The organism is Polaribacter aquimarinus (assembly GCF_003129485.1).
GTDB lineage: Bacteria > Bacteroidota > Bacteroidia > Flavobacteriales > Flavobacteriaceae > Polaribacter > Polaribacter aquimarinus.
In genome coordinates this window covers 749,727-807,397 of record NZ_QFFG01000001.1, presented here as the reverse complement: position 1 = coordinate 807,397, position 57,671 = coordinate 749,727, and the positions used below count along the sequence as shown (strand labels likewise).

The window sequence follows — 57,671 nt, the reverse complement described above, 5'->3', positions numbered from 1 at the left end:
TGATAATTATAAATAATAAACTGTTTTTCATTCTAAAAAATAGCGAGCAAATATAGGGATTTCAATTTGCTTTATAAAGTTAATACTCAGTCTTTTTTGAATAACAATTATTTTAAAGAAATATTGTAAAAAAGTTTAATGATTTGTTTTATTCCTGATGTCTTCTCCCCATAATAATTTACTTCTTAAAGTCTTTAAGAAAGATTGGTTCTTAGGAAGGATACTTTTTATGGTATAAGAAGATTTTTTAATAAATATTTTGGTGTCTTTAGGTACACTTGTAACTCTAGAATCTAAAGAGATTAAGTAGCTTTTTTCTCGAGAATCCACTTCTAATTCTACCTTGGTTTCATCAGAGATAACCATAGGTCTGGCATTTAAGTTATGAGGTGCTATAGGTGTAATTACAAAGTTTTTAGAGTCTGGTAAAATAACGGGTCCATTACAGCTTAAAGAATAACCTGTAGAACCGGTGGGAGTAGAAATAATTAAACCATCCGCCCAATAGTTTGTAAGGTATTCTTGGTTTAAATATGTTTTTACACCAATCATAGAAGTTGTATTTTTTTTAGCTATGGTAACTTCGTTTAATGCAAAATTAAGTTCTGCAAAATCTGCTGTTTTTGGTTCTGTGTTAACCGAGAGTAGAGATCTTTCTTGTATAGAATAATCACCTTTAAGAACTAACTCTATACTTTCTTCTATGACATCTTTAGGTACGATTGCCAAAAAACCTAACCTTCCTGTATTGATACCTAAAATAGGGATGTCTAAATCTCTAATGTGAGTTACAGAACGCAAAAAAGTACCATCTCCACCAATAGTAAACATAATGTCAAAAGAACGGTCTAAGTCATCAAAACTTTTAAAACATTTGTAATTGTCTTTTAAAATGTTATGTTGGGTTAAAAGTTGATAAAATTCATACTCAATACAAAAGTCAATTTCATTTTTCTCCAAAACATTTAGCAATGTATGAATTTCTTTTTCTGATGAAATTGCGTAAGATTGACCGTAAATTGCTGCTTTTTTCACAATACTCTTTTTACTTAAGGTTATAGCTGACTTACATTTCTAAATATTTCTGTAAATATTCTGATCGATTTTTTAAATCTTCTAAATAAATGTCATTTTCGTGCATAGATATAATTTTATAATCATATCTTCTAAATGTATGCATGATTTCATTTATTTCATCAGAAATAATTTTTAAGGTAATTTGTACGAATTCTGATGATTTTTCAGAAATATATAATCCTAATAATTTTCCACCATTAGATTCTACTATTTGTGTAATTTCACTCATTGCATAATCATTCCTTAATTTTTCGATGATTAAAGTTTCACTTTCTTCTATCATAAAAGGACTTGTAGAAAAAACATCTAAAATGTCTCTTAAATCAAAATAACCTAAATAATCTTTATCTTCATTAAGAATAGGAATAATGTTAGTGTCGTTATCTGCAAAAATCTTTAACAATTCTAAAACTGTTGCTTTTTCATCTGCAAAGAAAGAGTTTAAAAGATGTGCATACGAGACTAATTCACCATCTTTGTTTTCTATGGTTTGTATGTCATCCTCGGCAAAAGAACCTAATAACTTATTATTTTCAATTACTGGAAAATGGGTAATAGGGTAGTTGTTAAAAATTTCTTGAGCATTTTTTACACTATCTTTTAAACGAAGGGGTTTTATTTCTTCTAATATGTATTCGTTCATATTCATGCTTTACGAATATAGGATAAAATGATTTAATAATTTACCTTTGTAGTCTAATTTTAGACAATGACAAAGTTAAGTGTAAATATCAACAAAATAGCAACTTTACGAAACTCTCGAGGCGGTAATGTACCCAATTTATTAACAGTGGCGTCAGATATACAAGAGTTTGGTGCAGAGGGTATTACCATTCATCCTAGGCCAGATGAAAGACATATTCGTTATCAAGATGCAAGAGATTTAAAAAATATTGTAGCCACAGAGTATAATATAGAAGGAAACCCTATAAAATCTTTTATGGATTTGGTTTTAGAAGTAAAACCAACTCAAGTTACTTTGGTGCCAGATGCTGTAGATGCTATTACATCTAATGCAGGATGGGATACAATTGCACATCAATCTTTTTTGAAAGAAGTAATTCAAGAGTTTCAACAAAATGAAATTAGAACGTCTATTTTTATTGATACGAATTTAAAATTGATAGAAGCTGCGGCAAAATCAGGAACAAATAGAATTGAATTGTACACAGAGCATTTTGCAAGTGAGTTTGAAAAAGGAAATACAGAAGCAATTAAACCTTATACAAACGCTGCAGTTTTAGCACACGAATTAGGTTTAGGAATCAATGCTGGTCATGATTTAAGTTTAGATAATATTAAGTTTTTTAAAGATAATATTCCAAATTTAGCAGAAGTTTCTATTGGACATGCTTTAATTGCTGAGAGTTTGTATTTGGGCATAGAGAATGTTGTGAATATGTATTTACATCGTTTAAAATAGTTTTCTCCATAAAGTAGAAATGACAAGTTTATATCGAATCAAAAAATTCAACTATCTAAATGTCTAATAATCCAATTTTACACTCAACAATAAAAGGAACTGGAACCTCATTACTTATTTTACATGGATATTTTGGTATGTCTGATAATTGGAAAACACTAGGAAATCAGTTTTCTAATGATTTTGAGGTTCACTTAATAGATCAGAGAAATCACGGACGAAGTTTTCACGCAGATGAGTTTAATTACGAAGTTTTAGTAGAAGATTTGTATAGCTATATAAAGCATTATCAATTGGAGAAATTTCACCTAATTGGGCATTCTATGGGCGGGAAAACGGCAATGTTGTTTGCGGTTACGTATCCAGAATTGGTTGATAAATTAATTGTTGTAGATATTTCTCCAAGACAATATCAACCGCATCATAATGCTATTTTAGCAGGGTTAAATGCTATTGATTTTTCTATTCAAAATACTCGAAGTTTGGTAGATAAAAAAATAGCTGAACTCATTCCAGAATTTGGTGTAAGACAGTTTTTGTTAAAAAATGTGTATTGGAAAGAGAAAGGACAGTTAGCCTATCGTTTTAATTTAGCTTCTTTAACAGAAAATAACCCAGAAGTTGGTGAAGCTTTACCGCCATTTACTACTTTCGAAAACAAAACGCTATTTTTAAAAGGTGATAAATCAGATTATATTACTCAAGAAGAAGAACCTATTATAGAAGCACATTTCCCGAATTCAAAAATTGTAGCAATTAAAAATGCTGGCCATTGGTTGCACGCAGAAAATCCTAAAGATTTTTATGCAGAGGTTTGTGCATTTTTGGGGTAATGTGCTAATGGTTTTTATCTGAAAGGTTGCCTTTTTTGTGCGAAGAATTTATGAATATAACCCCTGCAAACTTGGAACAACCTTTGTTTTGTGTAACAGCAGTATTTTTTATACACACTTAAGTGTGAAGTGTGGTTTTTTAGAATAGAGAATATCCAAATATTATTGATAATGTTTTATATTTCGAAGCCCATTCAAAATCTAAATCTGAATCCGTACTTAACAACATTGGCCTATGTCCTTGATATCTACACTCTATGCTGTATCTATCATTATACTTTAAACCAAAACCAAAACCCACATTGTATGATGTTCTGATTTTCAATGAATCAAATTGTGAATCATTGGAAATTAAATCATAAACTAATAAAGAAGCATTTATAAAAATTTTCGATTTATCGTTTAAAAATAAGTAATGTCTTGCACCTGCTTGGAATTCAATAGAAGTATAATTAGCATCTACATCGTTTAAACTTCCATCATTTGATTTTTCTACCATAAAACTTTGATAAGTGGGCTCAATCAAAAGTGACCATTTATTTTTATTAAAAGGAAGAATAAATTCGGCTTCTATTCCAAAACCAAAACCTAGTTCGTTTTCAATATTAGTATTTCTATAATTAGAGGCTAATGATGAGCTATTTAGTCGAGGTCTGATAGTCAAATTAAATAAATCTTTTTTTTGCTTTTCTTCAAAGTTGATATATTCTTGATTAGTACAGCTGTTATAGGCTACAAAAAAATTGACCAAATCTGATTTTCTATACTTTAAATTTTTTACTCTGTTCTTTTTGATGTCAGAGCATTTCAAATCATTCCATAGCTGATTTCTAAATCTATTATTTACTCCAACTTTATATTCAGGTGTTATATAACTTTTAAAAACTAATTGCTTAATATTAGATTTTCCGATACTGTAAAAATATCTTGTTAAATTACTGTCAACGTAACTATACAAGGTAGATTTTCCTTCGACTAATACTTTTAAAAAGAGTTCTTCTTCTTGAAATACAGCTTTTTTTTCATTATCCAATTCACCTACGTATTTACTAGTCCTATCAATATTTACAGCGCTTCTTACATATTTTAAAGAGTTATGAATCCCAAATTCTTTAACCGATTTTATTGTTTTTTTATTTGATTTGCTATTTTCTATTAGTTTATATGTGAATTGAGTTGGATTATTTTCCCAATCAAGATTTTTAATTAAACAATTAATTTTTTGATTATTATTATCAATGTAATATCCATTTTCAAAAGAAATTTGAGAGTAGCCATTAAAACTTAAAATTATGGTTAAAAGAAATAATAGTTTTATTTTCATAATTATTTTAATTTATTAATCTTTAAAATGTTACGTTGTAATAATACAAAATGGTAACAAGCCTATGCACCATTTAAATGTTTAAAATTCGCAGTTGGCGAAGTTATCAGAAAATTAGTTTAGAGACAAACTAAATAATTTCATAAAGGTTATCTTTGTTTTTTAATTCGTGAACCTTTTACTAAAGAAATATGAACATACAAAACGCGCAGAAACAAGTAGACGATTGGATTAAAAACCATGGAGTTCGTTATTTTAATGAGCTTACTAATATGGCGCAACTAACAGAAGAAGTTGGTGAGGTTGCTAGAATTATAGCAAGACGCTATGGTGAGCAGAGTGAAAAAGCATCGGATAAAAATAAAGATTTAGGCGAAGAATTGGCAGATGTGCTTTTTGTAGTTTTATGTTTGGCAAATCAAACAGGTGTAGATTTAAAAGAGGCTTTCGAAAAGAAATTAGATATTAAAACAAAACGCGACCACGACCGTCATCATAACAATCAAAAACTAAAATAAATGAGCTTTTTAGAAAAAATAAAACAACCAATATTTTGGACAAATTTCGCAAAAGTTGCGATTCCTTTTTTTATAATTGTAACACTTATTTCTTTATTAATAAATAGCTCTTCAGAGATTTTTTCTGGTGATTTCGAAACCTTGAACAAAAACAATTTTGCTGAAGGAAAATGGAAAAACTTTTTTGGTTTTAAGATAGTCTTTAGTACTATTTATGGTCTTTATATAACCAATAAGAATATGAAATAATGGTTAGTAGTAATGGTGGAAATGCTAAAAAAGTAATTTTAGGTGTTTTTATATTAGCCTTACTCCACTTTGTTATATCATTTTTGATTAAATATTTTATCAATTTAGAATTTAATGTAGTAGCTCAAACCTTATCTTCTGTGGTTTTTGCAATTCTTTTTGTCTTTGTAATGAAAGGAATTAAATTCTGGAAAAGACAATGGAACAATAAATATAATTAATGGGATTCTAGTGTTTTACTTTTCTTGTAGAGCGGAATAATAATAAACCAAATTACAAAGATTAAAAAGACTACAGTTACCACTCCGTAGAGTGTTAGTATTTTTCTGAAACCGGCCAATTTTCTTTTAGAAATCGCTTCGTATTCGTTAACTAAATTATCCATCGTTGCAGAGAATTTTGCTTCGTTGGCTTTGATTTTGGTTACAAATTCCTCGAAGATTTCTTGGCTATCTGGGTTGTCAATAGTTCTATTGGCTGCATTTACAATCTTATTAAAATACACTTGATTTTCTTTAAAAAGTGCATCAGTAGTTTCGTTTTTGTAATTCTTTGACGTAATATTTTTTAGGTAATAATTGTCTTGCGAAAAATCATCTACAATCGTAGATAAAGAATCTAAATCTATATAATACCTGTAAAGGTTTTTAACTTCATTAGCATACAATGCAATCTTTGTTATTTGCTGGCTGTAAGTTCTTTGTTTACCAGAAATATTTATGATTTTTGTATCATAAGATTGTCGTTTAATATCGAGATGAAAAATAAATTGACTTGAAACGGTAATTAATAAGAAGAAGATGCTAGCGAAAATAATTTTTTTCTTCATAAGAGAAGATTTTATGATTTAGAGGTTAATGTGTAAATCTATCAAATATTTTTAGAATAGAAAATATTAAAGTAAAAAAAGAGCGACAATATTGCCGCTCTTGGTTTTTTTGGATTCATGTAATTAATCTAACTGAATTAAATCAATATTACTTTCTTTCACTTTTTTATTCAATTCTTTTACTCGAATATTAAAAATCAGGTAAAGTTTGCTCAATTCTGCATCAATATCTTTTGTGATTTCATTTTTAAAATCAATAGCTTGTTGTGTAGGAGCATAGTTTCCAATTCGAGTTAATGAGTTTAAATGCCCCAATTTGTTGTTTAAACGAATCGGGAAATTTAATGGATCTTGCCCACTTTTAGATTTTGTTTGATACAAAGTCTCTTCAATTTTTGTCATATCTTTTACCAAAGTTTCAGCATAATCTAATAAAGCTTTGTGTTTCTTTTTATCTTTTATAGATTTCTTTAACAAACCAACTTGAGAACGAATTTTCTTTACATTTTTTAACGCTTTATGAATTTCTGTCATCTTTTTATTGATGTCATTGATAAAATTAAACTGCGCTTTCATATCAGCAACATTTGCTTCAGAAATAGGATTTCTTAATATAGAAAATTGCTGACTCATTTTTTTGTTATTCACAGATAATTCTACTTTGTAAGTTCCGGGTAAAGCCATTGGTCCACCCAAAGAGGCCCACCATAAAATCATTCCTTTTACAGACTCTGCTCCAGGGTACATCATATTCCAATAAAAAATATTATTACCATCTTCAACTTTTAGTTTTTCTTCCTTTTTTTCTTTGTCTGGTTTTGTAGAGTATTTTTTGATGAGATTATCATTGGCATCATAAATAGCTAATGCTACCACATCTTTTTCTGTTTTTTCTTTGATAAAATAATTGATAGCAACACCTCCAGGATGGTTGGTTCCCAAAGTTCTAGAAGTTCTTCCTCTACCACCACTCATGTTATAAGCATCTTTTGGTTTGTATAGAACAACATCTTGTTTAAGTGTTGATGCATTTAATTGATGCAAAGGCGTTAAATCATCAATAATCCACAGCGAACGACCTTGAGTTGCAGCAATTAAATTATCGTTTTTAATGGCTAAATCTGTAATGGGTACAATAGGTAAATTTTGTTTAAAAGTTTGCCAGTTTTTACCATCATCAAAAGAAATATACATACCTCTTTCTGTACCAGCATATAATAATCCTTTTCTTTTTGGATCTGCTCTTAAAGCCCTTGTAAAATCCTCTTCACCAATTCCGTTGGTAATTTGTTTCCAAGATTTTCCATAATTTTCAGTTTTGTAGATGTATGGTTTATAATCTCCTGTTTTATATTTGGTGCCAACTATGTAAGCACTCCCTTTGTCAAAAGGATGAACTTCTATGCAATTAATCATCATCCATTCAGGCATTTTTTTTGGAGTTACATTAGTCCAAGTTTGTCCATTATTTTTACTGATGTGAACTAAACCATCATCAGAACCTGTCCAAATTAAACCGGGTTCTAAAGCAGACTCTGTTGCTGCGAAAATAGTTCCATAATATTCCACTCCAGTGTTGTCTTTTGTAATTGGACCACCAGATGGACCAAGGGTTTTGGGATCGTTTCTTGTTAAATCTGGACTGATTACTTTCCAAGATTGCCCTTCATTTTCAGAAATGTGCAAATGATTAGAAGCCGCATACAATCTCTTTTTATTATTTGGTGAAAAGAAAATTGGGAAGTTCCACTGAAAGCGATATTTAAAATCTTCTGCACCATGTCCCATAGGGTCATCTGGCCAAACGTTAATAGCTCTCACTTCGTTGGTTTTATGATTTACTCTCGTTAATAATCCTCCATAGCTTCCACCGTAAACAATATCATTGTTATTTGGGTCTACAGCAATATGAGCACTTTCTCCACCTGCGGTTGATGACCAATCTGATTCAGTAATAAATCTCCCCGAAGTTCGATGTGCTATTCGAACGGTAGAGTTATCTTGTTGTGCTGCTAATATTCGATATGGAAAATGATTGTCGGTAGTAACTCTATAAAATTGAGAAGTAGGTTGATTCATGTAAGTACTCCAATTTTCACCAGCATCAAATGAAATTTGAGCCCCACCATCATCACCTATAATCATTCTTTGATTATCTTCTGGAGCAATCCATAAATCATGATGATCACCGTGAGGAGCATTATAAGTTTTGTATGTTCTACCCCCATCTGTAGATTTATGATAACGTACATTTAAAACGTACAAAATGTCTTCATCTTGAGTATCAGCATACAAACGAGTGTAATACCAAGCTCTTTGACGTAATTTACGTTCAGAGTTAATCAGTTTCCATGTTTTACCAGCATCGTAAGATTTATAAACTCCCCCTTTTTTATTTTCTATTAAAGCATAAACAATATCAGAATTTACAGGCGAAACTGTTACTCCGCTAATTCCCCAAATTCCATTTGGTAAACCTTTATTTTTAGAAATATTAGTCCAAGTTTCTCCAGAATCTGTACTTTTCCACAGCGCAGAACCATCACCACCAGAAGATAAACTATAAGGGGTTCTTCTTACGTTCCAAGTTGTAGCAAATAAAATTCTTGGATTATTAGGGTCGATAATTAAATCGATTACTCCAGCATTTTCATTAGAAAATAGAACTTTACGCCAAGTTTTACCTCCATCAGTAGATTTGTAAACACCTCTTTCTTGAGATGGTTTGTATAAATCACCTAAAACACCAGCATAAACAACATCTGGATTTTTAGGATGAATTCTCATTCTAGGGATGTGTCTAGCATTTTTTAAACCAATGTGACGCCAAGTCTTTCCTGCGTTTTCAGATTTCCAAATTCCATCACCAGAAGAAACATTTCCACGAACTGTTTTTTCCCCCATTCCAACATAAATTACGTTATTATCAGATTCAGAAACTGCAACAGCACCTACAGACCCTCCAAAAAAACCATCAGAAATATTCTGCCAAGTACCACCCGCATCAGTAGTTTTCCAAACTCCACCACCAGTCGATCCCATATAAAAAAGATTTGCTTTTCCAGAAACACCTGTAACAGCAGCACTTCTTCCGCCTCTAAAAGGGCCAATATTTCTCCATTTTAGTGCGCTAAAATATTCGTCAGAAACTTTGGTAGATTTTTTTTGTGCATTAACTTTGGCGTTTGTTGCTAAAAAGACACAAATCGCCAGAAAAAATAATTTTTTCATTGTTGGTAAGTTGTTGATTAGAACACTAAAAGTAAGAATTAAAATCAATTTTTAGAATGGACATATTGTTAAATGTTTTAGCGGATAAAAAAATAAGTGAAGAAATTACCATTTCTGGTTCTAAGAGTGAATCGAATAGATTGTTAATTCTTCAAACCTTATTTCCAGAAATTAAAATTGAAAATTTATCAGATTCGGATGATTCTGTTCACATGCAACACGCGCTTTCTACAAAAGAAGAAGTTGTAAATATTGGTCATGCAGGAACAGCAATGCGATTTTTAACTTCTTATTTTGCTGTAAAAGAAAATAGAGAAGTGGTTTTAACTGGTTCTGAAAGAATGCAAAACAGGCCTATCGAGATTTTAGTAAATGCGTTAAAAGATTTAGGAGCAGAAATTTCTTACAAAGAGAAAGTAGGTTATCCTCCAATAAGAATTAAAGGAAAAAAAATTACCAAAAATCAAGTTTCCATAAACGGAAATGTAAGCAGCCAATATATTTCCTCATTATTATTAATTGCGTCAAAATTAGAAAATGGTTTAGAAGTGGAGTTGGTTGGTAAAATAACGTCAATTCCATATATAAATATGACATTGAGTTTACTAAATCAATTAGGAATTGAAACTAGTTTTGAAGATAATATTATAAAAGTACAACCAAAGAAAACCATAAAAAATCAAATTGTAGTAGTAGAATCCGATTGGTCTTCTGCTAGTTATTTTTACTCAATTGTTGCGTTATCAGAAATTGGGTCTACTATACAATTGTCGGCTTACAAAAAAGAAAGTTTACAGGGAGATTCTTGTTTGTCTGAAATCTATAAACACTTTGGGGTTTCTACCACTTTTGGCAAGCATTTTATCACTTTAAAAAAGGAAAGTGAAACTAAAAAAGAAGTGTTAAGGTTAGACTTAAAAAATGCTCCAGATATTGCACAGACAATTGCAGTTACTTGTTTTTCTGAAGGGATTTCGTGTGATTTAATTGGCTTGCATACCCTAAAAATAAAGGAAACAGACAGGTTAGTAGCATTACAAAATGAGTTAACCAAATTAGGAGCATCAATTTCTGTAACTGATAAAAGTTTGCATTTAGAGAAATCATCAGAAATCAATAAAAATATTGCTATAGAGACCTATAACGACCATAGAATGGCAATGGCATTTGCACCTTTAGCTTTACGAGTTCCAATAAAAATTTTAGACGCTGAAGTTGTTACAAAATCATACCAAAAATTTTGGGAAGACATGCAACAAATTGGTATTAAAATAGATAAACTCTAAATTATCTTGTCAAACACTTGACAACGCCTATTTCGATATCGTATATTTGCTGCCTTTATAAGAAATATACGTATGAAATTATCGAATTTTGAATTTGACTTACCAGAAGAATTATTAGCACAGTACCCAGTAGAACACAGAGATGAGTCTCGTTTAATGGTATTAAATAGAAAAGAAGGCACCATAGAACACAAACTTTTTAAAGACGTTATTAATTACTTTGATGAAGGTGATATCATGATGTTGAATAATACCAAGGTTTTTCCTGCTAGAATGTATGGTAATAAAGAAAAAACGGGTGCAAGAATCGAAGTTTTTTTATTAAGAGAACTTAATGCAGAAAATAGATTATGGGATGTTTTGGTAGATCCTGCAAGAAAAATAAGAATAGGAAATAAGTTGTTTTTTGGCGAAGACGATAGCCTGGTAGCCGAGGTAATAGACAATACAACTTCTAGAGGAAGAACTTTACGTTTTTTGTTTGATGGTTCTTATGAGGAATTTAGAACAAAATTAGTAGAACTTGGTGAAACGCCATTGCCTAAAGCTATTAATAGAGCTGTAGAGCCAGAAGATGAAGAACGATACCAAACCATTTATGCAAAGCATGAAGGTGCAGTTGCAGCTCCTACAGCAGGATTACATTTTTCTAAACACTTATTAAAACGTTTAGAAATTAAAGGGGTAGATTTTGCAGAAACTACTTTGCATGTAGGTTTAGGTACATTTAGTCCTGTAGAAGTAGAAGATTTGTCTAAGCATAAAATGGATTCTGAACAAATTATTATTCCTGCAGCATCTGCAGAAAAGATAAATAAAGCCAAAGCAGAGAAAAGAAAAGTTTGTGCAGTAGGTACAACGGTAATGAGAACTATAGAATCTTCAGTTTCTTCTAATCAGCAATTAAATGCTTACGAAGGTTGGACCAACAAGTTTATTTTTCCTCCTTACGATTTTAGTATTGCCAATGCAATGATTACTAATTTTCATTTGCCAAAATCTACTTTAATGATGCAAGCCGCAGCATTTGCTGGATATGATTTTTTAATGGAAGCTTATAAAGTAGCAGTAAAAGAAAAATATAGATTCTCTTCTTATGGAGATGCTATGTTAATCATATAATTTGATACCAATATTGAAACTCTAAAACCTCGCAAGTTTATTGCGAGGTTTTGTATTTTTGCAAAAGATACTGAATCAAGTTCAGCATAAATGAAATCAAAAAAGAAAGACATAAGAGCATTAAGTAAAGCCCAATTACGCGATTTTTTTGTAAAAAATGGTGACAAGGCTTTTCGTGGAAACCAAGTTTATGAGTGGCTTTGGAACAAGTCTTTGCATACTTTTGAAGCGATGACCAACATCTCTAAAGAAACCAGAGAAATGTTGGAAGAAAATTTTGTCATCAATCATATAAAAGTAGATTCGATGCAAAAAAGTAATGATGGCACCATAAAAAACGGAATTAAATTGCACGATGGTTTGGTGGTAGAATCTGTTTTAATTCCAACAGAAAAGAGAACCACCGCTTGCGTTTCTAGTCAAGTAGGTTGTAGCTTAGATTGTAAGTTCTGTGCAACAGCTCGTTTAAAAAGAATGCGTAACTTAAACCCAGATGAAATTTATGATCAAGTTGTGGTTATCGACAAACAAAGTAGATTATATCACAATAAAAAGTTGACCAATATTGTTTTTATGGGAATGGGAGAACCTTTAATGAATTATAAAAATGTATTAAAATCTATAGAGATGATAACATCTCCAGAGGGTTTAGGGATGTCATCAAAAAGAATAACTGTTTCTACATCTGGTGTGCCTAAAATGATTAAAAAAATGGCTGATGAAGAAGTAAAATTCAATTTGGCTGTTTCTTTACATTCAGCAATAGACGAAGTTAGAACATCAATAATGCCTTTTAACACAAACTTTCCATTAAAAGATTTAAAAGAATCTTTAGAGTATTGGTACGCAAAAACAAAACGTGCAATTACTTACGAATATGTGGTTTGGGATGGAATTAACGACAGAAAAGAAGACATAAAAGCTTTAGTTGATTTTTGTAAATATGTGCCTTGTAAAGTTAATTTAATAGAATACAATCCTATAGATGATGGCGAATTTCAACAAGCAAGTAATGCTGCAATAAATAATTACATTTCTAATTTAGAAATGCACGATATTACAGTAAATGTAAGAAGAAGTAGAGGTAAAGATATTGATGCTGCTTGCGGGCAATTGGCAAATAAGTCTTAATTATTTCTGTTTTTTTAAGATTGCTTTTTGTACTGTACTAATGGGGTAACCGTAAACCGTTGGTATTTCTTTAGAGAGCCCACCTGAAGTGACTTTGTTTTTGGTTTTAGTGAATAAAATTTCAAAATTTAAAGTATCTTTTTTAAAGTGTAAACGAGAGCTTAAAAAATTACCTTGCACTTCAAAGAAACTGTATAAAATATTATCTACATACTTTGTAGGAAGTACAATTCCGTTATTTTCATCAACTTCAAAAATTCCTTTTTCTTTGTTTTTTTCAATTAAAGTATAATTTCTAGGAGAACCATTATAAACTAAAACATACTTAAATTTATGGACTGAATCGGTTTTCTGTAAATGAAATTCCATAGGTATGGTTTGTTTTCCTTTAGTTGACATAATTATTAAATCTCCTTTGTAAATCCCCAGAGCATTATCTGGAAATTGGTCTTTTTTTTCTTGACAAGAAATAACAGAAACTGAAAACAATAAGAGTATAGAAAGTATTGATTTTAACATAATTCAAAAGTTGATTTCAAATATAATCAATCCAAAATTATTAGTTATTTTTGATGTGCAAATGAAGCCTGTAGAACTCATAAAACTTCCTATTAAAACAGAGATGGAACTCTTTGAAAAGAAATTCAAAGATGCTATGTTGTCTAAAGTTCCATTATTGAATAGAATTACCTATTATATTGTTCGAAGAAAAGGGAAACAAATGCGACCAATGTTTGTTTTTTTAGTCGCAAAAATGGTTTCGAACGGCGGTTTTGATGAGAGAACGTATAGAGGGGCTTCTGTAGTAGAATTGATTCATACAGCAACTTTAGTGCACGATGATGTAGTTGATGACTCTAACAGGCGTAGAGGTTTTTTCTCTGTAAATGCACTTTGGAAAAATAAAATTGCTGTTTTAGTAGGTGATTTTTTGTTGTCTAAAGGTTTATTGTTATCTATAGATAATGAAGATTTTGACTTATTAAAATTGATTTCTATAGCTGTTCGTGAAATGAGTGAAGGCGAATTATTGCAGATTGAAAAGGCACGTAAGTTAGATATAACTGAAGATGTCTATTTTGATATAATTCGTCAAAAGACAGCAACTTTAATAGCAGCTTGCTGTGGTATTGGAGCTGCTTCTGTAGGTGCAAACCAAGATACTGTTCAGCAAATGCGAAAATTTGGAGAATATATTGGTATTGCTTTTCAAATTAAAGATGATTTGTTTGATTATACTGATGAAAAAATCGGGAAACCTACCGGAATCGACATTAAGGAACAAAAAATGACTTTACCATTAATTCATACGCTGAATACGTGTTCTAAAAAAGATAAAACTTGGTTAATCAATTCTATCAAAAAATACAATAAAGACAAGAAACGCGTTAAAGAAGTTATTGCTTTTGTAAAAGAAAATGGCGGAATAGAATACACCATTTCTAAAATGAACGACTACAAAAATAAAGCATTGGCTATTTTAGAAAACTACCCAAAATCAGAATACAAAGACTCTTTGTTAACTATGATAGATTACGTTGTAGAACGGAAGGTTTAGTTTAAATACAAAATCGCAAAACCTAAAACACTTAAAAATAGACATAGTGGCGAAAATAGTTTTTTATCCCACTTTGCAAATAATGTAGTTTTTATACTTCTAAAAAAGCCTACATATTTAAAGTCTCCAATAGCTCTTAATAAAAATATTGATGGTAAAATCCACAAAAAATAGCTTGTCCAACTCGGAAGTTCAACTACAAAATAATCACTTTTAAATAGGTAAAAAAAAGCAAAAGCTATTAAAAAAACACCTACTAAAAAGGTTATAAAAGCACCGGGTCTAAAATCGATATTTTCATTCTCTTTTTTAGTCGGAATTGCATTTTTTATTGCCCATTCTCCACCAAAAGCCCAATAAAAATGAATAACTCCTAATGTTAAAAAAGTTAAAAATAAAACGGTTGATAAAATATTTAATAGCATCATTATAAATTTAGTTTTCCTAACTTTTCAACTTTTAATAGCCAATTTTTTCTGTAAGAATCTTTAGATAAACGTAAAGAACCAATAGTTGTAAACTTTACCTTCTTTATCCCTATAAAATTTAAGGTTAATCTTTTTATGGCAGAATGACTAGGCTGCTTATTTATCCATTTGTAATACCAATTTGGTTGGTCTAAAGTAGAAATTATTCTTGCTGATTTACCAGTTAAATATTTATCCCACCAAACAGAGTTCTCTCTTTTTTGAAATGCAAAACCAGGTAAGAAAACACGGTCTATAAACCCTTTTAAGATTGCAGGATAAGAACCCCACCAAACAGGATAAATCCACACAATATGATTTGCCCATTTGATTTTTTCTTGAGCTTCTAATAAATCGGCTTCTAACACTGTTCTTTTTTTATAGCCAAATTCTAAATTTGGATTGAATTGAAGTTCTCCAACGTTTATTTCTTTGAGTTCTGCATTAGATTGTAATACCCCTTTTTTGTATACATTATGAATTGCATAACAATAGCTTTCTGGATCTGGGTGTCCGTTTATAATTAAGATTTTTTTCATAGAAAATAAAAAACACTTACAATGAATAATAGAAAAGGAAATAAGACGAAAATTTCACTAATGAAACACCAAAACAAAAATGTTATCCAATTAAGCTTTTGTTGTTTATCTTTTTTAATCATTTTTTTTAATTCGGAAAGAGACAACTTTAGTAATGTTTTTTTATCGATTTTTAAATCGATAATACCCTTAGTGTTTATTCCAGCTTTATATCCTCTAAATACTTCTTTTGGATAAAATACTAAAGAAAAACCCATTGCCCATAGACTAAAAAATCCAATAGGGAAACGTTTCCACAACCCAGTAGCAATTTCCCAACCAGCAATAAAAGCTTCACCTTTCCAAGTGGTATCGCAATTGTATAAAATATGTTGTATATCGTGAATATGAATGACGTCTTTACGAAATTGAGAATTTGGTAACTTTAAAGTAAAGAGTTTAAATTTTAATTCAAAAAAATCTTTGCTTTCTCCACCATCATTAGGAAAATTATTCTCTTTATAAAAAAATTGTAACGATTCTGAAACTGTCATCTTTTGTAATTTCTACAAAGATATTTTACCAAAAAAGAATTCTTCTTGACAATTGTCAAGAAATTATTTTCCTCGAACTCTGCTAAAAGTTTCAGCTGTCATTCCTAAAAAAGAAGCAATATGTTTAGAAGCAACTCTCTGAAAAAGATGAGGTTTTTTTTCTAATAAAGTTTCGTAACGCTCTTGTGCTGTTTTTAAAAGTAAATCATCGATTCTTTCAACCAAATCTATGTACAGTTGTTGTAGAAATAATCGACCAAAGTGTTCGTATTTTGGATGAGATTCAAATAAATTATCTAAATCGGAATGTGCTATTCTAAGAACTTCCAAATCTTCTAAAGCTTCAAGATTGTATTTGCTTTTTTTGCGTTGAATAAAACTATCAATACACGTAACGGTTTCTTGTTCGGCAGCAAAATAACAGGTAATATCTTTATCTTCTTTGTAGTAAAAAACACGCGCAACACCAGAAGTAATAATGTACATATAATCACATACCTTTCCTGATTCGTGCAAAATAGAATTTTTTGAAAATTTTTGCAAAATCATTATTTTTTGAAAAGCTTCTGCTAGCTCAGGATTTTCTAATAGTAATGTTGCATTTTGTTCAAAAAAAGTATTCATTCTATAGCTTTAAAAGTTCCTCAACAAAATCCCTTTTATTAGACAATCTTGGTACTTTATGTTGTCCGCCTAATTTGCCTTTTTTCTTTAACCATTCATAAAAAAGACCTTCTTTAGCAATGTGAATTTTAGGGAGTGCTAATGTCATATTATTATAACGTTTCGCTTCATAATCTGAGTTGATGGCTTTTAAAGAATTATCTAAAATTTCTGTAAAATAATTAATACTTTCAGGTACTTTGGCAAACTCAATAATCCATTCGTGTCCGCCATTATTTTTGCCTTCCATAAAAATTGGACCAACTGTATATTCTTTAATGATAGAATCCGTTTTTTCGCAAGTAAGATTTAATGCATCTTCTACATTTTCGATATTTAATTCTTCACCAAAAACATTAATATAATGTCTTGTTCTTCCTGTAATTTTAATACGATAAGGATCTAAAGATGTAAAACGAATAGTATCACCAATCATATAGCGCCATAAACCACCGTTAGTAGTAATAATCAAAGCGTAATCTATTCCTTTTTTAACTTTTGATAAAGGAATAGCGTTCGAATTTTCACCTCTATATTCAGACATTGGAATGAATTCATAGAAAATTCCGTAGTCTAACATTAGCAATAATTCTTTAGAGCCATTCATGTCTTGTATTGCGAAAAAACCTTCGGAGGCATTATAGGTTTCATAGTATTGAAAATCGGCTTTCGGAATTATTTTTTTGTATTGTTCTCTATAAGGATTAAAGTTTACACCACCGTGAAAATAAACTTCTAAATTAGGCCAAACTTCTAAAATGTTATTTTTTCCAGTACGTTCTAAAACACGATGTAATAAAACCAACATCCAACTAGGAACACCCACTAAACTCGTAATGTCTTCGTTAATAGTTTCATCAATAATAGCTTCCATTTTGGTTTCCCATTCGCTCATTAAGGCTACTTCTTGACTAGGAGCAGAACTAAAATCTGCCCAAAAAGGTAAGTTTTCTGTAATAATTGCAGATAAATCACCGAAATAAGAATTGTTGTCTTTATATACTTCAGAACTTCCACCTAACTTTAAACCTTTACCTGTGAAAAGCTGAGTTTCTGGGTTGTTGTTGATGTATAAACACAACATATCTTTACCTGCTTTCATATGGCAATATTCTAAAGCTTCATCAGAAACAGGAATAAATTTACTCTTAGCATTAGTTGTTCCGCTACTTTTTGCAAACCATTTTATAGGTGTTGGCCAAAAGATATTTTGTTCTCCTTTTCTGCATCGTTCAATTAAAGGTTCGAAAGATTCATATTTTTGAATCGATACTTTATCTGTAAAATCTTTGTAGGTTTTTATGGAAGAAAAATCATTTTCCTTTCCATATTCTGTGTTCCTTGCTGTACGCAGTAATCTAAAAAGTAATTCTTCTTGAACATCATTAGGGTATTTTAAAAACAGCTCCATTTGATGCTTACGTTTCTTTAAAAACCAAGAAATTATAGAATTGATAATCTGAAACGCCATAGAAAATTCGTAAGTTTGTTTAGTTCGATATTACACTCAAAATCGAATTTTAAAAATAGTAAAATTTTATATGATTTATCAAGGAGTTTTAAAAAAAATGATGACTGAAAATGGAGATACAATTCAGTATTATTTAGATATGGGAGTTGATTTTTTGAATATGAATCAGTTACTGAATAAAGAATTTACCATTTCTTTTGTAAAGTATGAATGTTTAAATTGTCATTTAGACAAACAAATTTATAGACAAGGCTTTTGTAAATCTTGTTTTTATGAAACTCCCAATGCAGGAGATTGGATAATGCGACCAGAACTAAGTAAAGCGCATTTAGATATTGAAGACAGAGATTTAGCTTACGAAAAACAAGTGCAATTGCAACCCCATATTGTGTATTTGGCAAACTCAAGCAATGTAAAAGTTGGAGTAACTAGAAAACAGCAAGTTCCAACACGTTGGATAGATCAAGGAGCACATGAAGCCATTGAAATTGTTGAAGTACCCAATCGTTATTTGGCAGGAATTACGGAAGTTGCTTTAAAAGAACACGTTGCTGATAAAACCAATTGGAGAAAAATGTTGAAGAATGACGTTGAAGATGAAAATTTAGTGGAATGGAGAGATAAATTAAAACAATACATACCTGCTGAAGCGTTAGAATATTACATAGAAAATAATGCTGAAACCAATTTAAACTTTCCTGTTGCAAAATATCCAGAAAAACCAAAAAGTTTAAATTTGATAAAAACACCAACGTATCAAGGGAAGTTAGTAGGTGTAAAAGGGCAGTATTTAATTTTTGATGATGAAACTGTTTTTAACGTAAGAGCTAATGAAGGTTTGGTTGTGAGTATTGAGGTTTAAATTAATCGAATGAAAGAAGTTTTAAAAACTGTTTTTTTTATTGGATGGTTTTTGATGATTGTCATAAATTCATTTATTTTTTTTCAAAACATTTGGATTTATTATTCTCAAAATAAGAAAAAATTTAAATGGTTTCCATTTTTAAGTCCTTTTTCATTTAATTCATATGAATTAATGATTAGTTCTTTATTGACTTATAATTGGAAGATAGAAAATAAAAATATCAGAAATAAGAGAAAAGTCAATAAACTATCTAAAATATTGGGCTATTTATTTTTGATGATAATATTTACAGGAATAATATTTCTTTTACTTTAGATAAACTAATTATGAAAAACAACCTATTAAAAGTAGCACTGGCACAAATTTCTCCAGTTTGGTTAAACAAAGAAAAAACAATTGAAAAGATTGAAAAATCGATTATTGAAGCTGCAAAAGAAAATTGTGAATTGATTGTTTTTGGTGAAGCTTTACTTCCTGGTTATCCTTTTTGGTTAGCGTTAACAGGTGGGGCAGAATGGAATACAAAAACCAATAAAGAAATTCATGCACATTATGTCCGTAATTCAATTACCATAGAGAAGGGCGAATTAGATTCCATCTGTAAATTGGCAAAAGAACACAAAATAGCCATTTATTTGGGTATTATGGAACGTGCACAAAATAGGGGAGGACATAGTATTTATGCTTCTTTGGTTTATATAAATGAAGTAGGAGAAATTAAATCTGTCCATAGAAAATTACAACCTACTTACGATGAGCGTCTAACTTGGGCTCCAGGAGATGGAAATGGTTTGCAAGTACATCCGCTAAAAGAGTTTACAGTTGGCGGATTAAACTGTTGGGAAAACTGGATGCCTTTACCAAGAACTGCTTTGTATGGTTTAGGAGAGAATTTACATATTGCTGTTTGGCCTGGGAGCGATCATAACACCAAAGATATTACACGTTTTATAGCCAGAGAATCTCGTTCTTATGTGATTTCAGTTTCTAGTTTAATGGCAAAATCAGATTTCCCAAAAGACGTGCCTCATTACAATAAAATAGTCAAAGATGCTCCAGAAACTCTAGCAAACGGAGGTTCTTGTATTGCAGGTCCTGATGGAGAATGGATTGTAGAACCTGTTTTACACAAAGAAGGTTTAATCATTGAAACTTTAAACTTTAATAGAGTTTTAGAAGAGCGTCAAAATTTTGATGCTGTTGGGCATTATTCTAGACCAGATGTTACCAAATTGCATGTAAATAGAGAAAGACAAAGTACTGTTTCTTTTGATGATTAAATTATGATTTTCGAACAAAAAGAAATACAATTACCACCTTATAAGAGAGGATTTCATTTGATTACTGAAACAATTCTTCGAGAATTTCCTGCAGTAAAATCGATTGAAAAAGGGTTTTTAAAAGTGTTTATCAAACACACATCAGCAAGTTTAACCATTAACGAAAATGCAGATCCAACTGTAAGAGTTGATTTTGAAAGTCATTTTAATAAAATGGTAGCCGAAAACGAACCCTATTATATTCATACTTATGAAGGTTCAGATGATATGCCTGCACACATTAAATCATCATTGTTGGGAAGTTCTGTTGAAATTCCAATAACCAATGGAAGATTAAACCTTGGGACTTGGCAAGGGATATACTTGTGTGAACATAGAGATTATGGAGGTTCTCGAAAATTAGTGCTTTCTGCTTTTGGAGTTTAATTTCGGCTTTCAATCAACTTTTTTAAAACCTTTTCTACTCCAAAATTGTCATTACTTTCTGTAGTGTAATTAGCAATTTCTTTGATGTCTTTGTGCGCATTTTTCATGGCAAAACTAAAATCAGCTTCTAGCATCATTTCGATGTCGTTATGATAATCACCAAAAACCATAGTCTCTTCTTTTGTGATGTTTAAAACCTTTTGAACAGCTCTTAGTGCATTTCCTTTATTGGCTTTTTCATCAGAAATATCTAACCAGTTTTTTCCAGAAATTTTAATGAGTAACTCGTCTTCAAATCTTTTTACAGAAGGATAAATATTTGTTTCTGAAGAATCTGAGTGGTAAATTGCAATTTTTAAAAAATCTTCTTTATTTGAAATTGCGGTTAGGTCGTCTACAATTGTATAGGCTTGATAATATTCTTGAAAAAGATTAATGAAATGAGCGTTTTTGGACTCTATAAAAGCTGCGTTTTTACCACATAGAACAATATGAGCATTTTTAATTTTTCTTAATACAGGAATCATCATTTTAATCTTGTCGTTAGAAAGTGTGTTTAGAACAAATAGGTCATTCCCTTTTTTTGCCAACCCACCGTTTTCGGCAATTACAAAAATATTATCCTTAATGGGTGTCAGTTTCTCAATAATGCTATTGTATTGTCTTCCGCTTGCGGCACAAAAGTGTATATTTTGCTGATGCAGTTTGCTAAATAATTCGAAGAATATGTGGCTAACTTCTCCTTTAGAGTTGAGTAGTGTTCCGTCCATGTCAGAAACTACTAGCTTTACATTAGATAAATTCAAAAGAGGTGCTTGATTTATAAGATTTTTTTAGTAGAATTTCTTTCGACTAAATCTGTTTTTACAACTATGGTTTCAGTTTCTTTCTTTGTATCTGATTTATCTTCTAACCGATCTATAAGTCTTGTGGCTGCAGTTGCTCCCATAATTTCTCCATGTTGGCTTACTGTGGTCATTCTTGGACTTGAATGTCTAGCTAAAATTCCGTTAGAAAAAGAGATTACAGAAAAATTTTCAGGGACTTTATGACCTAGTTTTTGAGCGACTTTCATGGCTGCAATGGCAGAAGATTCATCAGTAGCTAAAACACTATCTATAGCATTGTTTTTTAAAATAGGTTCTAAGATTTTCTCGTAATTTTTATAATCATCATCTATGTTGATAATTAAGTTTTTATCTACTTCTAAATTATGATCCTCTAAACCTTTTAAATATCCTAATTGTCTTCTTCTTCCAATTTCTAAATTACCTATTGTAGAAACAAAGGCAATGTTTTTATGTCCTAGTTTTACCAAGTGGGCAACTGTACTTCTGGCACTATCAAAATTATCGGTAACAACTTTATCACACTCTAAACTATCGGCAACTCTATCAAACATTACAATGGGTGTTCCATTATCAATTACATCTCTAAAGTGGTTATAATTATTTTTAGAAACAGTTTCTTCTGCTATTGAAAGGATAAAACCATCAATACTTCCGTTAGAAAGCATTTCTATAGTTTCTACTTCTTTATCGAAAGATTCGTTAGAAATACAAGAAATGATTTTATAACCTCTATCGTTAGCTACTTTTTCTATACCATTAAAAACTTGTGCAAAAAAGTAATTTAACATATTCGGAATAATAATCCCGATGGTTTTTGTTTGTCTATTTTTTAGACTTAAAGCATTAAAATTGGGTTTATAATTGTGCTCTTTGGCATATTTTTGAATTTTTTCTTTGGTACTTACACTAATTTCATAACTATCATTTAAGGCTTTAGAAACCGTAGAAATAGAAACTTTAAATTCTTGAGCAATGTCTTTAATTGTAAGTCTTTTCATCCTTTTTTTTAAATTAACCTCTAAAATACAAAAATCATTCAAAATAATGTTTAAAATTGAAGATTTTACAATTTAATAACCCTTTTGTTTTTTATAATTTCAAAAATTAGTATTGCATAAAGTATAACATATTCTAAACCAACATACCATAAATTTTCTTTCCAAGGTAAATTTGCATAAGCTTGATAGCTAAAAATGATAACAATAGTCCAAATTATTGGAAATCTATATTTTGTAAAAATTGATAAAATTAAAGGTGTTGCTAAATACCAAGGATGTACAGTTGTTGCTGTAAAATAGTAGAAACACAATCCAAATAAAAGTGCAGTAATTAACTGAACCATGCTTTTGTTTTTTCTAAAGAAAGTGATAGACCCTAAAAACAAAATGGTTAAAAAAGGAGTGATTTTTCCAATAATAGCAATTTCATTCCAACCTCTAAATAAGTAACCAATTTCTCTGAAAATGTAGTAAAAACTGGCATTAAATTCAAAATTTCGAAACCATAAACCTACTGAATTCGAATAGTTTGCAATGAGTTCTGAGGAGTAAAAAGGTAGAAACAACAAGATTGTACATGTTATAATAATGGCATAAAAACCTGTCAATTTTTTAAAACCAAAAAACCAATTTTGTTCTTTTTTAACAAACCATTGATAAAATATTGGTAAAAACAATAATGGAATCAATTTTACAGAAACAGAACAAGCAATTAGAATTGCAGCCCAAATCCATTTTTGTTGATGAAGTTTATAGAAACTCCAAACTAAGAAAAACAACATCACAGGTTCAAAATGTAAATTCCCTGTCATTTCTATAATGATAAAAGGATTTAGGGTATACCAAAAAATATTTTTTACAGGTAAATTTAAACGTTTTAGTAATTTTGATCCAAAATAAAGTATTCCAATATCTGCTAAAATAATAATGATTCTTAAAGCAATTACAGAACCAAAAAGACTTTTACTAGCAAATAAAGCAGCAATAAAAAAACAGAGTTGATTTAGTGGTGGGTAATTGGTGTAATGACTCCCGTTCATTTCTCCCATACCGTCATACAATTGATACGCTTCAAAAACAGGTTGAATTCCTTTTTGAATATAGTTTTCTGGTAAAGATAAATAAGGATTTAATCCTTCAAAAATCATACGTCCATCCCAAATAAAACGATAAAAATCTTGTGATAAATTGGGGATTGCAAATAGAAAAACGAATCTAAAAAGTATGGTTAATCCAATTAAAGTAGACGTGTTTATAGTTTTACTTTTCATCAATAGATAAAAACAGCCAAACAAAGAAAACCATAAAAAAAGTAATTTGTTAAATTCGGTTCTCTCTAAAAAATAAGCAAAAATAAAATAGAATAAGGTGCTTGTAAAAATTAGTAAAACATCTTTATATTTTGAAAAAAAAGACATTAAGCTTTAGAAAAAATGGATTTAAAAAACACGTAACTAAACCCAATGAAAAGCATTAAATGAAATGGGAACAATCCATAATCACCACCTTGATTACCAACTATAGAGGCGCTGTACATTCCAAAAGCAAAATAAATCGCTAAAAGACCTTCTAGTACTACATGAATAGAAGGTTTCTTTTTAATGTACTTGTTGTTTTTCCATCCGTCAGAAAGTGATTTGATATTAAATTTAGGTGTTCTTACAAATTCACTTTTTTTACCAAAATGCCCTTCTAAAACTGCAATGGTGTTGTGTAAAGAAAAACCCATAGCAATTGAGAAAAAGGTGAAAAATGAACCAATATATTTAATAAATTTTACAAACCCACCACCATAAATATTTTTAAACATATGCCAATAACAGATAAAAAAGATAAGAGAACTTATCACAAAGAAACTCATCACATAAAAATAATTTTTCAAATGTGCGTATTCATTTTTGATGTATAACATAGGTATACTTAACACAGCAACTAAAAAAATACAAGTAAACATAGAGCTGTTTAGCAAGTGTAATAAACTGTGAATTTTGGTTTTAAATGAAACATTTTTACTACGTATAACACGTTTCATCATTTTTTGGAAATTCTCTGCACCACCTTTATTCCATCGAAATTGTTGCGACCTTGCTGCACTAATTACTACAGGCAGTTCTGCTGGAGTTTCAACATCTACCAAGTATTTAAATTTCCAGTTTTTAAGTTGTGCTCTGTAACTTAAATCTAAATCTTCTGTAAGTGTATCACCTTCCCAATTACCCGCGTCGTAAATACATTCTTTACGCCAAATACCAGCAGTTCCATTAAAATTGATGAAATGTCCCTTGCTATTTCTACCAACTTGCTCCAAAGTAAAATGAGCGTCCAAAGCAAAAGCCTGAATTTTTGTAAGTGTAGAATAATTTCTGTTGATGTGCCCCCAGCGTGTTTGAACTACTCCAATGTTATCATCTTTAAAATAAGGAACAGTTTTGTACAACCAATCTTTTTGTGGTAAAAAATCGGCATCAAAAATGGCAATAAATTCACCTTTAGCAATTTTTAAACCTTCTTTTAAAGCACCCGCTTTAAAGCCTTGCCTGTTGGTTCTTCTAATGTGCTGAATATCGATGCCTTTTTCTTGAATTTTTTTGATGTGTTTTGCAGTGGTTTCTACAGATTCGTCAGTAGAATCATCTAAAACTTGAATTTCTAATTTTTCTGTTGGATATTCTAATTTAGCAATGTTTTTTAACAAACGTTTCATCACATACAATTCATTATAAACAGGAAGTTGTATGGTAACAAACGGAATTTCATCTGGATTAGAAAAATCGAATTTTTCTGAAGTATCTTCTTTTTTTCTTGCCTTTAGATAATTAAATAATAAATTCAATTGCGCCAAAGCATACATAAAAATAAGCAATAACGAAATCGAATAAATAACAATGATGATGTATTCTAAAACCACTATTTAAAACTATATTTAAAAATCCAACCTAATATTTTTACTCCTGCAAATATAGTTCCTTTTACGGTACCAGAAACTTTTGATACACCAATTCTATTTCTATACTTCATGGGTATTTCTGTATAGGTTAGTTTTTGTTTTAAAGCCTTTAATTGCATTTCTACAGTCCAGCCATAAGTTTTGTCTTCCATCTCTAAAGCCAAAAGTTTATTATACTTAATGGCTCTAAAAGGGCCTAAGTCTGTAAATTTTGCTCCAAAAAATAATTTCATTAAAAAAGTAGCTAACCAATTTCCGAAAACTTGTTGAGGTGTCATAGCACCAGCTTCTCTTAATTTTTTTACACGAGCACCAATTACTAAATCAATGTTATTTTGCAGAATAGGTTGAATTAATTCTGTAAGTTGTTCTGGATAATCAGAATAATCTCCATCTAGAAAAACGATAATATCTGGTTGTTTTTTTTGTCTAGAAACATAATCCATCCCTTTTAAACAAGCATAACCATATCCTTTTCTGTTTTCAGTTAGTACAGTAGCTCCAGCATTTTTTGCATTTGCTTCCGTATTGTCAGTAGAATTATTACTTATTACAATAACTTCATCAACATTTTGAGGAATATCATTAATAACGTATCCTATAGAATCTTGCTCGTTATAAGCAGGTATAATTACTTTTATAATTGGATTCATTATCTTAAATCATTTAGATTGTTTTCATCTTTAAAGGATGAAAAATCTGTCCATTCTTTAATCTTTTTTCCATGCTTAAATTTAGAAGCTTTTATCAATTTGCTATTATTGTAGATTAAACAATACCCGTTTTTTTTATTGTTTTTTAATTGACATTTATGATTAACAACTCCCTTGTTATCATAAAACAACCACCAATTACTTTTTCTTCCTTCTTTAAAATGACCTTCTTTTTCTATACCTGAATTTCTGCGGTAAAAATACCAATATTTGATTTCTAAATTGTTTTTAAAATGCCCTTCTTTTTTGATATTACCGTTTTGATAATAGAATTTCCAATACTCAGTTTTATTTTCATTTAAAAGCCAACCTTCTTCTTTTATTTGTCCGTTTTTATAAAATTCTTTATAATATTTTTTTTGAGAATAAATATTAAAGTTAAAGAATATTATAAAGAATAGACCAAAAATAAAACGGAAAATTAAAAAGTGGTAAGCTTTTGAACTAAAGACCAATATTGCCAATTGTTTACTATTTTTTATTTACAAGTTGCATTAAATCAACATCATTTCCTAATAATACCTCTGTAGGATTTATTCTACCTTCTTCTGGACCATTTTCTAATTTTAAAACTCCTCTTGGACAAACCGCAGAACAAACTCCACAACCAACACAACTAGAGCGCACAATATTTTCTCCTTTTTGCGCATAAGCTCTAACATCAATTCCTTGTTCACAATAAGTAGAGCAATTTCCACATGAAATACATTGTCCACCATTAGTAGTAATTCTAAAACGCGATTTAAAACGTTGAACTAAACCTAAATAAGCGGCTAATGGACAACCGAAACGACACCAAACTCTATTTCCGAAAATTGGATAAAAGCCAGTACCAATTACACCTGCAAACCACGCACCAATTAAGAAACTGTAGGTGTCTTTTATCCATTGAGATTTAATTCCGATAAATGATTCTGCCCCTGAAAAATAACAATAGAGTGTAACCAAAGTCATTACTAAAGAAAAAACTAAAACAGCATGGATTAACCAACGTTCTAATTTCCATGCATTCAGGCTTTTATTTGAATGTTGTCTGTAAGGGTCTCCTAAAGTTTCAGCTAATCCACCACAACCACACACCCAAGAACAGTACCATCTTTTTCCAAAGAAATACACCATTACAGGAACAATCACAAGTGTTAAAATAACACCCCAAACTAAGATAAAAATTCCTATTCCGCCACTATTACGTAAACTGTCTAAGTTCCATTCGAAGAAAAAATCATAATCTAAAGGAAATGCATTTTTAAAATCGTAACCAGGCATATTTAAACTAGTCATAATTTCTGGAATTAAGAAAGCAAATACAATTTGGAAAAATAGAACAGAAATTGTTCTTACTATTTGATATTTATTATGTCTGTATTTGATAAACATTCTTGTACCCATTACTAACATAATTGTACAGTATAGAAAACCATATACAAACCACTGAGAGGCATCACCACCATTTAAAAAGTTGCTAATAGGATCTAAGATATAGGTCCAATTTACAGCATAATCTGGCATAAAATACAGAACTAAATAAAAAGTAACTAGGTAAATTAAAACCAACCATGCAATCCAACCTCTATTGGTTGCCGATTCTAAATAAATACCATCGTTTTTAATACCGGGTTTTCCTAATAAAATTAGATTTGGAAGAATAAATAAAAGTGCGCCAATAATACCTAAACCAAAGGTTAAAAACCATGTTAAACCTGCATTGTCTTTTACAAAACCTTTTCCAGCTTTTTTTGCAATTTCGTAGCTAAGTGTATGGGGTTTTCCATAGATTTTATATTGATATTGTTCTCCCTTTTTGTCCCAATTTTTTTCAGCATCGTATTTTGCAATTTGTTGGTCATAAAAGTAGTTAGAAGTTTTGTAAGCATTTCTTACGTTACTTGAAAATTCGAAAATATTTAAAGTTTCATCGGTTACTACTGCCTTTTGTAATTGCCCTTTAATAATATCGCTCTTATATCCTTTTTCTTGAATAAAAGCATCCAATTCTGATTGTGTTAAGCGAAACGTTCCAGAAAAAAGTGTTCCTGTAAAAATGGCCAATCCTAATAAGAAAATTACTAAGCCAGAGTATTTTATTGTTTTCATCATCTTTTTAAACTTTAGCAAAAATTCGTTTCCAATTTTTCTTTTTTAACTGAATAGTAGTGTTGTTTTCTTTGTTGAATTTATCAACAATTTCAGCTTCATGTAATGTGTAAAATTCAGGATCAAAATTTGCATCAGCTAAATATTCTAACACATGTTCTACAGTTCTTTTTTCAGAAAGCCATTTGTCAAAAATTTCATGACGCATACGAATTCCAAAAGTATTAATTCCAAGAAATAAACGTGAATTTGTATCAAAAGAAATGGTAATGCATTTATAATCTTTTGGGTGTCTCCATTGAAAATATTCTTCATTATCTTTTTTTCCTCGTTCACTAAAGACCCAACCATAGGTTTGATATTCGATATCTAAAAACTTTGCTGAATTAAACCAATGCCCAGGTTTATATTCGGTTTTATTGTTACAAATGGTTTGTGCTAATGTTTCTCCCATCATTCGGCCAGTATACCAAACTGCTTCTATATTTCTGCGAAGACCAATAGCTTCTTGTTGCTCTGCACAATCTCCAATCGCATAAATATCTTTAATATTAGTTTCTAAAAAGCGATTAACCAAAACACCGCGATTTGTTTTTATTTTACTATCTTTTAAAAAATCTATATTTGGAGAAACACCAGCAGTTAAACCAACTACGTTGCAAAAAATTTCTTCACCAGTTTCTTCTATGATTACTGATTTTACTTTACCAGTTTCATCAGCTCTTATTTCTCTTAGATTAGTGCTTAATCGTAAATCGATATGATGCTCTTTAATATGTTCGTTAATCATTTCCGATTCTTGTGCCGGTAAAACCCCATTCCAAAAACTAGATTCACGAACTAAAAAAGTAACAGGAATCTTTCTGCTTCTTAACATTTCTGCCAACTCAATTCCAATTAATCCACCACCAACAATTACAGCTCTTTTACAAGTTTTGTTATCGGGTGCATATTTTTCTAGTTTTTCTAGATCTTGTTTATGATACATTCCCATAACACCAATTAAATCTTGTCCTGGCCATCCAAATTTATTAGGTTTCGAACCTGTAGCAATCACCAATTTGTCATAAGAAAGTTTTTCTCCATTAGAAAATTCTAGTATTTTTTCATCCGAATTAACATTTCCTACAAAACCTTCTTTTATATCTATCTTGTTCTTTTCCCAAAACCAACTTTCATAAGGTTGTGTGTGCTCAAACTTCATATGCCCCATGTAAACATACATTAAAGCAGTTCTTGAAAAAAAGTATTTAGTTTCTCCAGATATAAGGGTTATTTTTTTGTCAGAGTTTTTTCTGATGTGTCTTGCAGTGGTAACTCCTGAAATTCCGTTACCAATTATTACAATATGCTCCATAGTTAATCGATTGATGACATTTATGTCGAAGTTAAAGTTAAGAACTTAACAAAGAAAAATAATTTAGAATTAGTTTAAATAATAAAATTTTTAAAATTTTGTAAGTAGTTTTACAATGTTTAGACTGATGTTGTAATTAAATGATAATTCAAAATATTACAAATTACATAAAATGAAACATAATTTTTTTAAAATCGCTTTTACACTTTTCTTAATTGTTAGTTTACAATCTTATGGACAAGATGATACTACTAATAAAGATAAAAGTAATATTCAAACTTACACACCTTCTAAACTTTTGGACAAGGGACAATGGGATATTAAGTTTTTTAATAATTTATATACAGAAACTAAAGATTTATTTGGACCTAATGGTACCAAGAGAACTAAACCAAGAGAAAGCTTTTTAACATCTACAATTGATGTTTTTACAGGAGTTTCTGAAAATAGTAGCTTTAATATTGGTTTACTTTTAGAATTTAGATCTAATGTAATTGCGGGTAGAAGTGCTTTAGACGTGTTTTCTTTTGATGGAGAGATAGGATCAGCCCGTTCTGGTTTCACTTCTTTTGCACCGGCTATAAAGTTTAACCCTATTAGTAATGTTGGTAATTTTACAATTCAATCTGCTTTTCATATACCTCTAGTTGATCAAGAAACAGAAGATGGATTAAAAGATGCTAACGGAAATACAGTTAGAAATGCAGTTTTTTTAGATCAAAAAGGATATACTTTTCAGAATCGTTTTTTTTATGATTATACGCTACCCAGCGGAAATTGGCAATTGTTTACAGAGTTAAATACAGAATATCATTTTGGTAAAAAACCAGTTGAAGACAATAACGGAAATAGAATTGAAGGGAGTTTTGCAAACAATACTTTTGTGCTAGCACCGGGCGTTTTTATGAGTTATTTTCCAAGTGATAAATCTACCGTTTTAGGTTTTGTACAACATTTTCAGCGTTTTGGAGATTTTGCACAAGATTTCACGTCATTAGGTTTTGGTGGAAAATACCAGCTAACTGAAGTATTAAACTTAGAAGTTTTATACAGTAAATTTGTAAGAGGAAATGATACAGGTTTAGGACAAAGTTTTAACATTGGTTTAAGAGCATTGTTTTAACAAAAACTTATTTTAGGAGTTCGATTATGAAAACATATAAACTCCTTTTTTTATTGCTGATTTTTATTCAAATATCTTGCAATAGTCAGCACAAGAAAATAAACGGAATTAGTTTTGTAGCATCAAGAGATACTATAAATACAAATCATATTTCACCTGTACTAAAGGCGCAAAGCAATTATGTTGCTTTGATGCCTTTTGGTTTTATTAGACAATTATCATCACCAAAAATCATTCATAATACTAGCAGACAATGGTTTGGAGAAACCGAAAGAGGATTGTTACAGTATGCTAAAACTTTTCAAAATAAAAAGGTTAAAATTATGGTGAAACCTCAAATTTGGGTTTGGAAAGGAGAATACACTGGGTTGATAGAAATGAAAACAGAAGCAGAATGGAAAGTATTAGAAGATTCATATGCTTCGTTTATTTTAACCTATGCAAAAGCAGCACAAAAAATTAAAGCAGATATTTTATGTATAGGTACAGAATTGGAAAAATTTGTGCTAAAAAGACCAAAATATTGGAAAGAATTAATTGCTAAAATTAGAAAAGTTTATAGAGGAAAACTAACTTATGCTGCCAACTGGGATGAGTTTAAAAGGGTTACTTTTTGGGGCGATTTAGATTATATTGGCATTGATGCCTATTTTCCTTTAAGTGATAAAAAATCGCCTACAATTCACGAATTAGATGAAGGTTGGCAACCTCATAAAAAAGAAATTATTAGAATTCAAAACCAATATCAAAAGAAAATAGTATTTACTGAATATGGGTATAGAAGTGTAGATTATAATGCTAAAGAACCATGGAATTACAACAAAAACTCGGGAGAAGTTAATTTACAAGCTCAGGTAAATGGTTTAGAAGTAATTCATAAACAATTTTGGAAAGAAGATTGGTTTGCTGGTGGGTTTTTATGGAAATGGTTTTACGCTCATGAAAAAGTAGGAGGGCTCAAAAACAATATGTTTACACCGCAAAATAAACCTGCTGAGATAACCTTAAGGAAATTACATTTACAAAATGATTAAGTTTTAAAACATGATAAAAGTCTTAAAAAACTACAAAACAGCTTGTTAAATTTGTAAGTGTAACACTAAAACCTATAATTATGAAAAAAATTATTGTTCCAGTAGACTTTTCAAATCATTCTGAATACGCCTTAAAAACAGCAGCTTCTATTGCTAAGAATAACGATGCAACTATTTATGCATTACATATGTTAGATATTCATGAAGTAACTTTAACAGAAAGTGAATTCTACCAGCAAGAGAAAGCCGTTTTTTTCTTAAAATTAGCAGAAAAAAAGTTTAAGGATTTTTTAAAGAAAGATTTTTTAAAAGAAGTAAAAATAGTACCTGTTATTAAGCATTATAAAGTTTTTAGCGAAGTAAATGCAATTGCTAAAGAAGTTGGTGCAGATTTAATTGTTATGGGGTCTCATGGAGCTAGCGGGTTAAAAGAATTTTTTGTCGGGTCTAATACAGAAAAAGTAGTAAGATATTCAGAATTACCTGTTTTAGTTATTAAAAATGAAATGCTGAATACAGACTTTTCTGACATCGTTGTAGCCACCGATTTTTCTGAAGAGAGCATTCCAGCGTTTAAAAGAATGTTAAAAACTGTTGATTTTTTAAATGCTAGAAAACATATTTTGTATGTAAATTTACCAAATGAAGATTTTAAGACCACTTCTGAAATGGAAACATTAGCTGCTGATTTTTTTATGGAAGTAGAAGGGAATACAGACCGTCTAATTAACGTAAATTATGTTTGTGATAGGTCTATCGAAAAAGGAATCTTAAATTTTTCTAATGCAGTTGGGGCAGATTTAATTTCAGTGATAACGCATGGTAGAAAAGGATTATCTCATATTTTTGCAGGAAGCATTGCAGAAGATATTACCAATCATTCTACCTTGCCCATTATGACCTTTAAAATTTAAAATGATAAATGAAAGTTAAAACTTTATTGTATTTATGTATAACTTCTTTTTTAATGTTCTCTTGTGCAGAAGATAACGATGTAACAGTTCCTAGAAATTTACAAGAATATATAAATACAAGTTTTAACAATAACGAATTTGGAGAGGTTATAGCCTGTGCAGCTAGTGCTAATGCAAACACCAATTTAGCATATATATTTTATTATCCCGTAGAAGGAGCATCAGACTTTAGATATTATGAAGCAGATAGTTTAAATGTAGATCCTAATGTGTTTTCTAATTATAGAAGAAATTCTTTAGCAATCGAAGATGTTTTTGGCGGAAAGTTGCAGCGTTTTTCGAGACCCGGTGCAACAGAAAATTGGTGTTTAGTTACTTATGTTGTTAATGGTAAATTGCATAAATCTAACCCTATTCGATTAAAAAACACATCGAAAACTACTTCATGGACCGACAAGGTTACCATTGATTACACAACGAGTTTAGAACCAAAATTTACGTGGACCGATAATGCTGTTGGAGATAATGATATTTATTTTCAAGTAATTTCAGAAACAGAAGAAAATACATTTTTATCAGGTACTTATACAAAAGAGAATACTTTTCAATATTACAATACGGCTAATGTGGTGTTAAATATCAATGAAGATAAAACTCCTCCAGCTTTAGAAATAGACAAAGAGTATCAATTTACCATGATGGATGTAAGTTCAGATAATTGGGTGAATTTGGTTATTGAAGAAAAATTTATTCCTGGAAATTTACAAGAATTTCTAGATAAAAATGATGTTGATACTTCACAGAAAATAACGGCATTTGCCTCAAGTGCTAATGGCAATCAGAATTTGTCTTACATTTATTATTACCCTTTAACGAATGCAAGAGACTTTAGATATTACGAAACAGAGGGTACGTCAGTAAATAAAGATGATTTTTCGAATTATAGAAGAAAAATTTTAACCGATGCTACGGCATTTGGAACAAAATTAAGAAGGTTTTCTAGAACTGATGATGAAGAAAATTGGTGTATCGTAACCTACGAAATTGATAAGAAAATTTATACCTCTAATCCCATAAGGATTAAAAATGTTACACAACCTACCCAATATGAAAAGGAAGTTGACATCAATCAAAATGAATCTTTAAAACCAACATTTACTTGGACAGATTTTGGAATAACAAATAATGCACTTTATTTTCAGGTAATTACAGATAATACCAACGCATTTGTATCGGGTATTTTTACAAAAGAAAAAACCTTTACTTATTACAATACTACCAATACTGTTTCTAACATAAACACAGAAACACCGCCAGATTTAGTTTTAAACGATGAATATAAATTCACTTTATTAGGTATTAGTAGCGAAAATTGGGTAAATTTAGTGATTGAAGATACATTTGAAGTTGAATAATGGCTTATAAAAACCTTCTTTTTTTTCTATTTTTCTGTTTTGCAACCTCGTTTTATGGTCAAAAAGAATTCATTGCAGATGTAAAAATTCAAGGAGCAGAAAAAACACGAATTGCTTTTATCAAATCAATTTTAACCACTAAAAAAGGAAATGTTTTAGACTCTCTTTCTTTAGAAAAAGACATTGTGCTTTTAAAAAGGTTACCAGCAATAAGTCATGCCTATTATCAAGTATTTCATTCTCATGAGAATGCTTACAATGTGTTTATTAATATAGAAGAGAATTTTACCCTAATTCCTGAAGTGAATATTTGGACCACCACAAACAACGTTTTTTCTTATAAATTAGGTGTTTACGATTATAATTTTTTAGGAAGGAATATCACTTTTGGTGGGTATTATCAATTTAATGGGTTTGATTCATATGCTATCAATTTTAAAGCAGAGAATTTATTATCGAAAAAGTGGGGATTAGCAGTCAATCATCAAAACTGGAAAAGCGAAGAGCCTTTGTATTTTGGAGATAAAACAGCGAATTATTTATACAATAATGTTTCTTTTGAAGTATTGGCTTTATATCAAATTAATTTAGAGCATCAAATAGATTTTGGTGTAAACCTGTTCTCTGAAAAATACAGTTATATATCTGGAGCTACAGATCCATCCATTCCACAGAATTTAGATTTAAATAAAGCACTTTTAAAATTTGTGTATTTGTATAATACTTTAGATTATTACTATCAATATGTTAATGGATTTAAAAGTCAGTTGTTTGTACAATATGTGGTCACAGAAAACGATTTTCAAAACGATTTTTTTATTGCTTGGAACGACTTTTTCTATTATAAACGTTTGGGAGAAAAAGGAAATTGGGCTAATAGATTGCGTTTTGGTTTATCTTCTAACGCAGAAACCCCTTTTGCACCATTTGCTTTAGATAATAATGTGAATTTAAGAGGAGTTGGAATTTTAGTAGATAGAGGTACAGGAAGTTTTGTTTTTAATTCTGAATATAGACATACAATTTTTGATAAAAAATGGTTGGCAATTCAATCCAATGTATTTACAGATTTTGGTTCTTGGAGAAATCCAGGAGGGAAATTGAACGATTTTTTTCAAAATAAAAACTTAAAATTGTATTCAGGAGTTGGACTCCGATTTATTAGCAAAAAAATATACAATGCTACGTTTAGAATCGATTATGGGTTTAGTTTACTTAATCGTAAAAATGGTTCTAAAGGCGGATTGGTTTTTGGAATAGGTCAATATTTTTAAAAAAACAACTTCACTTTTTTAAAATTAACACTTAGTTTTGCTGAAAAATAAATTCAATGAGAACTTTTGCAATTGGTGATATTCATGGAGGCTTAAAAGCCTTACTTCAAGTATTAAATCAATTAGAAATTAGAGAAGAAGATAAAATTATCTTTATGGGTGACTATGTAGATGGTTGGAGTGAATCGGCCCAAGTTGTTCAGTTTTTAATGGATTTTTCTCAAAAATTCGAATGTATTTTTATAAAAGGGAATCATGATGTTTGGTGTCAGAATTGGCTAAAAAATGTGAATGATGTCAATCCTTCTTGGTTTCTGCACGGAGGTAAAGAGACCATGGAGAGTTACGAAGGTTATTCTGTAGAAGAAAAAAAGCAGCACTTAATTTTCTTCGAAAACATGCCTATGTATCATTTGGATGAAAAAAACAGATTGTTTTTACATGCTGGATTTACCTCGATGCATGGAGTAGAAAAAGAAACGTTTACGCATAAGTTTTGCACCGATAGAACTTTATGGGAAATGGCTTTGGTTATGGATAAAAAAATTGGTTTAGACCATGATTTATATCCAAAAAGACTAAAACATTATAGAGAAATTTACATTGGTCACACACCTACCACAAACTATGGAGAATCTGAACCAATGAATGCGATTAATGTTTGGAATATTGATACGGGTGCCGCTTTTAAAGGAAAAGTAACCGGAATGAATATTGATTCAAAAGCCTTTTTTCAAAGCGATGATTTACCTGCTTTATACCCGAATGAAAAAGGAAGGAATAAGTAGGTTGGTTTGTTGTTGGAAGTTTGAAGAAGGAAGTTGGGAGTTGGAAGTTGGGAGTTGGAAGAATGAAGTTGGAAGTTGGCTTTTCATTGCGAAGAGGAACGACGTGACAATCTCTTGATTTTACAGGTTAAGTTCTTGATACAATTTTTTCATCCTTCAAAAATCACTCGAACCGACGATAACTATTTTTTATTTAAAGGACACAATTCTTGCCCAATAAAATCTTCATCACCTTCAAAATCGATTGTTTCATATAATTCCAATAATCGGAATATGAGCTTTTTATGATGTTTAGTTATTTATTCATTATAATTTAACTTTTAATAATTGCTTTCTCATATTGCCTTGCCCCAAATTGAACAATAAATTATTCGATTTAACAGTTTTCCCTGCTTTAAATATGATTTTAGCATCTTTATTAGAAAAGATGATATTTGTAGAAATTATACCTTCTTCATTAATATTAAAATTATAGAAATTCGTTTTTGAAAATCTTTTATCTTGTTTTACTAAAATGCTTTCTTTTTTTTCATTGACATAGCCATTCAAAAGTATATTCATCTTGTTATCAGATAAATAAGGAAAAATTGAAGAATCTGACTTGTTAGATTTTGATAATGTTTTTTCAGTTAACTTAAAATATAAAACCTTATCCCAATTTAATTTTCCGTTTGAATTTATTTTACAAATTAATAGATCATCATAAAGTTTGTATTTTACATTTATTGGGTAGTATGTAATAAAAACTGAAGTACTAATTTGAGCTGTAACTCCTACCAAAGGAATTGAAACTTTTCTTATTCTATAAAATTGACCAATCAAATAAATGTTTAAGTTATCATCAATAAAAATGTCCTTAATGTCTATACTTCTGTTTTTATTAAAAAAACCTTTAAAATAGTTGCTAACTTTAGTGTTAGAAAACACATTTTGCTTTTGGTAAGAAACAGAAAATGATTTTAAATCTATTTTATAATTTGTAACTCCTTCAAAACCACCTTTTCTTTTTTTAGAATAAAGTCCGCTAATAATAAATTGATTGCCTTTAATCTTAGAAGAAATTAACTCATAAATATCATTTTTTATAGGAATATTAAGTGTTTTGGTTTTGCTGTTATAAAGCTCAACTAACCTGTAAATTTTTTTATCTTTATTTAATGTTAAATTAAAAAGTAAATACACTTTGTCATTTAACTGAGAAGTATTTAAATACTTTGTAGATTTATGTGTAAGAGTTGAATCAGAATAAACTTCATATTTATTTAATTCTTCCAAACTTTCTGAGAATATTTTTACAAAAGCATAAGCTTTTTTGTCCTTTATAATAGGTATTGTTAATATGATTCTAGAGGAAAACTCTAAAGAAATATTAAAATCTTCTTCAAGAGATTTATAGAATTCTGGAGAAGTTTTTTTGTCGGATTTTAATACAGTTTTCTGAATTAAATTTTTACTATGAATATCTATTATATCAAATCTTAAAGAAAATTGGTTATCAAATTCTTCTTTAATAAATATTAAGACTTTTTCATTTTTGATAAATACATTTAAAATTTTAATTTTATTTATATTTTTAATTTCAATTCGTTCAGTGAAATTTAATTTATCAAAAAATTCTATGAAATAATCGTGAATTACACCATTGTCTTTTTTAGGTCTAACAGAAATAAAATTACCTTTTTCATCACTTGTTGTGATTTCATTTTTATCCATTAAAAACAGACGATCTTTAATGATTTCGCCTTTTTCAATGGTAGTGTTTTGCGAGAATATATTTAGACAAATAAAAACTGAAACAAAAAGTAGGAATTTATTCATTGCACACAAATTTACAAAAAGCAGTTAGCTTTTAAATGAAATAAAAGCTTATAATTATCAGTCACTTTTAAAACTAGCATAACATATTCCCAGTTGATTCATAAAAGTACTTTCTTTTGCGTTTAAACCTAAGGTTTCGCCAGTAAAATTGGTGGCTTGTAAACCTAATTCCTTAAAAATACAAACAGTCGCAGCAAAGTCCCAAAGGCTGCCTCCGCCTTGTTCTTCTTTGGGAAGTTTTAGCAGTAAGGCAGGAGTGTTTTCAGCAACCAACATAGCATTTAGCACAGAGCCAGCTCCAGAAATTTCTTGATAACCTTGCAATCCTAATTCTTTTACTTTTTTATGTAAAATGTCTTTTATTTTATCTTGATTTGGCGAGTTAGACAATGTTTTGTCTGTTACATAAGTCAAAAAACTTTTAGGTTGTGTCAATTGCCAAGGTTTACCGTTTTTAAAAGCACCTTTATCTTTGATGGCGGTGTATATAGTATTTGTGCTTGGGTTGTAAACCACACCAATATATGGAATGCCTTCTTTAGAAACCAAGGCAATGGCAACCGAAAATCCAGGGTGTTTATTGATAAAGGCTAAAGTACCATCCATAGGGTCTACACACCAAAAATAGTCTTTTTCAAATCGGCTTTGGTTGTCTTCTGTTTCTTCGGTTAACAATCCCAAATCATAAGTTGTACAAGTCGGAATTAGGTGTTCTAAAATAATGTGTTCACATGCTGTATCAACTTTAGTAACCACTAGTGAGGCCAAAGTGTTTCCGCCAATTTTTGTAGCTACATCAATATCTTTATCGATGTATTTTTGAATGATTTTTCCGGCAGCAAGAGCAGCTTCAATAGCGATGTTGGTAAGGTGTTGAAAATCAATCATTATAAATTTTGAATTACAGATTGCGTGATTCGTTCACTATAACTATTAATTTTCCAATGTCCAGGACTCCATCCTTTTAAAAAACGATGAAAATCTGCCCAAGCTACGTGATACAAAGCGCGCCATTCCTTTTCTAAAGCTTCGTTTTTGCTTCCTGATGCTTGATGTAAATAACCAAAATAAGTGTCTAAAATTTGAGTTTCTAAACGCTCACAGTCTTCTTCGTACAAACAACTCCCAACAAAGTAGGCAACGTCTTTCATTCCGCAACCACCACCTACATATTGAAAATCGACACTAGCCACTTTTCCGTCTTCAGCAAAACAAAAGTTTGCCAATTTTGCATCCCCATGTACTAAGGTTTTGAATTGGCAATTGTTTAATTGGGTATCAATTTTTGAGGCTGCTTCTTTAAGTGAAATATCACTTAACACTTCCATTTCTTGAGGTCTGGTTGCTAAATGCCAATACGTACCTGTTTCCCAAAGCCCTTTCGGAACTTTGCCTAAATAGCTTGCATGAAACTTTGCCAACCATTCTAAACAGATTTCAATATCTTTCCATGCAACAGCACTTTTCCGAATCGGAAAACCAGCCGCATCTAAATCTTCTAAAATAATGAGCACTTCGTCCTCTTTTTGTGTTACTCCAAAGCATTTTGGCAAACGAGCAGAACTTTTATGGCTATAATTTTGATACCAGTTGGTTTCTACTTGATAAGACTTTAGTTTTCGTTGATGACCAATATCAGAATTCCAACCTCTTGGGTGATTTGTTTGTTTTGGTAACTGAACATTTTTAACCACAACACTTTCTGTTACACAACCCTTTAAAGCAACTCGTATTATTTTCCCATAACCACTCCACAAATTTTGAATGACTTCTTTTTCTTGTAGTGAAGATGCACCAGTTTTTTCTAAAATAAATGATTTGAAAAAGTTTTTCATATGTATAGCGCTATAAACCCTTCAGGTTTTCAAAACCTGAAGGGTTTGCTGTTTTATTCTAAGAATAGTTGCATATTTCTTTCATTGACAAATATTTTTCTTTGTAAATGTGTATCTGTAAAATTATCAATACCATCAAAATATTCTAATACAGTATTTCTTTGAATATGTGTTTCTTTTGACGAAATTATAGATTTATAAGATGAATATTTATAGTTATTAAAATCTTTGGAAATTTGATGATGTTCTGGGTTAAGATGTATGTATAGAATTAATGTTTTTAAATAATTTTCATCAGTTATTTTAATTCTTTTAAAAGGTTTTTCAAACAAGCTCCCTGTTCTATTGTATTTTTTATTCATTGCTTTTGTATAGGCGTTGAATAAATTAGAAAAATGTTGAGATGGATTATCAACAGTATCTTTAATTCTTAACAGGATGTGAAAATGGTTTTTAAGGAGACAATATGCATAAATTTCACAGATTGGTAACAGGTATTTTTTTATTAAAATCAAAAAATAATCATAGTTTTTTTCTTCATAAAAAATATCATCACCATTATTTCCTCTATTGTAAATATGATAATAATTATCAGTTAGAATCTTTTCAGTTTTCATTTTCTTTTTTAAGAGACCTTTCAGGTTTTTAAAACCTGAAAGGTCTTAATTACAACGATTTTATCACGCCCTTAAACAAAGCAATCATTTTAGGTTCGGCTTCACCAGCAATGGCAATAATTTCTCCAATGTCAACAGGTTGTAAATTTTTAGGATCGCATTCATCGGTCAAAACTGAAATGGCAGCACAAGGTAAGTTGAGTTGTTTCGCAACAATTACTTCTGGTACAGTGCTCATTCCCACTGCATCTGTTTCTAAAATTTGCAACATTCTGTATTCTGCTCTTGTTTCTAACTGCGGACCTAAAACACTTGCGTAAACTCCTGTATGTAATTGAATGTCTTGGTCTTTGGCAACTTGTATCATTTTATCGTTGATGCTTTTAGAATAAGGTTCTAACATATCCGCAAAAATATTACCAAAGGTATTAGCGCCTTGAAATGCTAAAGGAGAACTTCCTTGAAGATTAATGTGGTCTTCAATTAACATTAAATCTCCCTTTTCGTAATTTAGGTTTATTGCTCCTGCTGCATTAGAAATCAATAAATTTTCGATTCCTAAGCCATGCATAGTTCTTATTCCATAAGTAACTTCCCAAGCATTGTAACCTTCATACAAATGAAAACGACCAGACATTACAAGAACTTTTTTTCCTGATAATTCTCCATAAATCAATCTTCCAGAATGAAATTCAACTGTGGCTTTAGGAAAATATGGGATTTCAGCATACGCAATTTCTTTTTCAATTGAAATCTCATCCACTAATTTGCCTAATCCTGTGCCTAAAACAATTCCGATTTCAGGATTTGTAATTCCATTTTCTTTTAAAAAGGTGATGGTTTCTTGTAATTGATTTTTTTTATCCATTTATTGAATCACTAATTTTTTTGTCTTGGATTTTCCATCAACAGAAATTTTTACAATATAAATTCCTTTATGAAAAGAAGAAATGTCAATTGTTTTTTTGGTGATTTTAGGTTGATGTAAAACTTGTTTTCCTAAAGCATTAAAAATACGAATTTCAGCAGAAACACCATCAATATTTGAGATTTGAATTTTATCTTTTGCAGGGTTTGGATAGAATTCAATTTTATCAACAGGTAAAACTACTTTGCTCAAAACCGAACAGTTTGTGCTTGAAAATGGTGTAAATGTACCTACATCCCAAAAAGCGGTAAATTGAAGACAGAAGAAAAAAACAGTATCGTATTCTGAAATATCAACTCCATTAGGTATTGTTTGTGTATAATTTTGAGCGCCAGAAAAACCAACCAAGCCAAAGGAAATGTTTTCTAAATTTTCTGGGTTTAAACTTTTTAATTCTGCAATGGATTTTCCTTCAGATTTTATCAAATACAATCGAACATCTGGTCCAGTTGCAGTACTATAATTTCTAGCAAAATTAATGGTTATGGTGTTGTTGGTGTTTAGTGTAACAGAAATATCTCCAGAAACATTATAAGAAGGCGTAGAGGTGTTGTTTCCGAAATTGGATGCATTTTCAGAACATTGTGCATTGAATTGTAAAAAAGTAAAGCTTAAAAAAGCAGAAAGTAAAAGTGTTTTCATTGTAAATTATTTAGAATTGATGAACGTTTCCATAATTTCTGGAATATCGATGATATCTTCATATACATCTATGTCGTTCTTTTCTTCTAATAATTTCACTTTTTGATGAATTAAATCTTGTAAAGTAGCTTCTCTAACAGTTTCTGTTCCCCAATTTTTATTTTTGAATACGGACGTATGTAATTTTTTCATACCTAATAAATAATAACCACCATCTTTGGCAGGACCAAGGACTACATCGTTATTCTCTAATTCATCAAAAGCTTTATCGATATTTTTTGATGATAAATCGTATAAATCACTACCAATAATGAGCACTTTTTCATAGCCCGCATTAAATCCGTTAGTAAATGCATTTTGCATTCTGTTGCCTAAATTTTCTCCTTTTTGTTGGTGTTTTTGATAGAGGGATGCCTCCCAAATATCGTTGTCTCTAACTTTTACAGAATAATAAACAGCTTTATCTGCATTTACTTTGGAAGAAATATCGCGAGTTTTTTGGAGTAAGAATTTGTAAATTTCTAAAGCAGTTTTATCACCCACGGTTTTAGCTAAACGTGTTTTTGCTTTTCCTAATTCTGGGTTTCTCGTAAAGATGAGTAAGAGATTTCTCGAATGCGCTCGAAATGACATAAAATTTGTAATTTTCAACTAACAACTAACAACTAACAACTAACAACTAACAACTAACAACTAATACACCTTCTTTCCTTTCTTCAACCATTTGCCCCAGTCTTTGCTAAACGTATGTACTTTTTCAGTGGTGTTGCCTAAGGTATCTACTACTTGAAAATCGGCGTTTTTCCACTCAAAAATCCCACCATATAAATTGTATACGTTGGTGTATCCTGCTTGTATTAGTTTGTGGGCAACTGTTTCAGAGCGAATGCCTAAAGAACAATACACTACAATTTTTGCATTTTTATCTTCAGGTAATTTTGCAATGGTTTCTTTGAGTTTGAACTTGTCATACCCCACACAAATAGCATTTTTTAAATGACTGACTTCAAACTCTTTTTGTTCTCTTGCGTCTAATAAAATGGCATCAGTTTTGGGTAACGCTAACGTTTCTACAGACATATAAGGAACATTTCTTTTGTTCCATTTATTCAATAGTTTGTCTAACTTTTTTTGTCCAAAAGTTGTTGCGCTAACCACTAAAAAAAGTATCAAAAGTTTTTTCATATATACAAAAATAATGAGATTTCTCGACTTCGCTAGAAAGGACAATTAGCGATTAATAACTAGCAACACCCACCACCATCATAATGAAACGTTGAAGGAGAGAAGAAAATATCATCTCTACCTAAAGCTTGTAATGCAGCAGTAGTTTTATCGCAAATGGCTAAGGGTTGATTTTTTAACAAAACGTGCCCTAATCCATCATCAAAATAATCTTTATCACCATAATAAATAGCAGCTCTACCTGTAAAAATACAAGGTCCATCTTCTGGCATTGGATCTTTAATGGCTGCCACTTCAATAGATTCTATATAAATCAATTCGTCTGTTGGGTAATTCTTTGGGTCTAAAATTCGGTAAGGTTTTCTAGCTCTAATTTCAATCGTTCCAAAACCAGCATCTGTTAAGGCTTTTACATAATCTGCAATCGATAAAGAACCACTTAAACACAATGCTCGTAAACGTTCGTCATTACGTAATTCATCATTCATGGGTTGCTCACAAGTTGGGTCGCTCATCACCAAGCGTCCATGTGGTTTTAAAACACGGTACATTTCTGCAATGGCTTTCTTTAAATCATCAGATTTAAAAATATTGAACAAACAGTTTTGAGCAGCCACATCAATAGAATTACTTTCTACAGGTAAATCCATTGCATCACCTTTACGTAAATCTACAAACTCACTTTTAAACCAATCGTTTTGTTCTTCGGCAATTTTAAAGTTCTTACGAGAAGCTTCTAGCATTTCATCCACAACATCTAAACCAATAACTCCGCCTTTATTTCTGTTGAAATAGGCAAATTGGAGCAATTCCATTCCACCTCCAACACCCACATACAACATTTTAGGATTGTTGGTTAAATCACGAGCGTGCACTGTAGAGCCACATCCGTAATTCATCTCTTGCATAATTCTTGGGATTTTTAAACCAGGTAATTCCCAAATAGGATTTGTAGTGCAACATAACCCAACATCTGGTGTTAAGGCTGCTTCTTTATACACATTGTGTGTGGTTTCTAAATAACTCATTTTTATTTTTTTGATTAAGCGACAACACCTTGACAGCTGCTTCCTGCACCAGCAGTACAACCATAACAATGTTGATTGATAATTATATTTCTATTTTGTAAAATTTCTTCATTGTACTCAGAGATGTGTTTTACTTTGCTTGCTACTTTTAAATTTAGCATCTGATTGAAATCACAATCATACAAATTTCCATCCCAACTTACAGAAAGTGTGTTGGTACACATTACATTAGCTACAGCTGCAGGATTATAAGCTTCTACTAACGAATACATATAGTCTTCGTAATTTTCTGAAGCGATTAAATAATCTAAAAAACGACTGATAGGTAAATTGGTAATGGCAAATAAACTATGGAAATCGATATTAAAATCAGCTTTTAATGCTTTTTTAAAATCGGCTTCTAAAGCCATTTGATCTCCAGGTAAAAATGCACCTGAAGGATTGTATACCAAGTCTAGTTTTAAATCAGAATTTGGCATTCCATAACCTACTGCATTCAGTTCTTGTAAAGCTTTAATGGATTTGTCAAAAACACCATCTCCTCTTTGTTTGTCTGTTTTTCCACGCGTCCAATGCGGCATAGACGAAACTACGTGTACATTGTGTTTTTTGAAGAATTCTGGTAAGTCGTGGTATTTTTTATTCGCTCTGATGATAGTTAAATTAGAACGAACTATAAAATCTTTAATACCAGCTTTAGATGCTTCTTCTACAAACCATCTAAAATTAGGATTCATTTCTGGTGCGCCACCTGTTAAATCTAAAGTATGTGCTCCCGTATTTTTGATAACTTCCAAACACTGATGCATCGTGTCAAGCGTCATAATTTCCTTACGGTCTGGACCAGCATCTACGTGACAATGTTCACAAACTTGATTGCACATATAACCTAAATTGATTTGTAAAATCTCTAACTTTTTAGGACGTAAAGGAAACTGATTTGTCTCTTTAATTTTTGCTGCAAAAGTGGGTAATTCTCCGTCTGCGAAAATTCCGTTTGAAAGAATTTCCATTTGACGTGCTGTATTTGCAATATCGTTATTTCTTGCTTTTAAAGATTTTGTTGCCATATTTTAATTACGAATGTAGAATTATGAATTACGAATAATGAAAAGTATCTCATAATTCGTAATTGAAAATTCATAATTATTATTACATTTCAAGCTTATTCACCTTATTCATCATTTGTACTCCGTGAACCAAAGTAGCTCCACTTTTTATGGCTGCACCAACGTGAATGGCTTCCATCATTTCTTCTTTGGTAATACCTCTTTGCAAACCATCTTTAGAATAGGCATCTATACAATAAGGACATTGTTCTGTGTGTGCAACAGCTAAAGCAATTAAGCTCTTTTCGCGAGCGGTTAAAGCGCCTTCTTCAAACACTTTTCCATAATAATCAAAGAACTTGTTTCCAAGTTCTTCGCTCCATTCTGTTATTTTTCCGAATTTTCTTAAATCGGCAGCATCATAATATGATTTTGACATAAATCGATTGTAATTATTTGAAGTTTAAAGATACAATTTGTTTTTAAGAAACTTTTGTTAAAAAGCTACCTATTTACCATTTAAGGACCAGTCATATTTTAAATAACTGATTTTCGCATTCGACTTAATTTCTGTGTTAGAATACTTGTTTAAATAATCGATTACAGAACCGTTTTTGGTGAAATCTCCCTTAAACCAATTGAAAATTTCTGATATCTGAACTTTCTTTTTAGTGATTTTATTTCTTGTTGTATCATTTACAAAAGCTTTCATCAATTTGGTTAATTCTCCATCGATATTATCTTCTGTAAACGCTACGTTTCCTAATTTAGGACAAGAGCCTGAAGCACAATTTACACCTACGTGAATTTTTGGGTCAAACAATTTTTTACGTAAAATTTCGTGTTCAATATGGTCTAAAGTGTAGGTTTTACCACCTACGTTTGCAAAAGGAATTTTCCAAGCCGTTTTTCCTTTTTGTTTGATATCCATAATGCTTTTTAAAGGATAGTTCTCTAAAATTAATTTGATGGTGTAAGCATTATAAGCATTTATCCAAAAAGCTCTTTTTTTATTGTTAGACCAAGAATTTTCTGGTGTAGTTTTTTCTAAATAAGAAATATAAGTATCTAATTTTGTTTGATCTGCTTTAAAAGATTTGTAATCTACTATTCCGCTGTCTGAAACGTGTTTTTGTAATAAATCATTAAAAACTGATGTTTGTGCATAACCTAGAGAAAAGGTAAGGATAGCAATAAGTAATAAAAGTATTTTCTTCATTTTTATATAATTTCTGATGTTTTAGACGAATACTTTTTTAAGTAATTACAAAATTATTCCAAAATTTCTTCACCTGCTTTTAAGTTGAATCTTTTTCTAAATGCAAAGACAACTATATACAGGATTGGGGTGTCTAATGCGGCAATCATCATTTTAAAAATAACACCGCTAATTAAAAGTCCAAGAAAGTTTTTCCAATCAATGATGCCAAAAGAACATAACAATAGTAAAACTGTGAGAGTATCTATGATTTGCGATGAAAAAGTTGAAAAATTGTTACGCAACCACAAATGTTTTCCTTTGGTAAATTGTTTCCAAAAGTGATATACTCTAATGTCTATGAATTGTGCAAATAAATAGGCCATCATAGAGGCTAAAACAGCTAAAGGAGCTGCACCAAAAACATTGACAAAAATACCATCATTTACTGGAGACCAAGAAGTGGCAGGAGCTTCTTTAGAAACATAAATGATTAATAAAGAGAAAAATGAAGCAAAGATTCCTGCAATAACTACTTCGTTTGCTTTTCTTTTTCCATAGATTTCTGATAAAATATCTGTGATTAAAAACGTAATTGGATAAGGCAATAATCCTACAGAAACTTCAAATAACTTTGTATCGAAAATCTCTATATCAAAAGGGTACCAATAAAAGAATTTTTGAAAAATTAGATTTGACGTAACCAATGATGCTATAAAAAGTGCTGCAAGAATTAAATAGATTCTATTTGCGAGTAGTTTGTCTTTTGATGTCATATAGCGAAGTTAAGGATTTTGTTTGAAGATTTAAGAAGGGAGTTTGAAGTTTGAAGAAGGAAGATGGAGGTGTGAAGTTGGAAGTTTTGAGAAAACTGTAAATAGATAATTACTTATTTAACTAAAATCAATGAATAGGCAAACAAGTTTAGCCCTGATAGAAGCGACATCCTTTTTTTGAGGAACGAAAAAAAAAGATATAGTGGATAGCAGGAAAAAGCTTCATATAAAAAACACTATTTTTGCAACCACAAACAACAATAAATTATTTTATGAAAGCATACATTTTTCCAGGTCAAGGAGCGCAGTTTACAGGAATGGGATTGGATTTATACGAAAAATCGCCATTAGCGCAAGAATACTTTGAGAAGGCAAATGATATTTTAGGGTTCTCTATTACAGATATAATGTTTGAGGGAACTGCAGAACAATTAAAAGAAACCAAAGTTACACAACCAGCTATATTTTTACATTCGGTGATTTTAGCAAAGGTTTTAGGTGATTCTTTTCAGCCAGAAATGGTGGCGGGACATTCTTTAGGAGAATTATCTGCCTTAGTTGCTAACGGAGTTTTATCTTTTGAAGACGGATTAAAATTAGTTTCTAAACGTGCTTTGGCAATGCAAAAAGCTTGTGAAACCCAACCATCTACAATGGCAGCAGTATTAGGGTTGGATGACAATGTAGTAGAAGAAACGTGTGCAGAAATTGATGGAGTAGTGGTGGCTGCAAACTATAATTGCCCTGGGCAATTGGTAATATCAGGAGAAATTGAAGCGGTTGAAAAAGCCTGTGAAGTGTTAACAGAAAAAGGAGCAAGAAGAGCATTATTGTTACCTGTTGGAGGTGCATTTCATTCGCCTTTGATGGAGCCAGCAAGAGAGGAATTAGCTGCTGCAATAAAAGCCACTGAATTTAGTGAGCCTACTTGTGCAGTGTATCAGAATGTAGTTGCAAAAGCGGTAACAAATCCTGATGAGATAAAAGAAAACTTAATTGCACAATTAACAGGTCCTGTAAAATGGACACAATGCGTACAGGCAATGATTGCTGATGGAGGAACTGAATTTATAGAAGTTGGACCAGGGAAAGTTTTACAAGGTTTAATGCGTAAAATTGATAGAAGTGTTGCTGCTGGTGGAGCAAATATTGCTTAAAATTAATAGTATAAAATATAAAAATCCCGCTAAAATTTAGCGGGATTTTTTATTTGTAAATTTGGTAGAAGTCTATTATTCTTTCTTCTCAACAATTACCTCTACTTTTTCTGTGATTTCTTTTTTGTTTTTTGAAACATTTACGGAAATAGTATTACCAGCTTCTTTTGCTTTTTGTTCTATTTCTGCAACAGTTCCTTCAACTTTTTGAATATCGGTTACCACTTCACCATTTACTGTTTTAGTAGTAGTGATTGTAGCCATAGCTAATTCTCCAGAAGTTTTAGTAATTTCTACTTTTACTTCTTTTTTAGTGTTGTAATCAGAAACATCTGCAGAACTCATTGCAATACTTGGTGCAATAACCAAAGCCACAACAGACATTAATTTTAATAAAATATTTAAAGAAGGACCAGAAGTATCTTTAAAAGGATCTCCAACGGTATCACCTACAACTGCTGCTTTATGAGCATCAGTCCCTTTTCTACCTTGTTCTTCAATCATTTTTTTAGCGTTATCCCAAGCACCACCTGCATTAGACTGAAAGATTGCCATTAAAACACCACAAGTAGTTACACCTGCTAATAATCCTCCTAACATTTCTGCACCACCTAAGAAACCAACAGCAACAGGAACAGCAATAGCTAATAAACCTGGTAATACCATTTCTTTAATAGATGCTTTAGTAGAAATATCAACACATTTGTCATATTCAGCTACACCATCAGCAGCATCAAAAATAGCTCTCTGTTCTTTAGTTGCTTTAGACATATCAGAATCTACAGCTCTCATTACTTCTAAAGCCGCTTTTAATTGAGGTATATCTCTAAATTGACGACGAACTTCTTCGATCATAGCCATTGCAGCTCTACCTACCGCATTCATCGATAATGCAGAAAATACAAATGGTAACATACCACCGACTAATAAACCTGCCATTACAGTTGGTTTAGAAACATCAATAGCTGTTACTTTTGCTGTTTGCATAAAAGCTGCAAATAATGCTAATGCTGTTAAGGCAGCAGAAGCAATTGCAAAACCTTTACCAATTGCTGCAGTAGTATTACCTACTGCATCTAATTTATCTGTTCTTTCACGAACTTCAGGATCTAACTCTGCCATTTCAGCAATCCCACCAGCATTATCAGAAATTGGTCCATAAGCATCAACAGCTAATTGAATTCCAGTATTTGCCAACATTCCAACAGCAGCAATTGCAATACCGTATAAACCTGCAAAATGATGAGAAACTAAAATTGCTGCAGCAATTAAAAGAATTGGAATCATTGTAGACATCATACCCACACCTAAACCAGCAATAATAGTAGTTGCAGCACCAGTTTCAGATTGTTTTACAATCGAGTTTACAGGAGGTGTTCCTGTTCCAGTATAATATTCTGTTACCTTACCAACAGCTAAACCAGCAACTAAACCTGCTAATACAGCCCAAAATACTCCCATTGAAGTAAATTCAGTTCCTCCAAAAGTCCAAGTTTCAGGTAACATTTCAGTAATAATAAAGTAAGAAGCTACTAACATTAAACCCGCAGAACCGAATTCACCAATATTTAATGCAGTTTGAGGGTTTCCACCATCTTTTACTTTTACAAAGAAAGTACCTATAATAGACATAATAATTCCGATTGCAGCTAATACTAAAGGTAAATACACTGCACCTAATCCGTCAAAAGAACCAGTAAAAGCAGGAATTTGCGTAAATGCAGCACCTAATACCATGGTACCAATAATAGAACCTACGTAAGATTCAAATAAATCAGCACCCATACCTGCAACATCACCCACATTATCACCCACATTATCTGCAATAGTAGCAGGATTTAATGGATGATCTTCAGGGATACCCGCTTCTACTTTACCTACTAAATCAGCTCCAACATCAGCAGCTTTTGTGTAAATTCCACCACCAACACGAGCAAATAAAGCAATAGATGAAGCTCCTAATGAGAATCCAGAAAGTACATTTAAAACTTCTCCGATTTCCCATCCTTGTCCACTATACAACATAAATAATGCACTTAATCCTAAAACACCTAGGCCTACAACACCAAGTCCCATAACTGCACCACCAGCAAAAGCAACTTCTAATGCTTTTCCTAAAGATGTTCTTGCCGCACTTGTTGTTCTAACATTTGCTTTTGTTGCAACTTTCATTCCAATGAAACCTGCTAAAGCAGAACAAATGGCTCCAACAATAAACGATACAGCTACCATTCCATTAGAACCCTCCTCAGAGTTTCCTTTAAAATATAATAATATTGCTACTGCTATTACAAATATTGATAAAATTTTGTATTCAGCTTTTAAGAAAGACATTGCTCCATCGGCAATATTCTTTGCAATTTTCTTCATTTTATCATCACCTTCATCTTGTTTAGAAACCCAAGCACTTTTAATAAATACAAATGCTAAGGCTAAAACTCCAAAGAGAGGTAAAAACTTTACTATTAATTCCATATTAAGTTAGTTAATTAATTATTTATGATTTTTGAGGGGCTAAAAGTAATAAAATATACCTGATAAAAAAAGCCTATATAAATTAAAGATAACATATTTAAAACCTCCTTAAATTATAATATTTACAATTCTATGATTTCTGTCAGTTTTGAATAAAGTTAGTATTAGATTTTAAAATCAATAAAACAGAGAGGATAATTTTTTTCTATGATAAAATAAAACAGAATTTTCATTAAATAAAAAAGCATCATTATTAGAATGATGCTTTTTTATTTATTTTGTTTGATTTTATATGGTAAATGTTCTTTTTTTCTTGTGTTCACTATTATTGTAACGTTCAACACACTCGTGATAAATTTTAACAGCAGCTTCTGCATTACCCCATCCCCCGGTATCTACTTTTTTCTTTTCTAAATCTTTATATACTTGAAAAAAATGTTCAATTTCTTTTAATCTGTGTGGATTTAAATCTGATATATCTCCTCTTTTGCTCCATATTGGGTCAGAAACTGGTACACAAATTACTTTTTCATCTGGACCTTTTTCATCAGTCATGTAAAAAACTCCAATTGGTCTAACTTCCATGACAACCATTGGATATGTTGGTTGATGTCCTAAGACTAAAACATCTAAGGGGTCGGAATCTAAAGCTAATGTTTCTGGAATAAAGCCATAATCTCCTGGATACATCATCGAAGAAAATAACATTCTATCGAAACGGATTTTGTGTAATGCAAAATCATATTCATACTTATTTCTACTTCCTTTAGGAATCTCAATTAATACATCAAAAGTTACAGATTTCTTTTTTTGTTCTTTACTCATAAATTTAATTTTAATTTGATTAAAAAAGAAAAACCTTTTTATAAAAATTTACAAAAAGGCTTTTCTAACAGTTTTTATTTTTTCTATTTAAGGTATAAAACTTCTTTTACAGCCTCAATAACATCGTTGTGGTTTGGTATCCATTTTTCAAGAAGTACAGGAGAATAAGGTGCAGGTGTGTCTGCAGTTGTAATTCTCTTGATTGGTGCATCTAAATGATCGAATGCTTCATCTTGAATTCTATAGGTGATTTCTGAAGAAACACTTGCAAAAGGCCATGCTTCTTCTAAAATTACTAATCTATTTGTCTTTTTTACAGATTCAATAATTGCGGCATGGTCCATAGGGCGTACTGTTCTCAAATCTATAATTTCTACAGAAATATTTTCTTTTGCTAACTCATCAGCAGCTTTGTAAGCTTCTTTAATAATTTTTCCAAAGGAAACAACAGTTACATCTGTACCTTCTCTTTTTATGTCAGCAACTCCTATTGGAATGATGTATTCTCCTTCAGGAATTTCCATCTTGTCTCCATACATTTGCTCAGATTCCATGAAAATTACTGGATCATCATCACGAATAGCCGCTTTTAATAAACCTTTTGCGTCATAAGGATTAGAAGGTACAATTACCTTTAGACCAGGAGTATTTGCAAACCAGTTCTCAAAAGCTTGAGAGTGAGTTGCACCCAATTGACCAGCAGAAGCTGTTGGTCCTCTAAAAACAATTGGACAATTAAACTGACCACCAGACATTTGTCTAATTTTTGCAGCGTTGTTTATAATTTGATCAATTCCAACTAAAGAGAAGTTAAAGGTCATATACTCAACAATTGGTCTGTTACCATTCATTGCAGAACCAACTGCAACACCAGCAAAACCTAATTCAGCAATAGGAGTATCAATAACTCTTTTCTCACCAAATTCATCTAACATACCTTTCGATGCTTTGTAGGCACCATTATATTCTGCAACTTCTTCACCCATTAAGTAAATGCTTTCATCTCTGCGCATTTCTTCACTCATAGCTTCACAAATTGCTTCTCTGAATTGAACTGTTTTCATTTATTATTAATTATAGTTAGTAATTAAGAAATGCAAAAATAAGGAATTAATTATCATTTTTATTGAAACAGATTTAGAAAGTGATATAATTATCAGCGATTAAATACTCAATCGATTTCGTAAAATGTTAAATAATTGAAAATTTATTATGCATGCATAATATTTTTTAAAAAAAAGGTGTAATTTCGCCAACATTAAAGTATAAAAAATAGAATTTATGAAAATATTGGTATGTATTAGTCACGTTCCTGATACCACTTCAAAAATTAATTTTACAGAAAACGATACAAAGTTTGATACAAATGGAGTTCAGTTTGTAATTAACCCTTATGATGAGTTTTGTTTAACAAGAGCTATGTGGTTTAAAGAAAAACAAGGTACTTCTGTAACAGTAGTAAATGTTGGAGGTGCAGAAACAGAACCTACTTTAAGAAAAGCTTTGGCTATTGGTGCAGATGATGCTATCCGTGTAAATACTCTTGCAACAGACGGGTTTCAAGTAGCAAAAGAATTAGCTGAAGTGGTTAAAAAAGGTGGTTATGACTTAGTTTTAGCAGGAAAAGAATCTGCGGATTATAATGGACAAATAGTTCCTGGTATGTTAGCTACATTATTAGATTTTAATTTTATTAATGGTTGTGTTGGTGTTGAAGTTGATGGAACTAATGTAAATGCAGAAAGAGAGATTGATGGAGGAGCAGAAACATTATCATCAAGTTTGCCTTTAGTTGTAGCTGGTCAGAAAGGAATCGTAGAAGAGAAAGACTTACGCATACCTAACATGCGTGGAATTATGATGGCGCGTAAAAAACCTCTACAAGTAGTTGAGGCAGTTGGAGGTAATGCTGCAACAAGTATTCAATCTTTTGAAAAACCAGCACCAAAAGGAGCCGTAAAATTAGTAGATGCAGATAATGTAGATGAGTTAATTAGCTTATTACACAACGAAGCAAAAGTGATTTAATTTAAAAGTTAAATCATTCCGAATTAATTTCGGAATCTAAAATAAATAAAAATAATTATGTTAGTACAGTACTACTAAAAACTATCTACTAACAACTAAAAACTTAATAATATGTCTGTTTTAGTTTTTGCCGATTCATCGGAAGGAAAATTTAAAAAAACTGCCTTAGAAGTAGTTTCATACGGAAAAAAAGTTGCAGAACAACTAGGAACAAATATTGTTGCATTAACTATAAATGCAAGCGATTCATCAGAATTATATAACTATGGAGCAGAAAAAGTAGTTTCAGTTTCTAATGAGGGTTTAAATACATTTAACGCGAAACAATATGCAGCAGTTGTTACAGAAGTAGCAAAAGCTGAAAGCGCAAATATTGTAGTCATCGACTCAAGTATAGATGGCTTATACTTAACGCCAATGGTGGCAGTAAATTTAGAAGCAGGTTGTGCAACTAACGTGGTAGACGCTCCATCAAGCACAAGTCCGTTTACAGTAAAAAGAAAAGCCTTTTCTAATAAAGCCTTCTCTAACACAGTAATTTCTACTGATAATAAAGTAATTGGTCTGGCAAAAAACTCTTTTGGGGTTCACGAAAATCCTGTTTCTGGAACTACAGAAAATTTTGATGCAACAATTACAGAGGCAGGAGTTTCATCAGATAAAATAGAAAAAGTTACAGGTAAAGTTACCATTGCAGATGCAGATATTGTAGTTTCTGCTGGTAGAGGTTTAAAAGGACCAGAAAATTGGGGGATGATTGAAGAATTAGCTGACGTTTTAGGAGCAGCAACTGCTTGCTCTAAGCCTGTTTCAGATTTAGGATGGCGTCCTCACGGAGAACACGTTGGTCAAACCGGAAAACCAGTTGCTTCTAATTTATATATAGCTATAGGTATTTCAGGTGCTATTCAACATTTAGCAGGAATCAATGCATCCAAGGTAAAAGTTGTTGTTAACACAGATCCAGATGCACCTTTCTTTAAAGCTGCAGATTATGGAATTGTAGGAGATGCTTTTGAAGTTGTACCTAAGTTAATTGAAAAATTAAAAGCTTTTAAGTCTGCTTAAATCCTTTTTAAAAGCACTTTAATTCTTTTGAAAGTAACAGAGTTATCAAAGACCTATCAAATTATTGTTTGATAGGTTTTTTATTTAAAGTTGAAGTAAAATAACTTATATTCATTTTCTTAGCCATGTGTTTTCTTGAGCTTGTAAAAGTGATTACATTTTTATAAAATGATGAAAAGAAATAAGTTCAAGTAAATGTTTTTAATCTTTCGATAGTTGTGTAATTTATATTTGTTATTTTTATAGAAATAACAATTTTTAAGCTATTATTTTTATTAAATTGTGCCCTCTAAAAAGCAATCAACCAACAAAAACAGCTTTTTTAGATTTGTAGAAAGATTTTATGAGTTTAATACAATTAAACATTAAAGGTATTTCCTATAGTCAAACGCAAAGTGGAGCTTATGCTTTGGTTTTAAGTGAAGTAGAAGGTACTAGGACATTACCAATTATTATTGGAGCTTTTGAAGCACAGTCTATTGCAATTGCTTTAGAAACAGAAATTAGACCTCCAAGACCGTTAACTCACGATTTATTTAAAACCTTTTCAGACCGTTTTCTAATTACTGTAAAAGAGGTAATTATTCATAAATTGGTAGATGGTGTTTTCTTCTCTAGTTTAATTTGTGAGAAAGATGGGGTAGAAGAGACTATAGATACTAGAACATCGGATGCTATTGCGATTGCTGTTCGTTTTCAGGCACCAATTTATACGTATGAAAACATCTTAGAAAAGGCCGGAATTTACCTTAAAATTGAAGAAGAGTTATCCATAAAAGAAACTTCAGAACCAGAAGAAGATTCTCTTGAATTAGAGGAGTTGGTTATCAAAAAAGATAACGATTTTTCGGATTTATCAATGCAAGAATTAAATAGTAAGTTAAATGCTGCAGTGGCAAATGAGAACTATGAATTGGCTGCTAAAATTAGAGACGAAATAAGTAAGCGTTCTTAATTAAAAATCTATACATGAAAAAAATACTATTAGTAGCTTTCTGTTTGTTTTCGGTTTCAATGTTTTCTCAAAATACAGAAACTACTATAGCTGTATCTAAAATACTGGCTAGTCAAGGATTTTCTTTAGGAAGTTTGTGGCGGGGTATATTAGGTATGTTTTCTTTAATTGTTATTGCATTTTTATTTAGTGCAAACAAAAAAGCTATCGATTGGAAAAAAGTAGGTATTGGTTTAGCACTTCAATTATTAATTGCCATTGGAGTTTTAAAAGTGAAATTTATTCAGTCTTTATTTGAATTTGTTGGAGGTATATTTATAGAAATATTAGAATATACAAAAGCAGGTAGTGAGTTTTTATTTGCAGGTATGGTTGGAGATATGAATACTTTTGGATACATATTTGCTTTTCAGGTACTGCCAACGATTATTTTCTTTTCGGCATTAACATCACTACTGTTTTATTTAGGAATTATTCAAAAAATAGTGAAATTATTAGCAATAGTTTTGTCTAAGTTTTTAGGGATTTCTGGTATGGAAAGTTTATCTGTTGCAGGGAACATCTTCTTAGGACAAACAGAGGCACCTTTGTTGATAAAAGCTTATTTAGAAAAAATGAATAAGTCAGAAATGTTGTTGGTAATGATTGGCGGAATGGCAACGGTTGCTGGTGCTGTTTTAGCAGCTTACATAGGTTTTCTTGGAGGAGGGGATAAAAATTTAGAGTTGGTTTTTGCGAAACACCTTTTAGCAGCATCAGTTATGGCGGCTCCTGGAGCTATAGTTATTTCGAAAATTTTATATCCACAAACAGAAAAAGTAAATACAGATGTAACCGTTTCTCAAGAAAAAATTGGGTCTAATATTTTAGATGCTATCGCTAATGGAACCACAGAAGGATTGCGATTAGCAGTAAATGTTGGTGCAATGTTATTGGTTTTTGTTGCTGTTATTGCAATGTTAAATGGTATTTTAGGTTGGGTAGGTGATATGACTGCTTTAAACGAAATTATTGCAGCAAATACTTCTTATAAAGCATTGTCTTTGGAGTTTATTTTAGGTTCTATTTTTGCTCCTTTAATGTGGTTAATTGGTGTGCCAACTCCAGATACTTCTATGATGGGGCAATTATTAGGAATTAAATTAGCAGCTAGCGAATTTGTAGGTTATATACAATTAGCAGAATTAAAAAATGTTGCAAATGCAACCCATTTAACTTTTAATAAATCTGTTATTATGGCAACCTATATGTTGTGTGGTTTTGCTAATTTTGCTTCAATTGGAATTCAAATTGGTGGTATTGGATCTTTAGCTCCAGGACAGCGTAAAACGTTATCAGAATTTGGGATGAAAGCTTTAATCGGAGGTACAATAGCTTCTTTAATGTCTGCAACTATTGCAGGTATGATTATTGGATAGTTTTTAAATATGTTATCAAAAAATAGTTGATAACTTTATAATATTAATTTAAGCTTCAATCTTTTTAGAATTGAAGCTTTTTTTATTTTAGTTGGCACTAAATTTTGAAAGATTATGAAGCAGTATCACGACTTAGTAAAACACGTTTTAGAAAACGGAAACGAAAAAGGAGATAGAACAGGGACCGGAACAAAGAGTGTTTTTGGTTATCAAATGCGATTTGACTTAAGTGAAGGTTTTCCAATGGTAACTACAAAAAAGTTACATTTAAAATCAATCGTTTATGAATTACTTTGGTTTATTAATGGAGATACAAATATCAAATACTTACAAGAA

Annotated in this window: 61 protein-coding genes (2 of these 61 cut by a window edge); 25 read left to right on the top strand and 36 right to left on the bottom strand. The window is 30.9% G+C overall.

The window, feature by feature from the left end:
• The 3 genes from porG to DIS07_RS03315 form a co-directional block, all read right to left on the bottom strand.
• A protein-coding gene (gene porG / locus DIS07_RS03325) for a type IX secretion system protein PorG (RefSeq protein ID WP_181374522.1) crosses the window boundary here: on the bottom strand, positions 1-31 show its 5' portion. It extends 647 nt beyond the left edge of the window; 31 of the gene's 678 nt are visible here — the first part of the coding sequence; the start codon lies at positions 29-31; its stop codon lies beyond the left edge, outside the window.
• 104 nt (positions 32-135) lie between these two features.
• A complete protein-coding gene (locus DIS07_RS03320) occupies positions 136-1,035 on the bottom strand; it encodes an NAD kinase (RefSeq protein ID WP_109403790.1) in 900 nt (299 codons plus the stop codon).
• A 31-nt stretch (positions 1,036-1,066) separates the two neighbouring features.
• Positions 1,067-1,720 (bottom strand): CBS domain-containing protein, encoded by a 654-nt coding sequence (locus DIS07_RS03315; RefSeq protein WP_235869083.1) that lies wholly within the window; start codon positions 1,718-1,720, stop codon positions 1,067-1,069.
• Between the two features lie 66 nt (positions 1,721-1,786).
• On the opposite strand from DIS07_RS03315, the gene DIS07_RS03310 reads away from it, so the two are divergent.
• Positions 1,787-2,500 (top strand): pyridoxine 5'-phosphate synthase, encoded by a 714-nt coding sequence (locus DIS07_RS03310; RefSeq protein ID WP_109403788.1) that lies wholly within the window; start codon positions 1,787-1,789, stop codon positions 2,498-2,500.
• 59 nt (positions 2,501-2,559) lie between these two features.
• A complete protein-coding gene (locus DIS07_RS03305) occupies positions 2,560-3,333 on the top strand; it encodes an alpha/beta fold hydrolase (RefSeq protein ID WP_109403787.1) in 774 nt (257 codons plus the stop codon).
• Between the two features lie 139 nt (positions 3,334-3,472).
• On the opposite strand, the gene DIS07_RS03300 is transcribed toward DIS07_RS03305, so the two are convergent.
• Positions 3,473-4,657 (bottom strand): outer membrane beta-barrel protein, encoded by a 1,185-nt coding sequence (locus DIS07_RS03300; RefSeq protein ID WP_109403786.1) that lies wholly within the window; start codon positions 4,655-4,657, stop codon positions 3,473-3,475.
• A gap of 191 nt (positions 4,658-4,848) precedes the next feature.
• On the opposite strand from DIS07_RS03300, the gene DIS07_RS03295 reads away from it, so the two are divergent.
• Genes DIS07_RS03295 through DIS07_RS03285 form a run of 3 tightly spaced genes read left to right on the top strand, consistent with a single transcriptional unit; the run spans position 4,849 to position 5,645 of the window.
• Positions 4,849-5,175: a nucleotide pyrophosphohydrolase gene (locus tag DIS07_RS03295; protein ID WP_109403785.1), complete on the top strand. Its 327-nt coding sequence runs from the start codon at positions 4,849-4,851 to the stop codon at positions 5,173-5,175.
• Entirely contained in the window at positions 5,176-5,424 is a 249-nt protein-coding gene (locus tag DIS07_RS03290) for a hypothetical protein (protein ID WP_109403784.1), read from the top strand.
• Positions 5,424-5,645, top strand: a complete 222-nt coding sequence (locus tag DIS07_RS03285; protein WP_109403783.1) for a hypothetical protein — start codon at positions 5,424-5,426, stop codon at positions 5,643-5,645. Before DIS07_RS03290 ends, DIS07_RS03285 begins: the two co-directional genes overlap by 1 nt.
• Here DIS07_RS03285 and DIS07_RS03280 read toward each other — a convergent pair.
• Together DIS07_RS03280 and DIS07_RS03275 are read right to left on the bottom strand one after the other, a co-directional pair.
• The gene (locus DIS07_RS03280; protein ID WP_109403782.1) at positions 5,642-6,253 is read right to left on the bottom strand and encodes a hypothetical protein; all 612 of its coding nucleotides are present in this window, start codon (positions 6,251-6,253) and stop codon (positions 5,642-5,644) included. The two genes, DIS07_RS03285 and DIS07_RS03280, sit on opposite strands and share 4 nt — an antisense overlap.
• A 123-nt stretch (positions 6,254-6,376) precedes the next feature.
• On the bottom strand, positions 6,377-9,484 hold the full coding sequence (locus DIS07_RS03275; RefSeq protein ID WP_109403781.1) for a VPS10 domain-containing protein: 3,108 nt from the start codon (positions 9,482-9,484) through the stop codon (positions 6,377-6,379).
• A 56-nt stretch (positions 9,485-9,540) separates the two neighbouring features.
• On the opposite strand from DIS07_RS03275, the gene DIS07_RS03270 reads away from it, so the two are divergent.
• From DIS07_RS03270 to rlmN, 3 genes are all read left to right on the top strand, one after another.
• Entirely contained in the window at positions 9,541-10,770 is a 1,230-nt protein-coding gene (locus tag DIS07_RS03270) for a 3-phosphoshikimate 1-carboxyvinyltransferase (protein ID WP_109403780.1), read from the top strand.
• A 72-nt stretch (positions 10,771-10,842) separates the two neighbouring features.
• Entirely contained in the window at positions 10,843-11,892 is a 1,050-nt protein-coding gene (gene queA, locus DIS07_RS03265; RefSeq protein ID WP_109403779.1) for a tRNA preQ1(34) S-adenosylmethionine ribosyltransferase-isomerase QueA, read from the top strand.
• A gap of 90 nt (positions 11,893-11,982) precedes the next feature.
• Entirely contained in the window at positions 11,983-13,023 is a 1,041-nt protein-coding gene (gene rlmN, locus DIS07_RS03260; protein WP_109403778.1) for a 23S rRNA (adenine(2503)-C(2))-methyltransferase RlmN, read from the top strand.
• Here rlmN and DIS07_RS03255 read toward each other — a convergent pair whose 3' ends face one another.
• Positions 13,024-13,542, bottom strand: a complete 519-nt coding sequence (locus DIS07_RS03255) for a hypothetical protein (RefSeq protein WP_146190701.1) — start codon at positions 13,540-13,542, stop codon at positions 13,024-13,026.
• Between the two features lie 61 nt (positions 13,543-13,603).
• Here DIS07_RS03255 and DIS07_RS03250 point away from each other — a divergent pair, with 61 nt between their 5' ends.
• Positions 13,604-14,581, top strand: a complete 978-nt coding sequence (locus DIS07_RS03250) for a polyprenyl synthetase family protein (protein ID WP_109403857.1) — start codon at positions 13,604-13,606, stop codon at positions 14,579-14,581.
• Here the strand turns inward: DIS07_RS03250 and DIS07_RS03245 are convergent.
• The 5 genes from DIS07_RS03245 to DIS07_RS03225 all read right to left on the bottom strand — a co-directional run bounded on the left by DIS07_RS03245 (position 14,578) and on the right by DIS07_RS03225 (position 18,254).
• Positions 14,578-15,009 carry a DUF3995 domain-containing protein gene (locus tag DIS07_RS03245; protein ID WP_109403776.1) on the bottom strand — a complete coding sequence of 144 codons (432 nt, stop codon included), beginning with the start codon at positions 15,007-15,009 and terminating at the stop codon, positions 14,578-14,580. The genes DIS07_RS03250 and DIS07_RS03245 overlap by 4 nt on opposite strands.
• The gene (locus tag DIS07_RS03240) at positions 15,009-15,587 is read right to left on the bottom strand and encodes an NAD(P)H-dependent oxidoreductase (protein WP_109403775.1); all 579 of its coding nucleotides are present in this window, start codon (positions 15,585-15,587) and stop codon (positions 15,009-15,011) included. Before DIS07_RS03240 ends, DIS07_RS03245 begins: the two co-directional genes overlap by 1 nt.
• Positions 15,584-16,120 carry a hypothetical protein gene (locus DIS07_RS03235; protein WP_109403774.1) on the bottom strand — a complete coding sequence of 179 codons (537 nt, stop codon included), beginning with the start codon at positions 16,118-16,120 and terminating at the stop codon, positions 15,584-15,586. The genes DIS07_RS03240 and DIS07_RS03235 overlap by 4 nt, the downstream gene beginning before the upstream one ends.
• A 63-nt stretch (positions 16,121-16,183) precedes the next feature.
• Complete coding sequence (locus DIS07_RS03230) at positions 16,184-16,744, bottom strand: Crp/Fnr family transcriptional regulator (RefSeq protein WP_109403773.1); 561 nt, start codon at positions 16,742-16,744, stop codon at positions 16,184-16,186.
• 1 nt (position 16,745) lies between these two features.
• Positions 16,746-18,254, bottom strand: coding sequence for a GH3 auxin-responsive promoter family protein (locus tag DIS07_RS03225; RefSeq protein ID WP_109403772.1), 1,509 nt, complete (start codon positions 18,252-18,254; stop codon positions 16,746-16,748).
• Between the two features lie 70 nt (positions 18,255-18,324).
• Between DIS07_RS03225 and DIS07_RS03220 the strand changes: the two genes are divergently transcribed.
• Genes DIS07_RS03220 through DIS07_RS03205 form a run of 4 tightly spaced genes read left to right on the top strand, consistent with a single transcriptional unit; the run spans position 18,325 to position 20,825 of the window.
• Positions 18,325-19,116 (top strand): DUF2797 domain-containing protein, encoded by a 792-nt coding sequence (locus DIS07_RS03220; protein ID WP_109403771.1) that lies wholly within the window; start codon positions 18,325-18,327, stop codon positions 19,114-19,116.
• 9 nt (positions 19,117-19,125) lie between these two features.
• Positions 19,126-19,434 (top strand): hypothetical protein, encoded by a 309-nt coding sequence (locus tag DIS07_RS03215; protein WP_109403770.1) that lies wholly within the window; start codon positions 19,126-19,128, stop codon positions 19,432-19,434.
• Positions 19,435-19,445: 11 nt separating this feature from the next.
• Positions 19,446-20,399, top strand: a complete 954-nt coding sequence (locus DIS07_RS03210) for a carbon-nitrogen hydrolase family protein (RefSeq protein WP_109403769.1) — start codon at positions 19,446-19,448, stop codon at positions 20,397-20,399.
• Between the two features lie 3 nt (positions 20,400-20,402).
• Positions 20,403-20,825, top strand: coding sequence for a secondary thiamine-phosphate synthase enzyme YjbQ (locus DIS07_RS03205; protein WP_109403768.1), 423 nt, complete (start codon positions 20,403-20,405; stop codon positions 20,823-20,825).
• On the opposite strand, the gene DIS07_RS03200 is transcribed toward DIS07_RS03205, so the two are convergent.
• From DIS07_RS03200 to DIS07_RS03165, 8 genes are all read right to left on the bottom strand, one after another.
• Positions 20,822-21,631, bottom strand: a complete 810-nt coding sequence (locus tag DIS07_RS03200; RefSeq protein ID WP_109403767.1) for an HAD family hydrolase — start codon at positions 21,629-21,631, stop codon at positions 20,822-20,824. The genes DIS07_RS03205 and DIS07_RS03200 overlap by 4 nt on opposite strands.
• Positions 21,632-21,645: 14 nt before the next feature.
• On the bottom strand, positions 21,646-22,674 hold the full coding sequence (locus DIS07_RS03195) for a LacI family DNA-binding transcriptional regulator (protein WP_109403766.1): 1,029 nt from the start codon (positions 22,672-22,674) through the stop codon (positions 21,646-21,648).
• A gap of 65 nt (positions 22,675-22,739) precedes the next feature.
• Positions 22,740-24,092, bottom strand: coding sequence for a mannosyltransferase (locus DIS07_RS03190; protein ID WP_109403765.1), 1,353 nt, complete (start codon positions 24,090-24,092; stop codon positions 22,740-22,742).
• The gene (locus tag DIS07_RS03185) at positions 24,092-25,582 is read right to left on the bottom strand and encodes a cellulose synthase family protein (protein WP_109403764.1); all 1,491 of its coding nucleotides are present in this window, start codon (positions 25,580-25,582) and stop codon (positions 24,092-24,094) included. Before DIS07_RS03185 ends, DIS07_RS03190 begins: the two co-directional genes overlap by 1 nt.
• Positions 25,582-26,274, bottom strand: a complete 693-nt coding sequence (locus DIS07_RS03180; RefSeq protein WP_181374521.1) for a glycosyltransferase family 2 protein — start codon at positions 26,272-26,274, stop codon at positions 25,582-25,584. The genes DIS07_RS03185 and DIS07_RS03180 overlap by 1 nt, the downstream gene beginning before the upstream one ends.
• Complete coding sequence (locus DIS07_RS03175; protein WP_235869082.1) at positions 26,274-26,798, bottom strand: toxin-antitoxin system YwqK family antitoxin; 525 nt, start codon at positions 26,796-26,798, stop codon at positions 26,274-26,276. The genes DIS07_RS03180 and DIS07_RS03175 overlap by 1 nt, the downstream gene beginning before the upstream one ends.
• A 7-nt stretch (positions 26,799-26,805) precedes the next feature.
• Entirely contained in the window at positions 26,806-28,428 is a 1,623-nt protein-coding gene (locus tag DIS07_RS03170) for a 4Fe-4S binding protein (protein WP_109403762.1), read from the bottom strand.
• A 7-nt stretch (positions 28,429-28,435) separates the two neighbouring features.
• The gene (locus DIS07_RS03165; RefSeq protein WP_109403761.1) at positions 28,436-29,785 is read right to left on the bottom strand and encodes an NAD(P)/FAD-dependent oxidoreductase; all 1,350 of its coding nucleotides are present in this window, start codon (positions 29,783-29,785) and stop codon (positions 28,436-28,438) included.
• 172 nt (positions 29,786-29,957) lie between these two features.
• Here DIS07_RS03165 and DIS07_RS03160 point away from each other — a divergent pair, with 172 nt between their 5' ends.
• The 6 genes from DIS07_RS03160 to DIS07_RS03135 all read left to right on the top strand — a co-directional run bounded on the left by DIS07_RS03160 (position 29,958) and on the right by DIS07_RS03135 (position 36,333).
• The gene (locus tag DIS07_RS03160) at positions 29,958-30,908 is read left to right on the top strand and encodes a hypothetical protein (protein ID WP_109403760.1); all 951 of its coding nucleotides are present in this window, start codon (positions 29,958-29,960) and stop codon (positions 30,906-30,908) included.
• A gap of 26 nt (positions 30,909-30,934) precedes the next feature.
• Positions 30,935-31,942, top strand: a complete 1,008-nt coding sequence (locus tag DIS07_RS03155; protein WP_181374520.1) for a glycoside hydrolase family 113 — start codon at positions 30,935-30,937, stop codon at positions 31,940-31,942.
• An 80-nt stretch (positions 31,943-32,022) separates the two neighbouring features.
• The gene (locus DIS07_RS03150; RefSeq protein ID WP_109403758.1) at positions 32,023-32,856 is read left to right on the top strand and encodes a universal stress protein; all 834 of its coding nucleotides are present in this window, start codon (positions 32,023-32,025) and stop codon (positions 32,854-32,856) included.
• Between the two features lie 8 nt (positions 32,857-32,864).
• Positions 32,865-34,271, top strand: coding sequence for a hypothetical protein (locus DIS07_RS03145; RefSeq protein WP_109403757.1), 1,407 nt, complete (start codon positions 32,865-32,867; stop codon positions 34,269-34,271).
• Positions 34,271-35,545, top strand: a complete 1,275-nt coding sequence (locus DIS07_RS03140) for a BamA/TamA family outer membrane protein (RefSeq protein WP_109403756.1) — start codon at positions 34,271-34,273, stop codon at positions 35,543-35,545. The genes DIS07_RS03145 and DIS07_RS03140 overlap by 1 nt, the downstream gene beginning before the upstream one ends.
• 56 nt (positions 35,546-35,601) lie before the next feature.
• Positions 35,602-36,333, top strand: a complete 732-nt coding sequence (locus tag DIS07_RS03135; RefSeq protein WP_109403755.1) for a metallophosphoesterase family protein — start codon at positions 35,602-35,604, stop codon at positions 36,331-36,333.
• A 306-nt stretch (positions 36,334-36,639) separates the two neighbouring features.
• On the opposite strand, the gene DIS07_RS03130 is transcribed toward DIS07_RS03135, so the two are convergent.
• The 13 genes from DIS07_RS03130 to DIS07_RS03070 form a co-directional block, all read right to left on the bottom strand.
• Entirely contained in the window at positions 36,640-38,151 is a 1,512-nt protein-coding gene (locus DIS07_RS03130; RefSeq protein ID WP_146190700.1) for a hypothetical protein, read from the bottom strand.
• A gap of 57 nt (positions 38,152-38,208) precedes the next feature.
• Positions 38,209-39,039 carry a 3'(2'),5'-bisphosphate nucleotidase CysQ family protein gene (locus DIS07_RS03125; protein WP_235869081.1) on the bottom strand — a complete coding sequence of 277 codons (831 nt, stop codon included), beginning with the start codon at positions 39,037-39,039 and terminating at the stop codon, positions 38,209-38,211.
• Entirely contained in the window at positions 39,039-39,986 is a 948-nt protein-coding gene (locus tag DIS07_RS03120; protein WP_109403753.1) for an oxidoreductase family protein, read from the bottom strand. The genes DIS07_RS03125 and DIS07_RS03120 overlap by 1 nt, the downstream gene beginning before the upstream one ends.
• 53 nt (positions 39,987-40,039) lie before the next feature.
• On the bottom strand, positions 40,040-40,603 hold the full coding sequence (locus DIS07_RS03115) for a transposase (protein WP_109403752.1): 564 nt from the start codon (positions 40,601-40,603) through the stop codon (positions 40,040-40,042).
• A gap of 49 nt (positions 40,604-40,652) precedes the next feature.
• Positions 40,653-41,471, bottom strand: a complete 819-nt coding sequence (locus DIS07_RS03110) for a purine-nucleoside phosphorylase (RefSeq protein ID WP_109403751.1) — start codon at positions 41,469-41,471, stop codon at positions 40,653-40,655.
• Positions 41,472-42,173 (bottom strand): T9SS type A sorting domain-containing protein, encoded by a 702-nt coding sequence (locus DIS07_RS03105; protein ID WP_109403750.1) that lies wholly within the window; start codon positions 42,171-42,173, stop codon positions 41,472-41,474. It lies immediately after the preceding gene.
• Positions 42,174-42,179: 6 nt separating this feature from the next.
• Positions 42,180-42,806 carry a TIGR04282 family arsenosugar biosynthesis glycosyltransferase gene (locus DIS07_RS03100; RefSeq protein ID WP_109403749.1) on the bottom strand — a complete coding sequence of 209 codons (627 nt, stop codon included), beginning with the start codon at positions 42,804-42,806 and terminating at the stop codon, positions 42,180-42,182.
• Between the two features lie 60 nt (positions 42,807-42,866).
• Positions 42,867-43,358: a rhodanese-like domain-containing protein gene (locus tag DIS07_RS03095; RefSeq protein ID WP_109403748.1), complete on the bottom strand. Its 492-nt coding sequence runs from the start codon at positions 43,356-43,358 to the stop codon at positions 42,867-42,869.
• Between the two features lie 59 nt (positions 43,359-43,417).
• Positions 43,418-44,386: an arsenosugar biosynthesis arsenite methyltransferase ArsM gene (gene arsM / locus DIS07_RS03090; protein ID WP_109403747.1), complete on the bottom strand. Its 969-nt coding sequence runs from the start codon at positions 44,384-44,386 to the stop codon at positions 43,418-43,420.
• 14 nt (positions 44,387-44,400) lie between these two features.
• Entirely contained in the window at positions 44,401-45,456 is a 1,056-nt protein-coding gene (gene arsS, locus DIS07_RS03085) for an arsenosugar biosynthesis radical SAM (seleno)protein ArsS (protein WP_109403746.1), read from the bottom strand.
• A gap of 82 nt (positions 45,457-45,538) precedes the next feature.
• Positions 45,539-45,874 carry an arsenosugar biosynthesis-associated peroxidase-like protein gene (locus DIS07_RS03080; protein ID WP_109403745.1) on the bottom strand — a complete coding sequence of 112 codons (336 nt, stop codon included), beginning with the start codon at positions 45,872-45,874 and terminating at the stop codon, positions 45,539-45,541.
• A gap of 69 nt (positions 45,875-45,943) precedes the next feature.
• On the bottom strand, positions 45,944-46,654 hold the full coding sequence (locus DIS07_RS03075) for a DUF547 domain-containing protein (protein ID WP_109403744.1): 711 nt from the start codon (positions 46,652-46,654) through the stop codon (positions 45,944-45,946).
• A 53-nt stretch (positions 46,655-46,707) separates the two neighbouring features.
• A complete protein-coding gene (locus DIS07_RS03070) occupies positions 46,708-47,409 on the bottom strand; it encodes a queuosine precursor transporter (RefSeq protein WP_109403743.1) in 702 nt (233 codons plus the stop codon).
• A 272-nt stretch (positions 47,410-47,681) separates the two neighbouring features.
• Here DIS07_RS03070 and fabD point away from each other — a divergent pair, with 272 nt between their 5' ends.
• Complete coding sequence (gene fabD, locus DIS07_RS03065; protein WP_109403742.1) at positions 47,682-48,566, top strand: ACP S-malonyltransferase; 885 nt, start codon at positions 47,682-47,684, stop codon at positions 48,564-48,566.
• A gap of 75 nt (positions 48,567-48,641) precedes the next feature.
• On the opposite strand, the gene DIS07_RS03060 is transcribed toward fabD, so the two are convergent.
• From DIS07_RS03060 to DIS07_RS03050, 3 genes are all read right to left on the bottom strand, one after another.
• On the bottom strand, positions 48,642-51,041 hold the full coding sequence (locus DIS07_RS03060) for a sodium-translocating pyrophosphatase (protein ID WP_109403741.1): 2,400 nt from the start codon (positions 51,039-51,041) through the stop codon (positions 48,642-48,644).
• A 288-nt stretch (positions 51,042-51,329) separates the two neighbouring features.
• Positions 51,330-51,866 (bottom strand): inorganic diphosphatase, encoded by a 537-nt coding sequence (locus DIS07_RS03055; RefSeq protein ID WP_109403740.1) that lies wholly within the window; start codon positions 51,864-51,866, stop codon positions 51,330-51,332.
• Positions 51,867-51,949: 83 nt separating this feature from the next.
• Positions 51,950-52,930 (bottom strand): pyruvate dehydrogenase complex E1 component subunit beta, encoded by a 981-nt coding sequence (locus tag DIS07_RS03050; RefSeq protein WP_109403739.1) that lies wholly within the window; start codon positions 52,928-52,930, stop codon positions 51,950-51,952.
• Positions 52,931-53,147: 217 nt separating this feature from the next.
• On the opposite strand from DIS07_RS03050, the gene DIS07_RS03045 reads away from it, so the two are divergent.
• The 5 genes from DIS07_RS03045 to DIS07_RS03025 form a co-directional block, all read left to right on the top strand.
• Positions 53,148-53,894, top strand: coding sequence for an electron transfer flavoprotein subunit beta/FixA family protein (locus DIS07_RS03045; protein ID WP_109403738.1), 747 nt, complete (start codon positions 53,148-53,150; stop codon positions 53,892-53,894).
• 111 nt (positions 53,895-54,005) lie between these two features.
• On the top strand, positions 54,006-54,962 hold the full coding sequence (locus DIS07_RS03040; protein ID WP_109403737.1) for an electron transfer flavoprotein subunit alpha/FixB family protein: 957 nt from the start codon (positions 54,006-54,008) through the stop codon (positions 54,960-54,962).
• Between the two features lie 343 nt (positions 54,963-55,305).
• The gene (locus DIS07_RS03035) at positions 55,306-55,917 is read left to right on the top strand and encodes a bifunctional nuclease family protein (RefSeq protein ID WP_109403736.1); all 612 of its coding nucleotides are present in this window, start codon (positions 55,306-55,308) and stop codon (positions 55,915-55,917) included.
• Positions 55,918-55,931: 14 nt separating this feature from the next.
• Positions 55,932-57,335, top strand: a complete 1,404-nt coding sequence (locus tag DIS07_RS03030) for a NupC/NupG family nucleoside CNT transporter (protein WP_109403735.1) — start codon at positions 55,932-55,934, stop codon at positions 57,333-57,335.
• 114 nt (positions 57,336-57,449) lie between these two features.
• On the top strand, positions 57,450-57,671 hold the start of the coding sequence (locus DIS07_RS03025) for a thymidylate synthase (protein ID WP_109403734.1). It continues 603 nt past the right edge of the window; 222 of the gene's 825 nt are visible here — the first part of the coding sequence; it begins with the start codon at positions 57,450-57,452; its stop codon lies beyond the right edge, outside the window.

What these genes read in the sequence shown, in the direction of transcription:
- DIS07_RS03315 (WP_235869083.1), bottom strand. Translation starts at nt 1,720, where the DNA reads ATGAACGAATACATATTAGAAGAAATAAAACCCCTTCGTTTAAAAGAT.
- DIS07_RS03310 (WP_109403788.1), top strand. Translation starts at nt 1,787, where the DNA reads ATGACAAAGTTAAGTGTAAATATCAACAAAATAGCAACTTTACGAAAC.
- DIS07_RS03305 (WP_109403787.1), top strand. Translation starts at nt 2,560, where the DNA reads ATGTCTAATAATCCAATTTTACACTCAACAATAAAAGGAACTGGAACC.
- DIS07_RS03300 (WP_109403786.1), bottom strand. Translation starts at nt 4,657, where the DNA reads ATGAAAATAAAACTATTATTTCTTTTAACCATAATTTTAAGTTTTAAT.
- DIS07_RS03295 (WP_109403785.1), top strand. Translation starts at nt 4,849, where the DNA reads ATGAACATACAAAACGCGCAGAAACAAGTAGACGATTGGATTAAAAAC.
- DIS07_RS03290 (WP_109403784.1), top strand. Translation starts at nt 5,176, where the DNA reads ATGAGCTTTTTAGAAAAAATAAAACAACCAATATTTTGGACAAATTTC.
- DIS07_RS03285 (WP_109403783.1), top strand. Translation starts at nt 5,424, where the DNA reads ATGGTTAGTAGTAATGGTGGAAATGCTAAAAAAGTAATTTTAGGTGTT.
- DIS07_RS03280 (WP_109403782.1), bottom strand. Translation starts at nt 6,253, where the DNA reads ATGAAGAAAAAAATTATTTTCGCTAGCATCTTCTTCTTATTAATTACC.
- DIS07_RS03275 (WP_109403781.1), bottom strand. Translation starts at nt 9,484, where the DNA reads ATGAAAAAATTATTTTTTCTGGCGATTTGTGTCTTTTTAGCAACAAAC.
- DIS07_RS03270 (WP_109403780.1), top strand. Translation starts at nt 9,541, where the DNA reads ATGGACATATTGTTAAATGTTTTAGCGGATAAAAAAATAAGTGAAGAA.
- queA (WP_109403779.1), top strand. Translation starts at nt 10,843, where the DNA reads ATGAAATTATCGAATTTTGAATTTGACTTACCAGAAGAATTATTAGCA.
- rlmN (WP_109403778.1), top strand. Translation starts at nt 11,983, where the DNA reads ATGAAATCAAAAAAGAAAGACATAAGAGCATTAAGTAAAGCCCAATTA.
- DIS07_RS03255 (WP_146190701.1), bottom strand. Translation starts at nt 13,542, where the DNA reads ATGTTAAAATCAATACTTTCTATACTCTTATTGTTTTCAGTTTCTGTT.
- DIS07_RS03250 (WP_109403857.1), top strand. Translation starts at nt 13,604, where the DNA reads ATGAAGCCTGTAGAACTCATAAAACTTCCTATTAAAACAGAGATGGAA.
- DIS07_RS03245 (WP_109403776.1), bottom strand. Translation starts at nt 15,009, where the DNA reads ATGATGCTATTAAATATTTTATCAACCGTTTTATTTTTAACTTTTTTA.
- DIS07_RS03240 (WP_109403775.1), bottom strand. Translation starts at nt 15,587, where the DNA reads ATGAAAAAAATCTTAATTATAAACGGACACCCAGATCCAGAAAGCTAT.
- DIS07_RS03235 (WP_109403774.1), bottom strand. Translation starts at nt 16,120, where the DNA reads ATGACAGTTTCAGAATCGTTACAATTTTTTTATAAAGAGAATAATTTT.
- DIS07_RS03230 (WP_109403773.1), bottom strand. Translation starts at nt 16,744, where the DNA reads ATGAATACTTTTTTTGAACAAAATGCAACATTACTATTAGAAAATCCT.
- DIS07_RS03225 (WP_109403772.1), bottom strand. Translation starts at nt 18,254, where the DNA reads ATGGCGTTTCAGATTATCAATTCTATAATTTCTTGGTTTTTAAAGAAA.
- DIS07_RS03220 (WP_109403771.1), top strand. Translation starts at nt 18,325, where the DNA reads ATGATTTATCAAGGAGTTTTAAAAAAAATGATGACTGAAAATGGAGAT.
- DIS07_RS03215 (WP_109403770.1), top strand. Translation starts at nt 19,126, where the DNA reads ATGAAAGAAGTTTTAAAAACTGTTTTTTTTATTGGATGGTTTTTGATG.
- DIS07_RS03210 (WP_109403769.1), top strand. Translation starts at nt 19,446, where the DNA reads ATGAAAAACAACCTATTAAAAGTAGCACTGGCACAAATTTCTCCAGTT.
- DIS07_RS03205 (WP_109403768.1), top strand. Translation starts at nt 20,403, where the DNA reads ATGATTTTCGAACAAAAAGAAATACAATTACCACCTTATAAGAGAGGA.
- DIS07_RS03195 (WP_109403766.1), bottom strand. Translation starts at nt 22,674, where the DNA reads ATGAAAAGACTTACAATTAAAGACATTGCTCAAGAATTTAAAGTTTCT.
- DIS07_RS03190 (WP_109403765.1), bottom strand. Translation starts at nt 24,092, where the DNA reads ATGTCTTTTTTTTCAAAATATAAAGATGTTTTACTAATTTTTACAAGC.
- DIS07_RS03180 (WP_181374521.1), bottom strand. Translation starts at nt 26,274, where the DNA reads ATGAATCCAATTATAAAAGTAATTATACCTGCTTATAACGAGCAAGAT.
- DIS07_RS03170 (WP_109403762.1), bottom strand. Translation starts at nt 28,428, where the DNA reads ATGAAAACAATAAAATACTCTGGCTTAGTAATTTTCTTATTAGGATTG.
- DIS07_RS03165 (WP_109403761.1), bottom strand. Translation starts at nt 29,785, where the DNA reads ATGGAGCATATTGTAATAATTGGTAACGGAATTTCAGGAGTTACCACT.
- DIS07_RS03160 (WP_109403760.1), top strand. Translation starts at nt 29,958, where the DNA reads ATGAAACATAATTTTTTTAAAATCGCTTTTACACTTTTCTTAATTGTT.
- DIS07_RS03155 (WP_181374520.1), top strand. Translation starts at nt 30,935, where the DNA reads ATGAAAACATATAAACTCCTTTTTTTATTGCTGATTTTTATTCAAATA.
- DIS07_RS03150 (WP_109403758.1), top strand. Translation starts at nt 32,023, where the DNA reads ATGAAAAAAATTATTGTTCCAGTAGACTTTTCAAATCATTCTGAATAC.
- DIS07_RS03145 (WP_109403757.1), top strand. Translation starts at nt 32,865, where the DNA reads ATGAAAGTTAAAACTTTATTGTATTTATGTATAACTTCTTTTTTAATG.
- DIS07_RS03140 (WP_109403756.1), top strand. Translation starts at nt 34,271, where the DNA reads ATGGCTTATAAAAACCTTCTTTTTTTTCTATTTTTCTGTTTTGCAACC.
- DIS07_RS03135 (WP_109403755.1), top strand. Translation starts at nt 35,602, where the DNA reads ATGAGAACTTTTGCAATTGGTGATATTCATGGAGGCTTAAAAGCCTTA.
- DIS07_RS03130 (WP_146190700.1), bottom strand. Translation starts at nt 38,151, where the DNA reads ATGAATAAATTCCTACTTTTTGTTTCAGTTTTTATTTGTCTAAATATA.
- DIS07_RS03125 (WP_235869081.1), bottom strand. Translation starts at nt 39,039, where the DNA reads ATGATTGATTTTCAACACCTTACCAACATCGCTATTGAAGCTGCTCTT.
- DIS07_RS03120 (WP_109403753.1), bottom strand. Translation starts at nt 39,986, where the DNA reads ATGAAAAACTTTTTCAAATCATTTATTTTAGAAAAAACTGGTGCATCT.
- DIS07_RS03115 (WP_109403752.1), bottom strand. Translation starts at nt 40,603, where the DNA reads ATGAAAACTGAAAAGATTCTAACTGATAATTATTATCATATTTACAAT.
- DIS07_RS03110 (WP_109403751.1), bottom strand. Translation starts at nt 41,471, where the DNA reads ATGGATAAAAAAAATCAATTACAAGAAACCATCACCTTTTTAAAAGAA.
- DIS07_RS03105 (WP_109403750.1), bottom strand. Translation starts at nt 42,173, where the DNA reads ATGAAAACACTTTTACTTTCTGCTTTTTTAAGCTTTACTTTTTTACAA.
- DIS07_RS03100 (WP_109403749.1), bottom strand. Translation starts at nt 42,806, where the DNA reads ATGTCATTTCGAGCGCATTCGAGAAATCTCTTACTCATCTTTACGAGA.
- DIS07_RS03095 (WP_109403748.1), bottom strand. Translation starts at nt 43,358, where the DNA reads ATGAAAAAACTTTTGATACTTTTTTTAGTGGTTAGCGCAACAACTTTT.
- arsM (WP_109403747.1), bottom strand. Translation starts at nt 44,386, where the DNA reads ATGAGTTATTTAGAAACCACACACAATGTGTATAAAGAAGCAGCCTTA.
- arsS (WP_109403746.1), bottom strand. Translation starts at nt 45,456, where the DNA reads ATGGCAACAAAATCTTTAAAAGCAAGAAATAACGATATTGCAAATACA.
- DIS07_RS03080 (WP_109403745.1), bottom strand. Translation starts at nt 45,874, where the DNA reads ATGTCAAAATCATATTATGATGCTGCCGATTTAAGAAAATTCGGAAAA.
- DIS07_RS03075 (WP_109403744.1), bottom strand. Translation starts at nt 46,654, where the DNA reads ATGAAGAAAATACTTTTATTACTTATTGCTATCCTTACCTTTTCTCTA.
- DIS07_RS03070 (WP_109403743.1), bottom strand. Translation starts at nt 47,409, where the DNA reads ATGACATCAAAAGACAAACTACTCGCAAATAGAATCTATTTAATTCTT.
- fabD (WP_109403742.1), top strand. Translation starts at nt 47,682, where the DNA reads ATGAAAGCATACATTTTTCCAGGTCAAGGAGCGCAGTTTACAGGAATG.
- DIS07_RS03060 (WP_109403741.1), bottom strand. Translation starts at nt 51,041, where the DNA reads ATGGAATTAATAGTAAAGTTTTTACCTCTCTTTGGAGTTTTAGCCTTA.
- DIS07_RS03055 (WP_109403740.1), bottom strand. Translation starts at nt 51,866, where the DNA reads ATGAGTAAAGAACAAAAAAAGAAATCTGTAACTTTTGATGTATTAATT.
- DIS07_RS03050 (WP_109403739.1), bottom strand. Translation starts at nt 52,930, where the DNA reads ATGAAAACAGTTCAATTCAGAGAAGCAATTTGTGAAGCTATGAGTGAA.
- DIS07_RS03045 (WP_109403738.1), top strand. Translation starts at nt 53,148, where the DNA reads ATGAAAATATTGGTATGTATTAGTCACGTTCCTGATACCACTTCAAAA.
- DIS07_RS03040 (WP_109403737.1), top strand. Translation starts at nt 54,006, where the DNA reads ATGTCTGTTTTAGTTTTTGCCGATTCATCGGAAGGAAAATTTAAAAAA.
- DIS07_RS03035 (WP_109403736.1), top strand. Translation starts at nt 55,306, where the DNA reads ATGAGTTTAATACAATTAAACATTAAAGGTATTTCCTATAGTCAAACG.
- DIS07_RS03030 (WP_109403735.1), top strand. Translation starts at nt 55,932, where the DNA reads ATGAAAAAAATACTATTAGTAGCTTTCTGTTTGTTTTCGGTTTCAATG.